Source organism: Ruegeria sp. AB10 (genome assembly GCF_056542745.1).
The window spans coordinates 1-57,671 of record NZ_JBQGAI010000015.1 but is presented as its reverse complement, the minus strand read 5'-3'; the positions used below and the strand labels follow the sequence as shown (position 1 = coordinate 57,671).

Annotated in this window: 49 protein-coding genes and 1 pseudogene (1 of these 50 running past the window's edge); 24 read left to right on the top strand and 26 right to left on the bottom strand. The window is 58.9% G+C overall.

Annotation, left to right across the window (positions count from 1 at the left end):
- The 12 genes from ACR0NT_RS18520 to ACR0NT_RS18465 form a co-directional block, all read right to left on the bottom strand.
- On the bottom strand, positions 1–991 hold the 5' portion of the coding sequence (locus tag ACR0NT_RS18520; protein WP_170675050.1) for a TRAP transporter large permease. The gene continues 290 nt to the left of window position 1, outside the view; 991 of the gene's 1,281 nt are visible here — the first part of the coding sequence; its start codon is at positions 989–991; the stop codon falls past the left edge of the window.
- The gene (locus ACR0NT_RS18515) at positions 982–1,524 is read right to left on the bottom strand and encodes a TRAP transporter small permease (RefSeq protein ID WP_170675048.1); all 543 of its coding nucleotides are present in this window, start codon (positions 1,522–1,524) and stop codon (positions 982–984) included. Before ACR0NT_RS18515 ends, ACR0NT_RS18520 begins: the two co-directional genes overlap by 10 nt.
- A 60-nt stretch (positions 1,525–1,584) precedes the next feature.
- Positions 1,585–2,559 (bottom strand): sialic acid TRAP transporter substrate-binding protein SiaP, encoded by a 975-nt coding sequence (locus tag ACR0NT_RS18510; protein WP_170675046.1) that lies wholly within the window; start codon positions 2,557–2,559, stop codon positions 1,585–1,587.
- Between the two features lie 69 nt (positions 2,560–2,628).
- On the bottom strand, positions 2,629–3,918 hold the full coding sequence (locus ACR0NT_RS18505; protein ID WP_170448921.1) for an L-fuconate dehydratase: 1,290 nt from the start codon (positions 3,916–3,918) through the stop codon (positions 2,629–2,631).
- Positions 3,915–4,760: a fumarylacetoacetate hydrolase family protein gene (locus ACR0NT_RS18500; RefSeq protein WP_170675044.1), complete on the bottom strand. Its 846-nt coding sequence runs from the start codon at positions 4,758–4,760 to the stop codon at positions 3,915–3,917. Before ACR0NT_RS18500 ends, ACR0NT_RS18505 begins: the two co-directional genes overlap by 4 nt.
- Before the next feature lie 15 nt (positions 4,761–4,775).
- Positions 4,776–5,525, bottom strand: coding sequence for an SDR family oxidoreductase (locus ACR0NT_RS18495; RefSeq protein WP_170675042.1), 750 nt, complete (start codon positions 5,523–5,525; stop codon positions 4,776–4,778).
- A 7-nt stretch (positions 5,526–5,532) separates the two neighbouring features.
- Positions 5,533–5,865, bottom strand: coding sequence for an L-rhamnose mutarotase (locus ACR0NT_RS18490; RefSeq protein WP_480443479.1), 333 nt, complete (start codon positions 5,863–5,865; stop codon positions 5,533–5,535).
- Positions 5,862–6,971, bottom strand: coding sequence for a mandelate racemase/muconate lactonizing enzyme family protein (locus ACR0NT_RS18485; RefSeq protein WP_170675040.1), 1,110 nt, complete (start codon positions 6,969–6,971; stop codon positions 5,862–5,864). Before ACR0NT_RS18485 ends, ACR0NT_RS18490 begins: the two co-directional genes overlap by 4 nt.
- Before the next feature lie 6 nt (positions 6,972–6,977).
- Positions 6,978–8,072, bottom strand: a complete 1,095-nt coding sequence (locus ACR0NT_RS18480; RefSeq protein ID WP_170675038.1) for a sn-glycerol-3-phosphate ABC transporter ATP-binding protein UgpC — start codon at positions 8,070–8,072, stop codon at positions 6,978–6,980.
- Between the two features lie 4 nt (positions 8,073–8,076).
- Positions 8,077–8,940: a carbohydrate ABC transporter permease gene (locus ACR0NT_RS18475; RefSeq protein ID WP_170448909.1), complete on the bottom strand. Its 864-nt coding sequence runs from the start codon at positions 8,938–8,940 to the stop codon at positions 8,077–8,079.
- Positions 8,941–8,944: 4 nt separating this feature from the next.
- On the bottom strand, positions 8,945–9,838 hold the full coding sequence (locus ACR0NT_RS18470) for a carbohydrate ABC transporter permease (protein WP_170448907.1): 894 nt from the start codon (positions 9,836–9,838) through the stop codon (positions 8,945–8,947).
- Between the two features lie 70 nt (positions 9,839–9,908).
- Positions 9,909–11,231 (bottom strand): extracellular solute-binding protein, encoded by a 1,323-nt coding sequence (locus ACR0NT_RS18465; RefSeq protein ID WP_170675036.1) that lies wholly within the window; start codon positions 11,229–11,231, stop codon positions 9,909–9,911.
- Positions 11,232–11,389: 158 nt separating this feature from the next.
- Between ACR0NT_RS18465 and ACR0NT_RS18460 the strand changes: the two genes are divergently transcribed.
- The 3 genes from ACR0NT_RS18460 to ACR0NT_RS18450 all read left to right on the top strand — a co-directional run bounded on the left by ACR0NT_RS18460 (position 11,390) and on the right by ACR0NT_RS18450 (position 13,797).
- Complete coding sequence (locus ACR0NT_RS18460) at positions 11,390–12,172, top strand: IclR family transcriptional regulator (RefSeq protein WP_170448902.1); 783 nt, start codon at positions 11,390–11,392, stop codon at positions 12,170–12,172.
- A 41-nt stretch (positions 12,173–12,213) separates the two neighbouring features.
- A complete protein-coding gene (locus ACR0NT_RS18455; protein WP_480443476.1) occupies positions 12,214–13,068 on the top strand; it encodes an amidohydrolase family protein in 855 nt (284 codons plus the stop codon).
- An 87-nt stretch (positions 13,069–13,155) separates the two neighbouring features.
- A complete protein-coding gene (locus ACR0NT_RS18450; protein WP_170675034.1) occupies positions 13,156–13,797 on the top strand; it encodes a hypothetical protein in 642 nt (213 codons plus the stop codon).
- A 172-nt stretch (positions 13,798–13,969) separates the two neighbouring features.
- On the opposite strand, the gene ACR0NT_RS18445 is transcribed toward ACR0NT_RS18450, so the two are convergent.
- Together ACR0NT_RS18445 and torT are read right to left on the bottom strand one after the other, a co-directional pair.
- Positions 13,970–14,671, bottom strand: coding sequence for an HhH-GDP family DNA glycosylase (locus ACR0NT_RS18445; RefSeq protein ID WP_170448898.1), 702 nt, complete (start codon positions 14,669–14,671; stop codon positions 13,970–13,972).
- Positions 14,672–14,802: 131 nt separating this feature from the next.
- Positions 14,803–15,741 (bottom strand): TMAO reductase system periplasmic protein TorT, encoded by a 939-nt coding sequence (torT, locus tag ACR0NT_RS18440; RefSeq protein WP_480443474.1) that lies wholly within the window; start codon positions 15,739–15,741, stop codon positions 14,803–14,805.
- Positions 15,742–15,781: 40 nt separating this feature from the next.
- Here torT and ACR0NT_RS18435 point away from each other — a divergent pair, with 40 nt between their 5' ends.
- Positions 15,782–18,562 (top strand): ATP-binding protein, encoded by a 2,781-nt coding sequence (locus tag ACR0NT_RS18435; RefSeq protein ID WP_170675030.1) that lies wholly within the window; start codon positions 15,782–15,784, stop codon positions 18,560–18,562.
- On the opposite strand, the gene ACR0NT_RS18430 is transcribed toward ACR0NT_RS18435, so the two are convergent.
- Complete coding sequence (locus ACR0NT_RS18430) at positions 18,535–19,239, bottom strand: response regulator (protein WP_170448892.1); 705 nt, start codon at positions 19,237–19,239, stop codon at positions 18,535–18,537. The genes ACR0NT_RS18435 and ACR0NT_RS18430 overlap by 28 nt on opposite strands.
- A 114-nt stretch (positions 19,240–19,353) precedes the next feature.
- Between ACR0NT_RS18430 and ACR0NT_RS18425 the strand changes: the two genes are divergently transcribed.
- From ACR0NT_RS18425 to ACR0NT_RS18410, 4 genes are all read left to right on the top strand, one after another.
- Positions 19,354–22,023 (top strand): molybdopterin-dependent oxidoreductase, encoded by a 2,670-nt coding sequence (locus ACR0NT_RS18425; protein ID WP_170675028.1) that lies wholly within the window; start codon positions 19,354–19,356, stop codon positions 22,021–22,023.
- Between the two features lie 82 nt (positions 22,024–22,105).
- Entirely contained in the window at positions 22,106–23,206 is a 1,101-nt protein-coding gene (gene moaA, locus ACR0NT_RS18420) for a GTP 3',8-cyclase MoaA (protein WP_170675026.1), read from the top strand.
- Positions 23,207–23,235: 29 nt separating this feature from the next.
- Entirely contained in the window at positions 23,236–23,670 is a 435-nt protein-coding gene (locus ACR0NT_RS18415; RefSeq protein WP_170675024.1) for a pseudoazurin, read from the top strand.
- 18 nt (positions 23,671–23,688) lie between these two features.
- Positions 23,689–24,003, top strand: a complete 315-nt coding sequence (locus tag ACR0NT_RS18410) for a carboxymuconolactone decarboxylase family protein (RefSeq protein ID WP_170448884.1) — start codon at positions 23,689–23,691, stop codon at positions 24,001–24,003.
- 142 nt (positions 24,004–24,145) lie between these two features.
- On the opposite strand, the gene ACR0NT_RS18405 is transcribed toward ACR0NT_RS18410, so the two are convergent.
- A complete protein-coding gene (locus ACR0NT_RS18405) occupies positions 24,146–24,760 on the bottom strand; it encodes a TetR/AcrR family transcriptional regulator (protein WP_170675022.1) in 615 nt (204 codons plus the stop codon).
- 101 nt (positions 24,761–24,861) lie between these two features.
- Between ACR0NT_RS18405 and ACR0NT_RS18400 the strand changes: the two genes are divergently transcribed.
- The 7 genes from ACR0NT_RS18400 to ACR0NT_RS18370 all read left to right on the top strand — a co-directional run bounded on the left by ACR0NT_RS18400 (position 24,862) and on the right by ACR0NT_RS18370 (position 32,609).
- Entirely contained in the window at positions 24,862–26,010 is a 1,149-nt protein-coding gene (locus ACR0NT_RS18400; RefSeq protein ID WP_170675020.1) for an efflux RND transporter periplasmic adaptor subunit, read from the top strand.
- A 3-nt stretch (positions 26,011–26,013) separates the two neighbouring features.
- Entirely contained in the window at positions 26,014–29,268 is a 3,255-nt protein-coding gene (locus ACR0NT_RS18395; RefSeq protein ID WP_170675018.1) for an efflux RND transporter permease subunit, read from the top strand.
- Entirely contained in the window at positions 29,213–29,557 is a 345-nt protein-coding gene (locus tag ACR0NT_RS18390; protein WP_480443483.1) for a DUF2141 domain-containing protein, read from the top strand. Before ACR0NT_RS18395 ends, ACR0NT_RS18390 begins: the two co-directional genes overlap by 56 nt.
- 6 nt (positions 29,558–29,563) lie before the next feature.
- Positions 29,564–30,412 carry an ABC transporter six-transmembrane domain-containing protein gene (locus ACR0NT_RS18385; protein ID WP_170675016.1) on the top strand — a complete coding sequence of 283 codons (849 nt, stop codon included), beginning with the start codon at positions 29,564–29,566 and terminating at the stop codon, positions 30,410–30,412.
- 175 nt (positions 30,413–30,587) lie between these two features.
- Positions 30,588–31,031 (top strand): hypothetical protein, encoded by a 444-nt coding sequence (locus tag ACR0NT_RS18380; RefSeq protein ID WP_170675014.1) that lies wholly within the window; start codon positions 30,588–30,590, stop codon positions 31,029–31,031.
- A 27-nt stretch (positions 31,032–31,058) separates the two neighbouring features.
- Positions 31,059–32,036, top strand: coding sequence for a helix-hairpin-helix domain-containing protein (locus tag ACR0NT_RS18375; RefSeq protein ID WP_170675012.1), 978 nt, complete (start codon positions 31,059–31,061; stop codon positions 32,034–32,036).
- A 15-nt stretch (positions 32,037–32,051) separates the two neighbouring features.
- Complete coding sequence (locus tag ACR0NT_RS18370) at positions 32,052–32,609, top strand: hypothetical protein (RefSeq protein WP_170448870.1); 558 nt, start codon at positions 32,052–32,054, stop codon at positions 32,607–32,609.
- A 509-nt stretch (positions 32,610–33,118) separates the two neighbouring features.
- On the opposite strand, the gene ACR0NT_RS18365 is transcribed toward ACR0NT_RS18370, so the two are convergent.
- From ACR0NT_RS18365 to ACR0NT_RS18325, 9 genes are all read right to left on the bottom strand, one after another.
- The gene (locus ACR0NT_RS18365; protein WP_170675010.1) at positions 33,119–34,462 is read right to left on the bottom strand and encodes a ferric reductase-like transmembrane domain-containing protein; all 1,344 of its coding nucleotides are present in this window, start codon (positions 34,460–34,462) and stop codon (positions 33,119–33,121) included.
- 337 nt (positions 34,463–34,799) lie between these two features.
- Positions 34,800–38,924 (bottom strand): autotransporter outer membrane beta-barrel domain-containing protein, encoded by a 4,125-nt coding sequence (locus ACR0NT_RS18360; protein WP_170675009.1) that lies wholly within the window; start codon positions 38,922–38,924, stop codon positions 34,800–34,802.
- Between the two features lie 476 nt (positions 38,925–39,400).
- Positions 39,401–39,523 (bottom strand): hypothetical protein, encoded by a 123-nt coding sequence (locus tag ACR0NT_RS18355; RefSeq protein ID WP_480443471.1) that lies wholly within the window; start codon positions 39,521–39,523, stop codon positions 39,401–39,403.
- Positions 39,524–39,637: 114 nt separating this feature from the next.
- Positions 39,638–40,204: a helix-turn-helix domain-containing protein gene (locus tag ACR0NT_RS18350; RefSeq protein ID WP_170675007.1), complete on the bottom strand. Its 567-nt coding sequence runs from the start codon at positions 40,202–40,204 to the stop codon at positions 39,638–39,640.
- A gap of 104 nt (positions 40,205–40,308) precedes the next feature.
- Positions 40,309–41,166, bottom strand: a complete 858-nt coding sequence (locus ACR0NT_RS18345; protein ID WP_170675005.1) for a LytTR family DNA-binding domain-containing protein — start codon at positions 41,164–41,166, stop codon at positions 40,309–40,311.
- 850 nt (positions 41,167–42,016) lie between these two features.
- Entirely contained in the window at positions 42,017–43,261 is a 1,245-nt protein-coding gene (locus ACR0NT_RS18340; RefSeq protein ID WP_170675003.1) for an NAD(P)/FAD-dependent oxidoreductase, read from the bottom strand.
- Between the two features lie 15 nt (positions 43,262–43,276).
- Positions 43,277–44,287 carry an Ldh family oxidoreductase gene (locus ACR0NT_RS18335; RefSeq protein WP_170675001.1) on the bottom strand — a complete coding sequence of 337 codons (1,011 nt, stop codon included), beginning with the start codon at positions 44,285–44,287 and terminating at the stop codon, positions 43,277–43,279.
- A 57-nt stretch (positions 44,288–44,344) separates the two neighbouring features.
- On the bottom strand, positions 44,345–45,865 hold the full coding sequence (locus ACR0NT_RS18330; RefSeq protein WP_170674999.1) for a trimethylamine methyltransferase family protein: 1,521 nt from the start codon (positions 45,863–45,865) through the stop codon (positions 44,345–44,347).
- Positions 45,866–45,881: 16 nt separating this feature from the next.
- Positions 45,882–48,335, bottom strand: a complete 2,454-nt coding sequence (locus tag ACR0NT_RS18325; protein WP_170674997.1) for a GcvT family protein — start codon at positions 48,333–48,335, stop codon at positions 45,882–45,884.
- Positions 48,336–48,603: 268 nt separating this feature from the next.
- Between ACR0NT_RS18325 and ACR0NT_RS18320 the strand changes: the two genes are divergently transcribed.
- The 3 genes from ACR0NT_RS18320 (at position 48,604) to ACR0NT_RS18310 (ending at position 51,267) form a co-directional block, all read left to right on the top strand.
- Positions 48,604–49,485: a LysR family transcriptional regulator gene (locus tag ACR0NT_RS18320; protein WP_170674995.1), complete on the top strand. Its 882-nt coding sequence runs from the start codon at positions 48,604–48,606 to the stop codon at positions 49,483–49,485.
- A gap of 102 nt (positions 49,486–49,587) precedes the next feature.
- The gene (locus tag ACR0NT_RS18315; protein ID WP_170674993.1) at positions 49,588–50,130 is read left to right on the top strand and encodes a TetR/AcrR family transcriptional regulator; all 543 of its coding nucleotides are present in this window, start codon (positions 49,588–49,590) and stop codon (positions 50,128–50,130) included.
- Positions 50,131–50,157: 27 nt separating this feature from the next.
- On the top strand, positions 50,158–51,267 hold the full coding sequence (locus tag ACR0NT_RS18310; RefSeq protein WP_170674991.1) for a mandelate racemase/muconate lactonizing enzyme family protein: 1,110 nt from the start codon (positions 50,158–50,160) through the stop codon (positions 51,265–51,267).
- Between the two features lie 27 nt (positions 51,268–51,294).
- On the opposite strand, the gene ACR0NT_RS18305 is transcribed toward ACR0NT_RS18310, so the two are convergent.
- Positions 51,295–51,897, bottom strand: coding sequence for a helix-turn-helix domain-containing protein (locus tag ACR0NT_RS18305; protein ID WP_170328704.1), 603 nt, complete (start codon positions 51,895–51,897; stop codon positions 51,295–51,297).
- Positions 51,898–52,043: 146 nt separating this feature from the next.
- On the opposite strand from ACR0NT_RS18305, the gene glyA reads away from it, so the two are divergent.
- The 6 genes and pseudogenes from glyA to gcvT form a co-directional block, all read left to right on the top strand.
- Positions 52,044–53,297, top strand: coding sequence for a serine hydroxymethyltransferase (gene glyA / locus ACR0NT_RS18300; protein WP_170674989.1), 1,254 nt, complete (start codon positions 52,044–52,046; stop codon positions 53,295–53,297).
- A gap of 11 nt (positions 53,298–53,308) precedes the next feature.
- On the top strand, positions 53,309–54,688 hold the full coding sequence (lpdA, locus tag ACR0NT_RS18295; RefSeq protein ID WP_170674987.1) for a dihydrolipoyl dehydrogenase: 1,380 nt from the start codon (positions 53,309–53,311) through the stop codon (positions 54,686–54,688).
- 14 nt (positions 54,689–54,702) lie between these two features.
- Entirely contained in the window at positions 54,703–55,644 is a 942-nt protein-coding gene (gene lipA, locus ACR0NT_RS18290; protein WP_170674985.1) for a lipoyl synthase, read from the top strand.
- A 24-nt stretch (positions 55,645–55,668) separates the two neighbouring features.
- Positions 55,669–57,039, top strand: coding sequence for an alanine/glycine:cation symporter family protein (locus ACR0NT_RS18285; RefSeq protein WP_170674983.1), 1,371 nt, complete (start codon positions 55,669–55,671; stop codon positions 57,037–57,039).
- Positions 57,040–57,114: 75 nt separating this feature from the next.
- Entirely contained in the window at positions 57,115–57,537 is a 423-nt protein-coding gene (locus ACR0NT_RS18280; RefSeq protein WP_170448839.1) for a universal stress protein, read from the top strand.
- Positions 57,538–57,553: 16 nt separating this feature from the next.
- A pseudogene (gene gcvT, locus ACR0NT_RS18275) lies at positions 57,554–57,671 on the top strand (glycine cleavage system aminomethyltransferase GcvT); the annotation flags it as partial.

Genomic DNA, 57,671 nt, shown 5'->3' with positions numbered 1-57,671 from the left:
TTTCCATGAACAGGCCGACAATCAGGACCACGGCCATGATCAGCAGCAGCACGACGGCCTTGCTGTCAGTGAAAGACAGCACGAATTCTGCAAAATGCGCGGCAACCTGATTGGCGGTCAGGATCCAGGCGAAAACCGAGGCTGCGCCCACGATCATCATGATCGCCGCCGTTGTCTCGATGGTTTCCAGCGAAATCACGGCCAGCTTCCGAACGGTCAGCGTGCGATAGACCAAAGTGCCGAGGATCAGCGCATAGGCTGCGGCCCCGATGGCTGCTTCGGTCGGGGTGAAGGCCCCCGAGACGATGCCACCCACGATGATGACGGGTGTCATCAACGGCAGGAAGGCTGCCTTGAAGCGTGTGGCGATGACCGAGGGGCTAAAGCTCACGTCACGCGGATAGTTCCGCGTGCGCGACATCCACCAGATCATGATCGACAGCGACACCGCCATCAGAAGACCCGGCACAATCCCGGCGACAAACAGTTTGCCGATCGAGACCGAGGCCATGACCCCGAAGATCACCAGCGGCAGCGAGGGTGGAATGATCGGCCCAATGGTCGACGAAGCCGCGGTGACACCGACGCTGAAATCGTCGTCATAGCCCGCTTCGCGCATGGCCTTGATTTCAATCGCACCAAGACCGCCGGCATCGGCAACCGCAGCGCCCGACATACCGGCAAAGATAATGCTGGCGCCCACATTCACATGACCCAGACCGCCATGCATCCAACCGACGATGGCGCGGGCAAAGCCGAAGATGCGCGCGGTGATCCCGGCCGAGTTCATCAGCGCTCCGGCCAGAATGAAGAACGGGATCGCCAACAGCGGGAAGCTGTCCATGCCGTTGACCATGTTGTGCATCAACAGCACCGGTGGCAGGCCGGAATAGAGGATGTAGGCAAACGACGACAGCGCCAGCGAAAACGCGATTGGCACGCGCATCAGCATCAGGCCGAACAGCGATACGAAAAGAATGATCAGGCCCATTTGTTGACGCCTTCCTTCAGCTGCTTCACCCGCGCGACAATCTGATAGGTCACAACCCCCAGATTTCCGACCGCCAGCACCATGACCGCGGCGTGCAGGTAGTATTTCGGGAACGGCAGCGAGACCATTTGCTGGAACGACGTGCGCTGGATCAGCTCCCAGGCCGACCAGATGATGACGACGAACAGAACGAAGGTTGCCACCAGCGCAAAGACATGCACCCAGCTCAGCAAGCGGCCATAGTGCTTATCGACGAACTCCAGAACGATATGGCTGCCCACCGCCTGACAGCGAATGGCCCCGGCAAAGCCCAGAGTAATCAGCAGGTAGCGCGCGGCCTCTTCGGTCCAGGCGATCGAGTCATTCAAGACATAGCGGGTGAAAAACTGCAGAAAGACGACGCCGAACAGCAGGCCGAACAGGGCCAGCAGGCCGTAATCGGGCACGGTGATACGATAGTTGCGGAAATGCGCATCGTCCTCGGCGGCAAGCGCGTCAAAGTCGATTTCGGGTGGGGTCTCGGTCTGTGTCATCCAGGCATACCTCGTGCGTAAAGGCCGGACCCAGGGCGCGCCCGGGTCCGGCGTGTCACGTTATTCCTGGATCGCCTGCAGACGTTCGAACGTCTCGGCATCCCAAGGAACGGTATCGCCAACCAGCAGAGGGGCGACTGCCTCCATGAACGGCGCGCGATCAACCTCGTTCACAGTCACGCCCTTTTCGCGGAACCAGTCGGCCAGCTCGGCCTCGGATAGCACGATCTCATCCGACGTGGCCGAGGCGGCCTCGGACAGCGCGTCCAGCAGCGCCTGACCATCATCGCCCATCTTGCCCAGCGTCACCGGCGAGACCACGACCGCCAGCGAGTTGGTGATGTGACCGGTCAGGTTGATGTTGGACTGCACCTCATAGAACTTCTTGAACTGGATGGTCGGCAGCGGGTTTTCCTGAGCGTCCACAACACCTTGCTGCAGGGCCAGATACACCTCGGCAAAAGCCATCGGGGTGGGGTTCGCACCGGTTGCCTCGGGGAACATCTGATAGGCAGGCGCGTTCGGCGTGCGGATCTTCAGGCCTTCCATGTCGCCCGGCGCAAGGATCGGCTTGTTCGAGGTGACGTGACGCGCGCCATAATAGGTCATGGTCGCAATCGTGTTGCCCGAGATGTTCTTGTACTCATCGGCCATCTCATCGAATAGGTCCGAGTTCACATAGGCTTTCCAGTGATCATAGGACCGCATGGTGAACGGGTAATCCGAGATGCTGATCGGACCATAGGACTGCCCCAGGAACGCCACACCGGTATAGATCGCGTCGACGGTGCCCAGCGACAGCGCTTCGTTCAGCGCGGCCTCTTTGCCCAGTTGCGAGGCCGGGAAGACCTCCATCTTGTAGCGGCCATCGGTCTTTTCCTCGAGCAGCTCGGCGGCTTTTACGGCAGCGGCGTGATAGGGGGTCGAGGCCTCATACACGTGGCCAAAGCGCAGGGTTTCCTGTGCCAGACCAGCCGTTGCGCTGAGCGCAAAAATACAGGCGGCCCCAAAGGCCGTTTTACCAAAGTTCAACATTTTCTCATTCCTCCAGGTTGGGTGATAAGCCGCCCGACTGTTGTTGCTTTTATGGTCAGGCGGCGGGGGTTATTCCGCTGCCAGTTTGGGCAGGAACCGGAAATCTCTGATGGTTTCGGGTTTCATCTCGATTGAGAAACCAGGTTTGTCGGGGGCCATGTAGGCACCGTTCTTCACCACGCAGGGGTCGATGAAGTGCTCGTGCAGATGGTCCACGAACTCGATCCGCTTGCTGTCTTTTTCGCCCGAGATCGCGACGTAGTCGATCATCGACATGTGCTGGACATATTCGCACAGGCCCACGCCGCCCGCATGGGGCCAGACAGGCAGATCGTATTTCGCCGCCATCAGCATGACCGCCAGCACCTCGTTCAGCCCGCCCATCCGGCAGCTGTCGATCTGAACGATGTCGATCGCGCCTTCCTTGATGAACTGCTTGAAGATGATGCGGTTCTGGCACATCTCGCCGGTGGCGACCTTGACCGGAGCCACCCCTTCGCGGATCGCCTTGTGGCCGAACACGTCATCAGGACTGGTGGGCTCTTCAATGAAGAAGGGCCGCGCAAAGGACAGCGCTTTGACCCAGTCAACGGCCTGATCGACCTCCCACACCTGATTGGCGTCGATCATGATGTTCATGTCTTCGCCCAGCACTTCGCGCGCGATGGTCAGGCGGCGGATGTCGTCGTCCAGATCGCGGCCGACTTTGAATTTGGTGTGGGTAAAGCCCGCCTCCTTGGCCTCGCGGCACAGGCGGCGCAGCTTGTCGTCGGAATAGCCCAGCCAGCCTGCCGAGGTGGTGTAGCAGGGATAGCCTTCGGCCTTCAGCTTTGCCACACGCTCGGCCTTGCCCGGCGCGGCGGCGCGCAGCAGCGCCAGCGCCTCGTCCGGCGTGATCGCGTCGGTCAGGTAACGGAAGTCGATCAGGCGCACGATCTCTTCCGGGCTCATCTCGCCGACCAGTTGCCAGACGGGCTTGCCCGCTTCTTTGGCCCACAGGTCCCACGCGGCGTTCACGACCGCGCCGGTGGCCAGATGGATCGCGCCCTTATCGGGGCCAATCCAACGCAGTTGGCTGTCGCCCGTGATATGACGCCAGAACCGGCCCATATCTTCGGTGATCCAGTTCAGATCCAGCCCGATGACCAGCGCACCAAGCGCCTCGATCGCGGCGACGCAGATCTCGTTGCCGCGTCCAATGGTGAAAGTCAGGCCGTGGCCCTCATGCGCGCCATCGGTTTCCAGCACCACATAGGCGGCGGAATAATCCGGATCGGGGTTCATCGCGTCCGACCCGTCCAGACTGTCCGAGGTCGGAAAGCGCAAATCTTCGGTACGAATGCCTGTGATACGGGTCATTTGCTGGCCTCGACTTTCTGGCGCTGTACGCCCAACCCTTCAATGCCCAGCTCCATCACGTCGCCGGGTTTCAGATAGACCTCGGGTTTCTGGCCCAGACCCACGCCCGGAGGCGTTCCGGTCGAGATCACATCGCCCGGTTGCAGCGACATGAACTGCGACAGGTGCGAGACCACGGTCGCCACGTCAAAATGCATCGTCTTGGTCGAGCCGTCCTGATAGCGATGCCCGTTCACCTCAAGATACATCGGCAGGTTCTGCGGGTCCGGCACCTCGTCGCGCGTCACCAGCCAGGGGCCGATGGGGCCGAACGTGTCGGCGGACTTGCCCTTGACCCACTGACCCGAGCGGTGCAGCTGAAAGTCGCGTTCAGACAGATCGTTGATCACGCAATAGCCCGCGACGTGGTCCAGCGCGTCCTCGACGGAAACGTATTTGGTATGCTTGCCAATCACCACGCCCAGCTCGACCTCCCAGTCGGTCTTGGCCGAGTTGCGCGGGATTTCCACGGTGTCATCGGGGCCCATGATCGCAGAGGTGGCCTTGAAGAAGATCACCGGCTCTTCGGGCAGCGCCATGCCGGATTCGGCGGCATGGTCGGCATAGTTCAGGCCGATGCAGATGAACTTGCCCACCTGACCGACGCAAGCGCCGATACGCGGCGCACCTTCGACCACCGGCAGCGCATTCACGTCCAACGCACGCAGGGCATCAAGCCCGGCGTCCGACAGCGCGTCGCCCGCGATGTCGCTTACTTTTCCGGACAAATCGCGGATCTCTCCGTTTTCATCCATCAGGCCGGGTTTTTCTTGTCCAACCGGACCGTAACGCAGCAGTTTCATCTCAAATCTCCCTGATCAAACGGTCCAGCCGCCATCGATGGCGAAGGTCTGTCCGGTGGTGAATGCAGTCTCATCGCTGGCCAGATAGACGGCCAAGGCGGCAATCTCATCTGCGTGGCCGATGCGGCCCATGGGCTGGCGCGCGATGAAGTCTTTCATCGCCTGCTCGTAATCGCCGGTGGCGCGCAGGCGGTCGTGCAGGCTGGGGCTGTCGACGGTGCCGGGGCAGATTGCGTTGCAGCGGATGCCCTGAGTTATGAAGTCGGCGGCAATGGATTTGGTCAGGCCAATCACGGCCGCTTTGGATGCACAATACGAGAAGCGGTTCGGCACGCCTTTCATCGACGAGGCGACCGAGGACATATTGATGATCGAGCCGCCGCCATTTTCCAACATGCCGGGCAGCACCAGCTTGGCCAGCCGGTACATCGCCTTGACGTTCAGATCGAAACTGAAATCCCACTGGTCATCATCGCATTCCAGAATGGACCCGGCCCCCACGAACCCCGCGCAATTGAACAACACGTCCAAAGCGCCGGCGGTTGCTACCACCTCGGCCACGGCATCCGCATTGGTGACGTCCAGCTTCAAGGCTGTCACACCGTCGATCGCAGCCAGTTCCGCAAGTGTTGCATCGTTGATATCGCAAGCAATCACCTGCGCACCTTCGGCCACGTATTTCTCGACGCTGGCGCGGCCAATGCCCTGCCCTGCGGCGGTTATCAGCGCTTTCTTTCCGGCCAGACGGCCCTGTGGTTTGGTCATGTCGTCCTCAATCCGTGTGGAATACTTCAATCATGGGTGCCCATTTCTCGCCTTCGGCGCGGCTGGGCAGCGGGTTTTGGCAAGGATCGGTGAAACTCCACCATTCCTGCGTTCTGGGGTCTTGCGCCATGCGGGCCATGTCCCCTTCGAAATCGGTGCCGTGATATTCCCAGTACCCGAACAACAGGTTCTCGGGTTCACGCAAAAAGATCGTGTAGTTGCGGATATTGCTGTTGGCGATCTGGGCCAGCACATCCGGCCAGACAGCGGCGTGCAGGCGCCTGTATTCTTCCAGCTTTTCGGGCTTTACCCCGATCACCATGCCCATACGTTGCATCATGTGCCCTCCGTGATCTCAATCGGCGTGGACTGGGCGGCAATAGCCTGCCAGTCCCATGCGATGCCAAGCCCGGGCACATCTGACGGAATGGCAAAGCCATCCTCGATGCGCATCGCCTGCGTGGTCACACTGTCAAGCTGCGGGATGTATTCCAGCCATTTTGCGTTTGGTACGGCACAGACCAGTGGCAGGTGCAACTCCATTAGGAAATGCGGGCAGACCATGACGTTATACGCCTCGGCCAGATGCGCGACTTTCAGCCACGGGGTGATCCCCCCAATCCGCGCCACGTCGACCTGCACGATGCTGGCCGCGCCTGCTTGCAGATAGTCCTTGAACTGGCTCAGCGAATACATGCTTTCGCCGACGGCTATCGGAACCGAGGTGCGGCGCGACAGCTCGGCATGACCTGCGACGTCATCAGCGGGCAGAGGTTCCTCGAACCAGCCGATATTGTAGTCTTCCAAAACCTGCGCCCGGCGGATCGCCTCGGACAGGGTAAAGCCCTGATTGCCGTCGGTCAGGATTTCATAACCCGGCCCGACCGCCTCGCGCACAGCGGCCAAACGGGCGGCATCCTCGCTCAGATGGTCGCGCCCGATCTTGATCTTTGAGCCCCGGAACCCCTGCGCCTGCATCGCCAGCGCGTCATCGACCAAGGCCTGCGTTTCCAGATGCAGCCAGCCGCCCTCGGTCGAATAGAGCGGGATGCGATCCCGCGTGCCACCTGCGGCTTTCCAAAGCGGCAGTCCTTGTTTGCGGCAGCGCAAATCCCACAGAGCCGTATCAATCGCCGCCAAAGCCAGCGATGTGATCGCCCCCACCGCCGTCGCATGAGTCAGAAACAGCAGATCGCGCCAGATGCCTTCGATCCGGTCCGCATCGCGCCCGATCAGAGCAGGCGCGAGGGTCTTTTCCAGCAACGCCATCACCGAAGGACCACCGGTACCGATGGTATAGCAATAGCCCACACCCTGCGCCCCGTCGCTGTCGGTCACGGTCACGATGGGCGTTTCCTGACTGACAAAAGACTGAATCGCATCGACCCGTTTGACCTTGGGAATAAGGTCGATCATGCGCAGTTCGATATGGGTGATGGTGGCCACGGTTGCTTACCCTCTCAGGGCCTCGCCAGTGCCCGCGTCGAAGACGTGGCACTTGTCGAGAACAAGGTGGAACGGCAGTGTTTCACCCGGATGCACCGGGCGCGGGTTGAACATCTTGGCCTGAACCTCGACGCCTGCTAGTTCGGCGAACAGCAGGGTTTCGGTGCCCAGAGGCTCTTCCAGTGCAACTGGCAGCTCCAAATCGACCAGTTCGCCGCGTTCCTCGACCGCATGGCCGACGGGCATCAGGTTGTCGGCGCGGAATCCGAATTGTACCGCCTGTCCGGCCCGCACATGATCGCGCGCCGAAGCCGGGACGGGCACTGTGATCGCATCCTTCAGAACGATGGTTCCCGCATCGGTGACGACGCCATCCACAAGGTTCATCGGAGGCGAGCCGATAAAGGTCGCGGCAAAGGTATTGACCGGCGTATTGAACAGCTCAAGCGGGGTGCCGACCTGCACGATATGGCCATCGCGCATCAGCACGATACGGTCCGCCAGCGTCATCGCCTCGACCTGATCGTGGGTTACGTAAACGATGGTATTGCCAACGCGCTGGTGCAGTTTCTTGATCTCGACCCGCATCTGCGTGCGCAGCTTGGCGTCAAGGTTCGACAGCGGCTCGTCAAACAGAAACACATCCGGGTGGCGCACGATGGCACGGCCCATGGCGACGCGCTGGCGCTGACCACCAGACAGTTCCGCCGGTTTGCGGTCCATCAACTCGTCGAGCCCAAGGATCGCCGCCGCTTCGGTCACGGCCTTGGTGATCTCGGCCTCAGGACGCTTGGCAATCTGCAGCGTGAAGCCCAGATTTTCGCGCACCGTCATATGCGGGTAAAGCGCATAGTTCTGGAACACCATCGAGATGTTGCGCTCGCGCGGGGGCAGGTCGTTGACCACGCGGCTGCCGATGGAAATCTCACCGTCGGAAATGTCCTCCAGCCCGGCGATCATGCGCAAGGTCGTGGACTTGCCGCAACCCGAGGGGCCGACCAGCACCAGGAATTCACCGTCATGGATGTCCAGATTGATGCCATGCACAGCCTGATGCTTGCCATAGCGTTTGACGACGTTGTTGAGTGTAACTTCGGTCATTTCATTATCCTTTCACGCCGCCAAAGGTCAGGCCGGCGATCAGGTGCTTCTGCACGATAAAGGTCAGGATCAGGGCGGGCAGGATCATCAGCACGGCCAACGCGCACATGCCGCCCCAGTTGATGGTGAATTCAGCGGTGAAATCCAGCAGGCCCACGGGCATCGTCTTGGACCCAACCGAGCGGGTCAGCTGCGAGGCCAGCGCGAATTCATTCCACGAAGTCAGGAAGGCGAAGATCGCCGCCGATGCCACGCCCGAGCGCGCCACTGGAAACTCGACCCGCCAGAAGGCCTGCCAGCGGGTGCAGCCGTCGATTTCAGCGGCTTCGTGCAGTTCCTTGGGGATCTGGCGGAAGAAGCCATCGGTCAACCAGATGGTAAAGGGCACGTTCATTGCCACATAGACAAGGATCAGGCCAAAATGCGTGTCGATCAGGCCCGCTTTGGCAAAGACGATGAACAGCGGCAGCGACAGGGCCACACCGGGCACGGCGCGGAACAGCATCAGGCCGACGAAATAGCCGTTCTTGAACTTGAACCGATAGCGCGCAAAGGCATAGCCGCCGCCCATCCCGATCAGGATGGCAATCGCGGTCGACGTGACCGACACGATCAGCGAGTTGCGGAAGTACTGGAACACCGGCACGCCGCCCTCACCCGCACCACCGAACATGGCGCGGTAGTGGTCCAGCGTGAAGGTCGGGGTCCAGACCGGCGGTTTTGCCATGATCTCAACCGTCGGGCGGAACGAGTTCAGCACGATCCACAGGCCGGGAATGCAGATGATCGACATCACCAGAAACAGGCCGGTCAGGTGCAGTACCTTCATCAGGCGGCGCTGGTTGCGGTAGGATTGATTGCGGTCCATGCGCTTAGCCCCCCATGCCCAGCTCGGCGCGTGCGGCGCTGAGTTTGCGGAAGAAGTAGATGGTGAAGGCAATCGACAGCAGGATCGAGACATAGCCCATCGCATTGGCCAGCCCCATGCGGGCGTCGACATAGCCGGTGCGGCTCATCAGCGTCCACAGTAGCTCGGTCCGGCGGGCAGGCCCGCCACCGGTCATGATCTGCACGATGTCATAGGCCCGCGCCACGTCCAGCGAGCGGATGGTCATTGCGATATAGATGAACGGCATCAGGAAGGGCAGCGTGATGTGGCGAAAGGTCTGCCATGCGGTGCAGCCATCGACCTTGGCGGCCTCAAGCGGGTCACGCGGCATGGCGAATAGGCCCGCGAGGATCAGGATCGCGAAGACCGATGTGCTCATCCAGACCTCGGCGAAGATGATCGAGAACATCGCCAGCTTGCCATCCACCAGCCACGGCAGCGCAGCGTCGGTGATGCCCAGCGATTGCAGCACATTGTTCACCAGACCGATGTTGTCATTGAAGATGAACTTGAACTGAAAGCCTACCAGAATGGGCGAGAACATCATCGGGAACATCAGGATCGTCCGCAGGGTGCGCTGACCCCATGTGACCTTGTTCATCATCAGCGCGATGCCCAGCCCCAGCAGCAGTTCCAGGTTCAGCGCGATGGTCAGGAACAAAACGGTACGGCCAAATGCGGACCAGAACTTCCAGTCTCCAAGGATTTTTTCGTAGTTCGCCGTGCCAATCCAGCGCCACAGCGACGACGGACGCGTCAGCTTGTACGGAGTAAAGCTGGAGTACAGCGAGAAGAGGAGCGGGATCAGAACAACGGCTGCCATGATGATGAATGCAGGCAACAGAAGGACAAACCACTCCGGTAAGCGGCGGCGCATAACGTCTTTCCTTGGGTTGAGTGTGTAGTGTGCGAGGGCGTCGCCGCCCCCGCACGGGCCGGAGGAGCCCTTAGTAGTAGCCGGACTCGCGCATCAGCTCGTCCACCGCCTCGGCGGCGTCGTTCAGCGCGTCCTCGACGGATTTGTCACCGACGATGGCGGCCTGCAGTTCGGGGAAGACGATATTGGTGGTCTCACCCCATTCCGGGATCGGCGGAACCGCGAAGGCATATTCGGCACCGGCAGCAAAAGCGGCCAGAGCTTCGGCGCGGAACGGATCGTCACCGGCTTGCGCTGCGGCGACGTTGGCTTCCCAGACGGCGCTGCGGGTGGGCAGCGAACCACCGGCGGATTCAGCCAGCTGGCTGTCTTCGCTGGTCAGGAATTTTACGAGCGAGACGGCGGCCTCTTTGTTTTCGCAGTCATTGGTGACCGAGAAACCGTGATGGCCCGACCACCCGGTGCGTGTGACCGACCCCATCGGCTGGATCGCAACACCAACATTGCCCGCCGCCTTGGAGGATTCAGGATCGTTGAAGAACCCGGCCCAGCCCGGCCAATCCAGGTTCAGCGCGACCGTGCCGCTGGCAAAGCCCTGGCCCAGATCGTCCCATACGTAGGATGTGGTCCCTGCAGGAACCGCTTGTGCTTCGTAGAGGTCAACAAACCACTGCAATGCGCGCTGACCCGCGTCCGAGTTGAAGATGGGTTTCTTGTTTTCGTCCAGATAGTTACCGCCCTCGGCCACAACCATCTCGTAGAACCGGCCAACGATGGCCTCATCCTTGCCTGCATATTGCGTGCCATAGAAATTCGGCGGATCTGCGAAGAAGATCGCCTGATCCTTCACCTGCTCCCATGTTTCGGGAACGGCCAGATCATAACCATATTCCGCCTTGAACTTCGCGGCCTTGTCGGCGTCTTCGTAGTTCGACTTGAGATAATACAGTACCGAGACGTCAAACTGCGCGCGCGGCAGCATCAGCAATTCACCGTTCACGGTTGAGGCGTTGATGTTGCCCGCAACGAATTCAGAAATCGTGTCTTCCGAAACCAGCCCGTTCAGGTCGGCATAGAGACCTTCGTACTGAGGCGCAAAGGACGAGTGGTTCGACCCCACGCACCACGACGTGGTGCCAGCGGCCATGTCCGACTTGATTTCCTTGTCGATCTCAAAATGGCTTTTCTTCGAGATGATATCGACCTTGGCACCTGTGGCTTCTTCCCACTCAGCGATGCGGCCATAGAGGCCCTCATACTGCTGACCACCGATCAGCTTGGCTTCGACAACAGCCCCGGGGAACGATCCCCAGTCCGATTCGGCGTGCACCGCACCTGCGGCCATGACGGCGCAGCTGGCCAGCAACCCGCTGATTGTTCTGGACGATTTCATCACGTGCTTCTCCCTAGTTTTAACCTTTGGCGACTCTCCTGCATCGCCTACATTCGTATTTAAAACATTTATTCACAAATAAATCAACATTGACATTTGCCATATATTCAAGCCACCATCGCAGGCAGTCGTCCTAATACGCGACCTGGGAGGAATACGTGTCGGCAGCTTCTGAGAAATATCGCGCCCCTGCCCTTGAGAAGGGGCTGGACATTATCGAACTGCTTTCCCAGCACGCCGACGGGCTGGCCCAAGGCGACATTGCCCGCGCGCTCGATCGTTCTCAAAGCGAGATCTATCGGATGCTCTCGACTTTGGTACGGCGCGGATATGTGATCCGGTCGTCTGATGACGATCTTTATTCTCTCAGTCTGAAAATGTTTGCGATTTCGCAAAGGTATCCTCCGGTCGAACGGTTGCTTGAAATGGCGCCACCCAAAATGCGGGCCGTTACGCGAAAAGCCTGGCAGTCCTGCCATATGGGCATGGAAAGCAACGGAGACATTGTTGTTGTCGCATCGATCGCCTCTCCCGGGAATTGGGGTTTGGCGTTGCGCGTCGGGACCGTGATTGGCCTTGGAAATACCGGCACCGGGCGCGTGCTGGCGGCGTTCCGCAGTGACGCAGCACTTGACGAGCTACTGGACAAGCACCGGCTGGCACAGGGCGAACCAAAACTGGACCCGGTCGAATTCAGAGAGCATGTGGCCCGCATCCGCGAGTGGGGTTATGAGCGAATGCCATCAGCCACCGCAGTTGGGGTGACAAACCTTGCCTATCCGGTGCTCGACCACGAGGGACGAGCCGTCAGCGTCGTGAACTGTCCCTTCCTGGAAAGGATCGATCAACTGGACGTTCCTGGATTGGAAGAAGTTCATCTGCTCTACAAATCGCTGGCCGATGAATTGACCGATTTCTATACGGGCAAGTCGCAAGCCTGATGGCGCGCGGAGCAGCTGCTTAGCTGAATGGGGGATACATCATGGATCAGCACACAAAACCGATGATTGACACCCATCAGCATTTCTGGCGCCTGTCGCGCGGCGGCTACGCCTGGATGCCCAAAGATCTGCCCGCGCTCTATCGCGATTACGAACCGGAGCATTTGCAGCCGCTACTGCAAAATAATGGCATCACCGGCACAATTGTCGTTCAGGCAGATGACAATGTCGCCGAAACCGAGTTTCTGCTGGACCTTGCGCAAAACCATTCCTGGATTGTCGGGGTGGTTGGCTGGGTGGACCTGGAAAGCACAAGCGCGGCTGATGTGGTGCAGAGACTGGCCGCGTCACCGAAATTCCTGGGTGTCCGACCCATGATCCAGGACATCGCAGACGATCAGTGGATGCTACGGCCGGCGCTTGAAAAGGGGTTGGCTGCGGTGGCTGAAAACGACCTGACATTTGATGCGCTCGTTCTACAAAAGCATCTGCCCGTGCTCGACACGTTTCTGCGCCGCTATCCCGATCTTCAGGTCGTAGTCGATCATTGCGCGAAGCCCGAGTTCCATGAGGGCCGTTTTGAAGACTGGGCACAGAACATCGCTGCCATCGCGGCACACCCCAATACCTTCTGCAAACTCTCGGGCCTTTTGACCGAAGCCCCCGAGGGCGCAGGTTTGGAGGATCTCAAACCCTATCTGGACCACGTGCTTGGCGCTTTCGGACCGGACCGCGTGCTGTTCGGCAGCGACTGGCCGGTTCTCAATCTGGTCTCAGACTATGATTGCTGGGTTGATATGATGCGCCAGTTTGCAGGCGCTTCGACTGTGCTGGACTGGGATGTGATGTTGTCCGAAAACCCCTGTCGCGCCTACCCAAGGCTGCCAAAAGGATAATAGCGCACGACAGATGTAGCGGCGCAGAATCACTGCACCTGAGATCAATCGCCAATATCCAACCCGCCATACGTCAACCCATTCACCTTGGGCGACGAAGAGTTTCGTGGCTGGTTTCTCACATTCCTTCGGCTGCAACCCGCAGAGAAACTCTGCCTCTACGAAACGGTTATCTGCTTACAATCAAAAACAAACCAGCTAGATCAGGTTGCACGGCGTATTCATTTTCATTTGACCTGCAAGACTATGACAGAACGAAACCAAACAAGTATTGACTTAACCACTGAGCTTGAGGCTGCGGCTACAAAAGCCGGAGATATCCTTTTGGATCAAAAACGAGTTGTCAAAATCGCCTATGAAGCCGATCCGCACAGCTGCCTGACACAGAGGATGAAAGAATCTCGTCAGCTTAACAGGGCTTCCCTCAAAGCGCTCCTGGTTGAGGGCGGCAACGTATATGCTCTTTGGTCGAGGGATCAAGGTACCGACAATTGGCGACTTCAATACATCGGCCAAAGGAAATCCCGAGGCATAAGAGAGCGACTGTGCCAACACCTGTTTTCAAAAGACAGACGTACAGGAGCACAGCTTGAAAATGTGCAAATGTGTCTGAAGAACAATCAAGATATTGGTGTGAGTGTAGTTCACGTTGCCCCTGATGAAGTCAGGAGCGCAATCGAAGAGCTTTTAATCCAAAGCAACAAACCCAATTGGAACGTTCACGGATAACGCCCCCCTTGAACGACACATGTGATATTCGAATAACAACTGGTGGAGATCATCAGACCAAGGCACCGTAGCACCAAAAGTTGACCGCACCCGGTCGGTTCCAAATGGAGCGAACCCCGGCAAAAGCTGGCCTTCATGATCAAGCGCAGCATGCGCAGCCCTCGATAGCGGACTAATCCGACGCTGCCCGACCATTCATGCAAATGTCGCGTAAAGGGCATAGGGAACATACCGGCTGGGTTGAACGGCACAGTCTTTGGCCAAGCATTTTTACAAGCTGATGATGGTCGTCGATGTCCTTTGCGTTCCAACTGTTGGGCAATAGCGGAACCAGTCGTTCGTAAACCTCTTCGGTACTATCGCGCTGTCCGATCAGACCCAGACGTCTGAGGACACGCAAATGATGGGTGTCCAGAACAAGGGCAGGCTTTCTAAGCGTGCTGAAGTTCAAGACAGTTGCGGCTGTTTTCCGGCCTACGCCGGGCAACTGTTCCAACCATCCGAGTGCTGAGTTCACGGAAAACGTCCGCAGAAAATCCAGCGTTAGCGCGTTTTGGCTGGCGGTGATTGCCTGAAGTGCTTCTTTGAGCTTGGGCGCCTTAACCTCAGAAAATGTGACATCAAAGATGAAACGCCGGATTTCGGCGGCAGGCGCGTCCCGAAGGCTTTCCCAATCGGCAAACCGCTTCCGAAGGCGGAGAAAGGCCGCAGCCGATACGTCTCCTCGGGTCCTCCCCCCTACGAGCCCCATGACCAATTGCGAGACAGGATCCAGCAGGAAATACGATCCAGGTTGACCAAAACAGCAAAACAGCCGCCTATGAATTGCGACCAATCGGTCCGTGCGCTCGTCAGGCATCAAAAGTAACTGCATAACAAGTAGCATAGACGAAACTGGAACAAAGTGCGAACACATAGGCTCGCGCACTGTTAATCAGGCACCTTCACTCACAACTGCGGATCAAATCACTAGGAGGGGAACCTAAGCGATGAAATCACTGGCGATTACTGAATGTTTGGAAAGTACTCGGCAGGCGAAATGAGTATCTTGGTCAATTCCGCGTCCGAACGGGTCAAAAGAACGATGTCGGGGCCGATCAGCCCTTCTCGCTCTCCTGAGGTCAGGACGGCCACAACTTGATCAAGCGCCATAGTTCCCTGCTCGGTCGGGTCATCGAAGGGGGCCGCCAGAACTTTGCCATTCATCAGGCCCCGAATGACTGTGTGGCTGATATAGGTCGAAATCAACCCGGGCGGTTTCGGGTTGTCGGAGTGCATTAGGGTGCCAATGGCCGCCTCGATCGCGGGGGCGCTGCCGATCAGATAATCGGCATCGGGATAGCGCTCCAAGGCCGTTTCGACCTGAGCCAATTGCTGGCTCAGGCCCGTATCGGCACCAAAGACCTCTAGGATTGTTACCTCGCTGCCGCTCAGGCCATTGCGCAGCCCGGCCTCCAGCGGGCCGGTCCAACCGGCTTCTGACGGGCCAGAAATGAGGATTGCGGTTTTTGCTGGCGATCCTTGGGGATGCAGCTTGGCCAAATGATGCCCAACGGCTTGTCCCATATCCTGCCAGTCGACACCGATGCGCCCGCTCAGCGTCTCTGCATGAAGCTCGTTGACCAGACCAAAAACGGGGGTCCTCAGCGCTGCCTGTTCTATCGCGGCGATCAGATCTGCGTGATCGGATGTCACCGCACCGATGAGGATCGCATCGACGCCCTGTTCGAGGCAGGTATCAATCTGCCCGATCTGCCGGGACCGGGCGCGATAGCCGCCCGCCTCATAGAACAGAAGGTCCAATCCCAACCGCTCAGCCTGTTGTTCCAAGCCGTAGCCGACGCTTAGCCAGTATTCATCCTTGAAATGGGGAACAAGCACGCACACCAGAGGCCGCGGACCTGCCGCAGCGGCAGACCAGAACGCGACACATAGTCCGGTCACCAAGATTGAACCAGCCCAGATGGCCCCGTAGTGTCTGACAATGCGACGGACGAGATTTGACACGCGGCTGATCCAGATTCTTTCGGCAATGGGGGCGCTTGCCATTATGGTGGGTATCGTCGCGATTGCCGTCAACCGATATCTTATACGCACGCAGAACGAGCTGATCGAAACCAACCTGCCCGCGATTGAGCTGGCCAGCCGGATCGGAGCCTCTGCCGAAGTTGTCGGAACGCTTGCCACCGCATTCACGCAGGCGGATACCAGCGATGATCTTGATCGCATTTCAGTTGCGCTTGGCCAGACCGTCGAAAGCATCGAACGTGGGGTTCAGGTCCTGCAGGGCATGACCCCCGCCATGGCAGGCGCGGGGCCGGAACCTCGTGCCAGCGAAATTGTCGCCCAAATGGCCGAAAACGGGCAAGAGGAGTTGCAGCTTGCCCTCCGGATCGCGGAGCAAACGAGCGAGATCATCCAACTGGCGGGCCAACTGGATGCACTCGTCAGCGACGAGACCGATCTGGCGCGCCTTAGGATAACAGCGGGTATCGTAGGGATTTATACCGAGTCTGATGGCGACCCGCGCCCGGCGCTGGACGAGCTTGCGGATCGCCATTTCTTTGCCTTCGAACGGTTGACCGAGCTTGCAAACGTGGTTGATGCGATCCGGCTGAAGCTGCAGCAGGTACAGGTGATCGCCGCGCCGGATGCGTTGGCCGATCTGCGCGCCGAGCTATCGGATCGTCTGACTTTGGCCGACCGCCGCATCCGCTATCTGCCGACACCTACGGCGCGGGATACGGCCCAGGCTGTGCTGCACCAGCTGCACGGGACCATCACGCAAGGCGGGCTGGTCGATACACAGCGGGACAGAATCGCCTTGCAGATGGCCATTGCTGACGACAGTCAACGCCTGCAATCCATGATCGCCAGCCTGTCATCGCAAGCCCGACAGGCTCGTGACGCCGTGCAGGCTCAGGGGGTCGCCCAGATCGCGGCGGCAGAACGGCAGTCGTCCGTGATGAACATCGCATTGCTTGTGGTGGTCGCTGCAGCGGTGATCACCGGTTCGATCTTGTGGCTTTATGCCCGGCGGCAGCTGGTCGCCCGTCTGGGAGAGCTGGCCCGGCGCATCGTGGCCGTGGCAGAAGGGGAATATGGCGCTCCGATGCAAATCAGCGGCCATGATGAGATCGGGCGCATGGAAAAAGCGCTCAACATCCTGCGCCGCCGTGCAAGCGAAGCGGCCGAGCTGCGCGAACATCTCGAAGATGCGGTGATCGCGCGCACCGGCGATGTCGTCGCCGAAATGCAGGCCTCGGACGCGGCGCGCACCGAGGCCGAGGCCGCAAACCGCAGCAAGACCGAGTTTCTGGCCCGGATGAGTCATGAAATCCGCACCCCGCTGAACGGTATTATCGGGATGCTGGGGCTGCTGGAGGCCGAAGTGACGGACAAGGCCCGGCAAGATCGGGTGCGAACGGCACACCGCTCGGCCCGCGAATTGCTCGAGATCACCAGTGACATCCTGAACTATGCCAGCAGTGAAGACAGCGGCAATCGCACGAACCCAGTGCATTTTCACCTGCGCGATCTGGTTGGCCAGCTTGGTCACCAGTTGCAGTCGCTGACCGCCAAGACAGGGTTGCAGACCGTTGTCGAACTCGCAGAACCCGCGCCCCTGGTGCTGTTCGGCGATGTTTTGAAAATCCGCCAGATTCTGGGCAACCTGATCTCGAACGCGGTCAAATATACCAAGCGCGGGACCGTCACGCTTACTGTGGACCATGCGGTGGCGGATGACACCGGACAGCCCGTTGTCAGTTTCACGGTGGCCGACACCGGAATTGGCATGACGCGCGAGGCGATCGCTCAGGCGTTTGATGCCTATACACGGACAGCAGCCGTAAAGCGCGCAGGTATTGAGGGTCTTGGCCTCGGCCTTGCCATCTCGCGCAATCTGACCGAAGCGCTCGGCGGGGCGCTGAGCGTCGAAAGTGAACCCGGCGTCGGCACCCGGTTTACTCTGACCGTCCCGTTGATGCCCGGCGATGCCGACTGTGTGGTCGAAGACGAAACCCAACTGTCCGAGGCTGACCTTGACCGCAATGTTCTGGTGATCGACGATCATGCCGTGAACCGTATGGTGGCACGGGGGTATCTGGAGCGGCTGGGCTGTCAGGTGCAGGAAGCCGAAACCGGAATGGCAGGATTGAAGTGCTGCCATGACAACCGCTTCGATCTGGTCCTGATCGATCTTGATTTGCCGGACATGCGGGGCGAGGAAGTAGCCGCACGGATCGGCACCGGGGAACACGCGCCGATGCTGGTCGCGCTGACGGCGCATCTGATTGATGACACCGAACAGAACCGCGCCCGGCTGGGTGTTGCCCGCATTCTGGCCAAGCCGATCTCGCCCAGGGCTTTGACGGAAGTTCTTTCGCCCGTCAGCCCGACCGAAACGCCCCGGCACGAAGCCGCAGTTCTGGACAGTCTGCGCAGCGATATTTCAGATCTTGGCCCCGAAACAACGGGGCTGATCGTATCCGAGTTTCTGCGCGCATTGCCCGAGGCAATAGAAACGATCAAATCCACTCGAGCCGCCCAGCAACGCAAGGCCGCCCACCGATTGAAAGGGGCTGCTTCGAACTTCCAGCTTGAAGCCTTGTGTACGCTGCTTGCCGAGTTGGAGGCCCAGGACAGTGATGCCGGCGAGGCCCTGCTGGATCGGGTCTGCGCCAGTGCCAAGACTGCGGCGGCGACCCTTGAAGCGGCGGCTGCCGAGGCGGGGCTTCAGGTCGAGGCCGGATCAACGAAGTGATAGCCCTGACCATGTTGGGTCAGAATCCATTCGGGATTGGCCGGGTCCTTTTCCAGCTTCTTGCGCAGCCGTCCAACCACCACATCGATCATCCGGTCATTGGCGCGGCTTGAACTGCGGCCGATCAGCTCGGACAGCCGCGCACGGCTGAGCGTCTGCCCGGGATGATCCGCCAGCGCTGTCATGATCGCGAATTCCTGAGGTGTAAGCGTTTCCGTTCTTGCGGCCGAGACCAACCGGCGCCGAATCCGATCAAAACACCAAACACCAAACAATTCGACCGGCGGAGCGCCCTCGGGCGCCTGCCCGATATCCGCAATCCGGGCCAGCAGGTTTTTCACCCGCGCCGCCAGCTCGCGTTTGTCGAAGGGTTTGGTCACATAGTCGTCGGCGCCCATTTCCAATCCGACGATCTTGTCGACTTGATCATCTCGGGCTGTCAGCAGGATGATACCAACCCGTGATTTCGCACGCTGTTCACGGGTGATTGTCAGGCCATCCTTTCCGTCCATGTTGATATCGACCAGCAACAGATCCGGCGGATCGTATTCGATTATGCTTTCCATCTCGTCCGCATCCTCGGCCATGCTGACGCGATGCCCCTGCTCTTGTAGGTATGCGGCAAGCCGCATCCGGGTTGTGCGGTCGTCTTCGACGATGAGGATATGCTGCGCCATAAGCCGCTTTTACATTTCTTTACATATTCGGACAACCGCAGTTGTGCGCAATCAAAGTGACAGCTTCGCCCACAGAATAATGTGCGCCCAGAAGCCAGTCACAGGAGGCCCGATATGTCTTTCTCAACGCCAACCCGCCGCGCCTTTTTGCAAGGGGGTATCGCCACCTTCGGCGCAACCGCTCTGATGAATTCCACTGCACTCGCAGCGCTTGATCCCAACTCTTTCGGAGGGCGCACGTTCCACGCAACCCACTTTGGTCCGTTTGAGGCCGTGGTCCGCGATGGCAAGCTGATCGGCATCAACAAGATCATGGAGCTTGATGCCCGCCCCACCGAGATGCTGGCCTACGGCGTCATGGACCGTACCTATGACAAGAGCCGGATCAACTATCCGATGGTGCGTAAATCCTATCTGGAAGGTTGGGAAAGTGGCGACATCAAACCCGAACTGCGCGGCAAGGAAGAATATGTCCGCGTCGATTGGGATACCGCCTGGAGCCTGACCGCCAAGGCGCTGCTGGATACCGCCACCAACCACGGCAACGAAGCGATCTTCAGCTCGTCCTATGGCGGCTGGTCGAATGCAGGTGTGTTCCGTCCGAACGTTCTGCAGGGACGTCTCATCAACCTGATGGGCGGCTGCACCAACACCGCGGGTGACTGGTCGGCCGGTGCCGGTCAGGTCTGTCTGCCCCATATCATCGGCGACATGGAAGTCTATTCCGCGCAGTCCGCCTGGGAAACCATCCGTGACAATACCGAACTGTTCGTGCTTGTCGGCTGTGACCCGATCAAGAACAACCGGATCGAATACCGCGTGGCCGACCACGGCATGTATGCCCATTGGGAAGAAATCCGGGATGCGGGCGTCAAGTTCATCTCGATCAACCCACAGCGCACCGCCAGCGACGACTATTTGAACGCAGAATGGAAGCGGATCATACCGAACACCGATACCGCCCTGTTCCTGTCGATGGCCTATCATGCGCTGGAAAACGGTCTGGAAGATCAGGCCTATATGGACAAGTACACGGTCGGCAGCGACAAGTGGATTGCCTATGTGAAAGGTGAGACCGACGGCACACCGAAAACACCCGCCTGGGCCTCGGCAATCACCGGCATCGACGAGCAGGAGATCAAGGATCTCGCCGAACTCATCGCATCGTCGAAAACCAGCATTGCCGGTTCCTGGGCCATCCAGCGCGCCCAGCATGGGGAAATGGCCTATTGGTCGCTGATCAACTTTGCAGCCTTGCTTGGCAAGATCGGCAAACCGGGCGAGGGCGTCGGATTCTCGTGGCACTACGGTAACGGCGGGATGCCTCAGGGTGGTAACGCCACTCCGGTCGGCATGAGCCAGGGCCGGAACTTTGTCAAAAAGATCGTCCCGGCCTCGCGCATTACCGAGGCGCTGGAAAGCCCGGGCGTGGATTTCTTCTATAACGGGCAGACCAACACCTATCCCGACATCAAGATGATCTTCAACGCCGGCAACAACTTCATGTCGCACCAGCAGGATACCAACCGGCTGATCCGCGCGCTTGAGAAAGTCGACACCATCGTCTCGGTCGATGTGTGGTGGACCGCCGCAACCCGCTGGGCTGATATCGTCCTGCCTGCGGCATCGACACTGGAACAGGATGACATCACCTCGGGCGGCACCTACTCGAACGACCGCGTCTACGCGATGAAGAAGGTGATCGAACCCGTTGGCGAAAGCCTGCCCGACTATGAAATCTTCGAAGGTCTGGCCGACAAACTGGGTCTGTGGGCGCAGTTCACCGACAGCGAAGACAAGATGTATCACATCAAACTGGCCTATGAGGCTTCGGGCGCAGCCAAGGAAACCCCGTTCGAAGAGTTCTGGGAAAAGGGTTACGCCCGGATGCCGGTCCCTGCAGAGGCCCGGAAATGGGTGCGCCACGGCGATTTCTACTCGGACCCGGACACAAACCCGCTGCACACCGCATCGGGCAAGATCGAAATGTTCTGCGAAAACATCGCGAACATGGAGATCGACGACTGCCCCGGTATGCCAACCTGGATGGAAAAACACGAATACCTCGGCAACGCCAAAGAAGGCCAGCTGCATGTCGTGTCGCCCCACCCGTGGTATCGCCTGCACAGCCAGATGGACCAGTCGGAAACGCTGCGGGGTATCTACAAGGTACAGGGTCGCGAACCGGTTCGGATCAACGCCGATGACGCCGCAAAACGCGGCATCGCCGATGGCGATCTGGTCGAGCTTTACAACGACCGGGGCACCGTTATCGCCGGGGCCGTTGTTAGCGACGAGATCATGCCGGGCGTCGTCTCGATCTACGAAGGGTGCTGGCCGTCACTGGACAGCAAGGGACGTTGCAACTCGGGGCTGGTGAATTTCCTGACCTCCACGCAGCGCGCCTCGGGCCTCAGCGAGGCCACGTCGGCCAACACCGTGCTGATCGAAATGCGCAAGTGCGAAGACCCTGAAGGTCCGAACATGGCCTATGAAAAGCCGGCGATCATCGAGGATACGGAGCTTGCCGCAATTGACGACGACAAGCTGGGTCTGGAACGGCTCGAAGCTTTGACCGCGTCTCTTTATGCCGACATGACCCCGGGCGAAAAGATGTTCTTCCAGCGTTGCACCGTCTGTCACGCCCCTCGGGAGGTGACCCACTATACGCAACAACAATGGAAAGGCATCGTTCCGTCCATGTTCGAACGGGCCGGTCTGGATGACGGCGAACGCGAACTCGTCATGGAATACCTGATGATGAACGCGGCCGACGCCAACTAAGACATCAAAAAACAGCGTGGCCGGGTCCAAGCCCGGCCGCGCATCCCCCCAAGAATTTCACTAACACATGCAGGAGGGTCCGATGCTGGACAATACAAACAGCAGTGGTTTCGGAAAAAATGCCGACCCTTCTGAACTGGCCCCCATTCAATCTGCGCGTATCAGCGCATCTGCCACATCCAAAAGAAAAGCGCCCGATCCGCTGGTCGATGGTTTTGGCCGAGCCGTCACCTATTTGCGTCTGTCCGTGACCGACCGCTGCGACCTGCGCTGCACCTATTGCATGGCCGAGAAGATGTCATTTCTTCCCAAGCGCGACCTTCTGAGCCTTGAAGAAATGGCCCGCCTCAGCGACATTTTCATACGGCGCGGTGTGCGCAAGCTGCGCATTACCGGAGGCGAACCTCTGGTGCGCCGCGATGTGATGGATTTGTTCCGGGATGTGTCGCGGCATCTGCGGTCCGGCGCGCTGGATGAACTGACACTTACCACCAACGGTACATTGCTGGCGCGCCACGCAGATGGTTTGGCGGCTTGCGGGGTAAAGCGGGTCAACGTCTCACTCGACACGCTGTGCCCGGACCGATACCGCAGCCTGACCCGGCTTGGGGATATACGCATGGTTCTGGCCGGACTGGATGCCGCGCAGGACGCGGGTCTGAAAGTCAAGCTGAACGCGGTTGCCAGTCGTGGCGCGTTCGAAGACGAAGTCGACGACCTGATCCGCTTTGCTCATGGGCGCGGCATGGGCCTGACGCTGATCGAGGAAATGCCGCTGGGCGATACCGGCCTGGATCGAAGTGACAGCGCGCTGTCCCTGCGCGATCTGCAATCGGACCTGTCGCACCGATGGACGCTGGCCCCGATTGGCCGCCGGTCCGGCGGTCCGGCGCGCTATGTGCAGGTCGCTGAGACAGGTGGCCAGCTTGGGTTCATTTCCCCGATGTCCTGCAACTTTTGCGCGCTTTGCAATCGGGTGCGGGTCAGTTGCACCGGACGTCTTTACACCTGCATGGGCGACGAAGGATCGGTTGATCTGCGCGCGCCCCTGCGCCGATCCGAGGACGAGGCAGCGTCCGCCATTCGAAGCGCGCTGTTGATGAAGCCCGAACGCCACCGCTTCGACCTTTCGCAAATGTCAAAACCCGCCGTGGCGCGCCATATGTCCGCGCTTGGTGGATGAAACGTTCAAGCCTGACAAGGAAACGTAAGATGAAACTTAAATCCCTGACCACCGCCACCCTGCTGGCGCTTGCCCCGATCCCGGCGCTTGCCGAAACCATTGAGGTCCAGATGCTGAACCGCGGCGAAGCGGGCGCCATGGTGTTTGAACCGCGATTTGTCTCGGCCCAGGTTGGTGACGTTGTGGTCTTCCGCGCGGCGGACAAAGGTCACAATGCCGAAACTGTCAAGGGCATGGTCCCCGAAGGACAAGAGCCTTTTGCAGGCAAGATCAATGAAGAGATCGAGGTCGAACTGACCACCGAAGGCATGATCGGCGTGAAATGCAAACCACATCTTGGCATGGGTATGGTAATGGTCATTCAGGTCGGTGCTGGTGACATGCCCGATGGGTTCCTCGACGCAAAAATGCCCAAGAAAGCCAAGAAGGCGTTTGAAGACATCATTGCCACAGGGACAAGCTAACAGGATGGAGAGACTGAGATGACGAAAGATCTGCCCGGCGCCGCAGGGGCGCTTGCCGCGAAACATCCGACGATTTGGGATGCATATGCCGCGCTTGGATCAGCAACCGCACAGGCGGGTTCACTGACCGACCGGGAACGCCGCCTCGTCAAACTCGCGCTTGCAATTGGTGCCGCATCCGAAGGTGCCGTGCACTCGCATAGCCGCCGAGGGGTGGCCGAAGGCATCTCCGCCGAAGATATGCAGCAGGTTGCGCTTCTGGCGATCGGCCCTCTGGGCTTGCCGCGCGCCGTCGCCGCCGGAACATGGATATCGGATGTGACCGACAAATAATTTCAACGTGGTGCCGGGTTTCCGGCACCACATTTTCAAGCGGCTCAATGGGTTGCATCACTGATTATCCGAAACGATCAGAACCGGCGTTCTTGGAGGTTCAGCGCCCCTTCGATCTGAGCAAGCATCCGAAAACCGGATATCACCGCGCCAGCAGTGTGTTCAGAATAAAATCTTCCGCGCTTCCAATGATTTTGTTCATGGGCAATTCTGACAACACGCTGCGATAGGCGCTGCCTTCCAGAACGTCTATCACCAATTGCGCAGCCTGCGCCGGATCAGGAACGGCGCGCAGATCACAGTCTGCTATCCCTCGCCTTACAACCGTTTCGAGAGCGTCATTCAAGCTGGAGCGGTTCTCGACAAACAGGTGCGCGATGTCCGGTTGGCGAATGGCTTCACTTGAAATCTCCAACGCAAGAATAACGTTTTCCGGCGCTGCCAGATACTTGGCGTAGGCTGCAATGAACTTTTTCAGAGCTTTGGGCGCGGGCGCATTTGAATTCAGGATTTTCAGAAACGGCTCCATCTCGCGGCGTTCGAGCATTGCGATTTCCACAAGCACGTCATGTTTGCCGCGAAAATGGTTGTAGAGGTTTCCAAGGCTGACGCCCGCCCGAGCCGCAATGTCGCGGACTCCGGTTTGATGATAGCCGTTCTCAAGAAAACACATAACCGCGGCCTCCAAAATCTGGTTGCGCCGCTTGGCTGTTGCCTTTTCCCGGATTGAACCCGGCTTTTTGGTGTCTTTGGTCATTTTTTGCATTTTATATTGAACGAACGATCGTTCATAGTATATGAGATTTTACCGCATACCACAAGGCACAATGGATTCGGCGGAACGGGAAAAACAGGACGATGACGGACAAAACCCTGGAAACTCAGCAAAAGCCACCCCGGCGATGGCTTTGGATTGGACTGTCGCTGGCGCTGTTTGTTGCGATCGTCATGCTGTTGTTTGACACCGAAGATACAATTGATGTTCAGGCAACAAACACCTCACCCCCACCGCCGACCGTCTCTTTTGTCAGCGTTGCCCCGGAGACCGTGCAGGCGCGGGTTTCGGCCTTTGCCGAAGTGCGCCCTCGTTGGGATGCCGAGCTGCGATCTGCCGTGTCTGGGCGGATCACCGCAGTGCATACCGCCGCTTTGGCCGGGGCACAGGTGGAACGGGGCGACCCTTTGTTTTCAATCGAAAATGCACCTTATCAAAGTACCGTTGCTGCGGCTGAGATGGAACTTGAGCAGGCGAAACTGGCGCTGTTGCGCGCGCAGAACAACGTAACCGTTGCGCAGCGACAGTTTGACCGGGACGAAACAGCACCCCCAAACGAACTGGCTTTGAACCTGCCGCAATTGCGCATTGCCGAAAAAACCGTTGCGGCGGCGCAGGCACGCCTGAATGCGGCGCGCAATGAGCTGAAGGACGCAGAGGTTGTCGCCCCGTTTTCGGGCTTTGTCATCCATCGCTTTGCCAGCCTTGGCCAGACGGTCAACCCGGGCGATGCCCTGATACACCTTTCGGACGACCGGCAATTCGAACTGGTTGCCGAGTTCAGCCAGGCGGATTGGGCGCTGCTGGATCATCCGATCGCGGGCGCCACCGCTGATCTGAAACAACGTTCAGGTCGTTCCTTGGGGCAGGCTGAGGTTCGGCGTGGCGGCGGGTTTCTGGATCAAAACACGCGGCAGGTACGTGTTTTCTTAGACGTCACGAATCCCGATGAAGGCATTCTTGCCGGAGATTTCCTTCAGGTTCATATTCCCGGCCGCCGGATTGACGACGCCGTGACCCTACCGGAAAGCGCGCTGACCCGTGCGGGGTACATTTGGTTGGTGGATGATGAGGAGCACTTGCAAAGGCTCAGCCCGAACATCCTGTTCCGCAGCGAAGGTACAGTCACAATCGTGGCCCCTGATGGAACTGGCCCGTGGCGCGTGGCCAGAACACCTCTGGCCTCGTTTCTGCCGGGCCAGCGGGTGACACCGCAGTCGGATGGGGGCTGAGCCATGCACGCGCTGACATCCTGGTTCATCCGAAATCCGGTCGCTGCCAATCTGATGATGGCGTTGATCCTGTTCCTTGGCGTGCAGACGTTGCTGAACATTCGGATCGAAGGCTTCCCACGCATTCCACCGGAAAGTGTCACAATCGCGATCGAGTTTCCGGACGCCACGGCCGAACAGGTCGATGAATTGGTGACCCAGAAAGTTGAGCAGGCACTTGAGGGGTTGGAGGGCGTGCGAAGCGTAACCTCACAATCCCAGAATGACCTCAGCGTGGTCACCGTCCGCCGCGCAGGTGGCCAGAAACTGCAAGCCGTTCTGGATCGGGTCCGTATTCGGGTCGACGGCTTGACCGACCTGCCCGACACCGCGCGCCGCCCTGTGATCGAAGCGTCGGGTTTCGATTTTCCGGCCCTGTATCTGAACCTGTTCGGTGAAACAGATCCGGCCACCTTGCAGAGCCTGGCGCAGCGCCTGAAGGAAGAGCTGCTGGCGCAACCGGAACTGTCCCGGCTGCAAATCTGGGGCTTGATCCCGCGGGAACTGCGCATCGAAATCGACCCGGCGCTGTTGCGTCATTATGGACTGACCGTTTCTGATGTGACCCGTGCCATCGAAGGAAATTCGCTAGCCTTTCAGGCAGGCCGTCTGCGGACCGAAGGCGGCACGATCTATCTGCGCGCGGACAACAGGGCAAAATACGTGCCGGAATACGCGGCCCTGCCAGTCATTGAACGTGACGACGGGTCCTTTGTGCCTTTGGGCGACATTGCCAAAATCGAAGACGGGTTTCAGGATGGCGAGTACCTGTTTCGGCTGAACGGCAAACCGACTGTGGGGATGGAGGTTCTGGTCGGGCAGAAAGAGAACCTACTGGAAATCAGTGACGTTGTGCGCCGCACAGTGGATGAGTTCAGCCGCCAGTTGCCGTCGCAGGTTCAGGTCGAGGTCTGGGGCGATAGCGCTGACTATATCTCGGACCGTCTGGCGCTGTTGCGGTCGAACGGGGTGCAGGGGCTGATCCTTGTGACCTTGATGCTGTCGGTGTTTCTGAACGTGCGTTTGGCCTTCTGGGTCGCCATGGGCATTCCCGTTTCGGTCATGGGTGCGATCGCGGTCTCGGGCTCGAAATGGGTGGATTATTCGCTGAATGATGTCACGACTTTTGGCCTGATCATCGCCTTGGGTATTCTGGTCGACGACGCCGTTGTGGTCGGCGAAAGCGTTTTTGAAGAACGCAGCAAGGGCAAAGACCCGATCAAAGACACGGAACGCGGTGTGCATCGCGTGGCCGTTGCCACCGTCTTTGGCGTCCTGACCACAATCGCGGCCTTCTTTCCGATGCTGCTGATCGACAACCCACTTGGCAAGGTGCTGGCCGGGTTCGCGGGGATCGTGATCCTGACACTGATCTTCTCGCTCATCGAAAGCAAATTCATCCTGCCCGCCCACTTGGCACAGGTCTCGATGGGGCAAGAGCGTCGGTATCTGCTGACCCGCCTCTGGGGCTGCGTACAGGATACTGCGCAGGGCGGCTTGAACTGGGTCCGGGATCGCATCTATCAGCCGTTGCTCGTTGCGGCCGTGCGACAGCGCTACGCCGTGCTGATCCTTTTCATTGCCGCTGCAACGCTGGGGCTGGGCCTGATGTACAAGGGCAAGGTCAGGACGGTGTTCTTTCCCGAGGTACCGGGTCAGATCATCACGATGAACCTGGAAATGGATGCCCGCGCGCCCTTCCCACTGACCCGCACGAACGTGGATCGGATCGAAAGCGTGCTGAACGATCTGAACACCGAACTTGCCGAAGACGCAGGCATGGTCACGCCGCCCGTTCAGACAGTGTTCACCATCATCAACAGTGCGGGAAGCGCGCAAATGTACGCTGAAATGATCCCGGTGACCGAGCGCCCTGATGTTCCGATCCTCTCCGCCGTCCGCGAATGGCGTGACCGGGTTGGTGCGGTCGAAGGCGCAACCGAGCTGGAGTTCACCGGATCGGAAACGCTTGCCGGAGGGTTCCGCATCCGGTTGGCGTCAAAAGACGAAGACCTGCTGCAGAAAGCCAGCGCTGAGATGAAGGACTTTCTGTCGAATATCGAGGGTGTGGCGAATGTTCGCGATGGGTTGGCAGGCGGCCAACCCGAACTGAAACTCCGCCTGCGCCCGGACGCGCGGCACCTTGGTTTCAACGCCGAAGCCTTGGCCAGACAGATAGGCTATGGTTTTGGCGGGGCCGAGGTAACCAAGGTCAGGCGTGATGGGTCCGAAGTCCGCGTGGTGGTGCAGAACGCGCGGGAAAACCGCGATACGCTGGCCGATCTGATGCAGACCCAGTTGCGCAGCGCATCCGGCGCCTGGGTGCCGCTTGAGACGGTGGCTGAAATCGAAGGCGCTTACACATCTGGCACCATCGATCGCCGTGACGGAAAGCGTATGAACATCGTGGCCGCGTCCATCGACCGTGATCGTGTCGCCCCCGAAGAGGTCGGTCAGGCGGTGTTCGAACAGTTGGTCCCGAAACTCCGAGCCAAGTATCCCAGCGTCACCGTCCTACCTGCCGGTGAACTGGAAGAGATGGCCGATATCAGCGGTGGCCTGAAACGTGCGCTGCTGCTGGCTGCCGTTCTAATCTATGTGCTGATGGCTGTGCCGTTGAAAAGCTATTGGCAACCCTTTGTCATTCTGGCCATTGTCCCCTTTGGCTTTATCGCGGCCGCCGTCGGGCACCTTATCATGGATGTCTCGCTGTCGCTGTTTTCGTTCTTCGGCATGCTGGCTCTGACCGGTGTGATCGTGAACGACAGTCTGGTCATGATCACTCGATACAATCAGGCGCGCGCGGAAGGTCAGCCTGTAAATCTGGCGCTGAAGAGCGCGGGCATCGGACGCTTCAAGGCGATCTTTCTGACCACCGCGACAACGGTGATCGGCTTGCTGCCATTGCTGACCGAAACCTCTGAGCAAGCGCAGTATCTGATCCCCGCAGCTATTTCTCTGGCATTTGGGGAGCTCTTCGGCACCGCCCTGATGCTGCTGCTGGTGCCGGTGCTGATCGCCATCACCGAGGATGTCATCGCCGTTTTCAAACCACCCCTTCCGCAGACCTCTGAAGAAAGGAAACGCCATGACACGGATCCTTCTGGCCCCCGCATTCGCCCTGACGGCGCTGGCGACGCCCGCCGCCGCCGATGGCTTGAAGGTGACTGTCGACGGCATCCGCAACGCCAAGGGAAACATCGTGATCCTTGTCTTTGATGACGCGCGCGCCTTTGACAGTTTGGATGTCTGGAGCGCCATTGACTACGCCCAGATTCCGTCGCGCAAAGGCAGTGTCAGCCATGAGTTCGCTGACCTGAACGCAGGCCCATATGCAGCGCTGTTGTTTCATGATGAAAACAAGGATGAAGACCTGAATATGACTGCGACGCAGTTATTAGAGGGGCTGGGGTCAACAGGTGCCCCCAGCCCCCAGGACGAGCCTGATTTCAAAGCTGCATCGGTCTGGCCGGGCGATGTTTACGTTCGTATCCACTATGACCAGTAGCGCCCTATGTTGAAGGACCAAAAACTGAAAATCGGAACGCTTCTGCGTGTGTTTCGCTGGCGGGTCGGGATCACATGGTTTCTGATCCTGTCAGAAACGGCCTTAACTGTGTTGATCCCGCTCTTCACTGGCTTCGCCATAGATGGGTTGCTGGCCGGAGAGTTTCAGCCCTTTTTGCATTTGGGTGCGCTCATGGTCACTCTGACTCTGATCAGCGTGATCCGGCGGATTTACGATACCCGCGTGTACGGAACCATCCGCGTCGAACTGGGCAAAGCACTTGCCGCGCGGTTTTCAAACCTGCCAATCTCGTCTCTGAACGCTCGGATCGGAATGGGGCGCGAGCTGGCCGACTTTTTGGAAGAGGTATTGCCCAACGCGATTGCCGGGGTCGTACAGTTCGTTGTTTCGGCGGTTTTGCTGTTCTACTTCTCGCCAGAGCTGGCTCTTTCAGCCTGTGGTGTTCTTGTCGGAATGATATCCGTCTACGCCCTGTTTCATTCGACGTTCTGGCAATGGAACCGTGCGCTGAATGAGCAAATGGAGCATCAGGTCAGCATTCTGGAACAACGCCGCAGCCGCCCGGTGCTGGTTCACCTGGAAAAACTGCGCCGCTTCGAAGTAAAGCTCTCGGATACCGAAGCCATTCTGTACGGCGTGATCTTCGTTCTGCTGATTGGCCTTATCCTGTTCAACCTGTGGTTCGCAACGCAAAACCTGGATGCGACACCGGGAACGATCTTTTCGATTGTCAGCTATTCGTGGGAGTTTGCTGAAGCGGCGCTTACCTTGCCGGTGACATTGCAGTCCTGGTCACGGCTGTCCGAAATCACGACCCGGCTGCAGAGCGGCTGACGGTTGGGGCCTTCTCAATCTGATGACAGGATGATCCCGAGTGGCGCCTATTCCTGACGGCCATTTTCTGCCGAATAACCCGCTTAAACAGAACCTCATTGCATCGACTCGGCCATGAGGTGCAAGATCGACGTATTATTTCAATCTATAATCTATACTGTGAGCGAGCCAGAACATGAGCCGCGAGCCATTCCAGTTTGAAGATTTTCCCCTTTCCTTCGCCGAGGCGTCGCAGGCGAACTATTTTCGGTGCGTCTGTGAACACGTCGTGGACGGTGACACCATTGATGTCGTCGCCGATCTGGGCTTTCTCACCTACAGCTATGTTCCAATTCGTCTCAAAGGCGTGGATACGCCGGAATTGCGGGGCACCAGTGGGGTCACGCACGAACGGGCTGTTGCAGCCTTCGCGCTGACACGTGACCGGGCATTGGGCCGCAAGATTCTGTTACGGACGAGCAAAGGCGCGCGATCCTTCGATCGCTTTGTCGGCACCGTGCTTGTCCCGCCCGAACCCGGTGGGAACCCCACTGAAGGTATCGAAACCGTTTCCGGCACGACTTGGACCTCGCTCACTACGCTTTTGATCGACAGCGGTTTGGGGGACGCAATCGATTAACCGACCCGGCCATGACAGGAGGACACAATGATCGACACGACGTGGCATGACACACAAGTGCTGAACGGTATCGGCCCCGTAATGGCCGAAGCGCTCTCAGGCGTTGGCATTCACCACTCCGAACAGCTCTTGGGTCATCCTGATATCGTCCTTGCGCAAAGCCTGGCCGATCTGGGCGGGCTGACGGTTGAAAACCTGATGGCAGAATTCATCCCGCAAGCGCGGCTTTTGCGGCTCGACGGGCTTAGCGAGGCACAGGCCCTCGATCTTGCCCAACGGGGACACGACTATGGCACGCTGATGCTTTCGGATGCCGAAGACCTCATGTCCACGCTGGACGGTGCGGGACATCCGGCCGAGATGCAAGATTTGCTGAAAGCTCAACTCGGTGCGGCACAGCGCTATCAGAAAGGCACGCTTCTGGTGCGTGTTGTCGACCCGGACTTGCAGCCCGTAGCCGATGCCGAGGTGTTCATCATCGACCCGCCTGGCAGCGGCACAGCCGTCGCCTGGACCTATCGCACCAATCAACGCGGCTATGCCCTGATCGAAATGGTCGCCGCCGGACAAAGCGCGATCCTCGCCTTTGCCGACGATCGTGCCGCCTATCTGCCGATGGCGCTGACTGCACAAGCGCGGTCACTGATGTTGGTGCTTGATCGCGACGCGCCAGATGGGATCACGCATGACGAGGCAGTCGACGGCCCCGTCGCCATGGCTGTGCCCGCCAGCCGCCCACAAGTCGATCTGGCTGATCTGGCCGATGGCACATTGTTGGAATATTCGGGGATGCACGAAAACCATGGCGTTCTCACAGTATTCTTTCGCAAACGTTTCAAACTGACCTGGCGAATCGAAATCACCTCGGTGCCACAAGACGACCTGCCTGCCGAGATCAACCCCGGCGCGCTTCTGCTCTGGACGGGCAGTGCGCTCACCGACACTGGTCTTACCAGCCTCGAAGCCCGCCTCACCCTCATGCAGGGCAACCCCCTGCCAATCTGATTCCGGAGACCTGCCATGCCCCCGCCTCCTCCACCCAATAACTCGTCAATCACGGTCTATCAGTGGACCTTTGGACCGCTTGGATCGCCCTGTGGCGCCTGTATGCAATTGGGAGCAGTGCCGTCGCTCGTGCGTCGCTCCAGCCCGCATGCCTTCTGCGTATGTCTGGGCGACATTCCCACACCCTGGCCGTGTACCTTTCAGGGTCGCTCAAACGTCGAATCCGAGACCGAAACGTTCGAAGTTCCGGGCCCTGTCATACCGGCCGGAGGCAGCCGGAAATGGACGACCTCGGCCTCAGCGACAGGTAGCGTCTCGGTCACCGGCGAGGGTGACGGAACTGCGGCCACCGTGTCAGGCAGCACGACCACAGGGGAATCGACGGAATGGAATATCAGCAATCCAAATGATGATATGGCACTTCAGTTGTTCGAAATCTGGAACAACATCAACGAAAGCTGGGTCGATACGGTGGAATGCACCGTCGTGGGTTTTACCGTGACCCATAACATCCCACGCAGCGAAGCACGCCAGGAATTCGGGGGGTTTATCTCACGACCTTTCGTCCCCTGACAACTGAGGGGCGGGTTCCTTCTTGCCGCAGCCATTTGGAACGATCAGAGCTGACGAAACGTGATCCGGAAATGACGTGAAAGCAGGACCGGAAGGCCGGTGAACTGACACGTTTGCCGACCCGACACCCGACTTCTTCAGAGCAGTGGGCTTGGGGCCTTCCCCATTTGATTGACAATGCAACCGCCATAGTGGGTCAAGTCTCAAGCGACCTGGGAAAAAACGGTAAGTTCTGGCCGAACATCAGAAACGGCCACCAGGGCTCAACGCAGCATCGGCGTCTTTATCGACGGTCCAGCCTCGCCGAGGTGCAGAACGGCCCTTAGCCGATATCCGACCCAACACCTTGATGCTGCAACCGCAGCCCCTGTGCCGCCATTTGCCGATGGTGCGAAACAAATTGATGACCGAATTCACGGCCTGCGAACGTAGCCGAAACAAGAATGCGCGCGCGAGCAAAGGCCCGGTCAAAATCCGGGTCAAGTGACAGAGCCCATTCTTGCGGCGCTTCAGCCTCGACCGGACGGAGGTATGATCCGCTCCAGCCGGTTAATGGTACCGTAGTTCGAAAACCGGCCTTTCAACCACATGACCAAGCGTTTGGCTCCGATACCGGTTCGAAATTCAAATTCTTCGTAGTGGTACCGCCGCGAAGTGACGCCGTAGGGCCTCAACCCTGCCCGAAGCGACTCGCGAAGGGAAGCCGGGCCACAGAACGAAACCAGGGCTCGGGACAGGTTCGGCCCAATCTCGCCTGCAATCTCTTTCGCGGTAATCCTCTGACCTTCATCCGAGACGGCAAGGTGCAGGCGCAGGTTCGGTTTCATCTCAGCCAATTTTTCGATTTCGCCCAGATGCGGCGCGCCCGTGCGCGACCTGACGCAATAGAACAGGTCTACAGGCTCGTTTTCAGCATCCAGCGCATCCGCCCAGGCAAGAAAGGGCGTGATGCCGATACCACCGGCCACCCAAACCTCGGGCGCTTTGCCGACATACCGGAACCTTCCGAACGGCCCTTGAACACGCACTAACTGGTCTGTTTTCAGCGCACCTTTGAGGATGGCTGTATAGTCCCCGAGCGATTTTACAGTCACGCGCAATTTGCCGTCGGACCCAATCTTTGAAAAGCTGAACGGGTGAGGTTCATTTTTTCCGGCACCAGTGAAACGCAGAACACCAAACTGCCCGGGCTGCGGGTGCAGCCGATTGCCTTCCGGCGCAAGTGTGATGGCCAATGCTCCGCCAGTGGTTTCAAGCTTTGCGATCCTGTACCTGTAAGACGGGCGCAGTTTGTCCGGTAGCAGCATCCACAGATACGCCGCCATGCCGACCACACAGAATGAACCTGTATAAAGCCCGGCAGGATCGGTCATGGCAAAGGGTTTCGTGATCAGGAAGAAATGCAAAGCTCCGAATGCAAACAGGGCGCCCATGGCTTTGTGGGTCCACTTCCACAAGTGATAAGGAATAAAGGTCGCAACTGAGATGAGGACCAGCAGCAGCAGGCCATAAAAGCTGATTTCGCCGAGGGATTCAGCAAAGTCACTTAGTGCGGTTTCGCGACCCACCCCGCGCATTTCAGCCCCTATAGTATCATGCAAAAGAAGCGCGCCCATGGCCACGATGCCCGCCCATTTGTGCAAGACGTAAACGCGGTCCAGCCCACCGAACAAATGCTCGATACCCGTCAGGCGCGTGGACAGTATCTGGCCCCACGCCATAAGGACCAGCGCGGCAAGACCCAGATACTGGGAAAACAGCGCGGCTTGGTCAGTGATACCCGGCAGGGAGAATAGCTGATATGCTGGGACTAGCGTTGTTGCGCAGATCAGAATGAGGCCAACTGGATTCATCTCGGGTCCTTTTTGAGAATGGGGTCGCCTTTACCTGAGAAGCTGTTGCGTCCGACAAAATTGGTCTTTTGGCAGAATTCAAGCGACATAGGCCGAAGGTTTATGTCCCGCATGGCGCTCAGTTCGGCCTAAACTGACGGAGCTCACGTCCACCTCGTCACTTTGTCTGGCCCTGAAACCCCGAGAGAGTTTGTGGACCACCTGTGCGAGCGGCCTGAGGTGATCCACGGAGACAGACGTTTTGGCGAGTTGCTATCTCAGGGCCACGCACAAGAAGATCGAGGTGGCCAATGTGAGTTCTCTGTTTTGACTTGCCAAAACACGAGTGACCTCCGGTTTAGAACTTCCACTCGTAGGATGCCCAGAGGGCCTGTGTTGATACATCAGCCCCGAGGGTTGATCTTGCTTCAAGGTGCAGGATTCCCCCATGATCGAAGGGCTTTTCGAAGTTCAGCCCCACCTCGCCAAAGGTGTCGGTGCCTCCTCCGCCTGAGGCCAGAGCAAGCGTATTGCCAAATATGGTTACATCCACGACTGACGGCGCATCTGCATCCCGGCGGACTGCCGCCAATGAAGCTGAAAGACGCCCACCAAGCGTGTAGGTCGCGTATTCACCACCGATCCGGGTTTCATTGAACGTGACGGTTCTGTCCCCCACTGTTGCATTGGCGGAACCGCCTGTTTCGGTGTAGCCATCCAAATTTTGTTCGCCGTACAGAAAGCTTGCCCTGGGGGTCAGGATCGCGCCATTTTTCAAGGCGAATTGCCGTTTTGCAGCAACCAAGGCGGTTATCATGTCGCCGGAATAGTCAGCCTCTGACGTATCACTCCCGACGGGGCGAGACTCGTCAGTGTCCAGATCACCATATCCCAAACCAAAGCTCAGATCGGCAAACCCGAAGTTCTGGGCGACGATACCGCTGATAAACACACCCGAGGTGTCAAAGGACGAAGAACCAAAGGTGCCATCGTTCTCGAAATAGCTGGCCCCAAACCCGTATCGTAAACCGGTTCCAAGGTCGCGGGTCGCGCCTAAGCTGACGCTCCACATATTCGAGGAAAGCGACGTAGAACTGCCGCTTGCCGTCCCATCACTTCTGCTGCCACTCACCGAGACGTATGGCCGAAAGCCCTCGATAGGGCCGCTCCCCCGAGTGCTGAGCACAACCCTGTCGCGGCTGACATCGCCGGCGTCATCGTTGTCCAACTGACGTGCAAGAGTGTACGTCAGCCCCGCGATCTCGAACGATTGGTTTGTGTTCGGCTGTAGTTCGGTGGCGTCGAACGAGGCATAAACGGGTGCCGCGCCCCCTTCATCATCAACAAACCAACCTTGCGAGGCCGAGGACACAGACGTCGTGAACACACCGTTGGCCGTGTCATCGTCCTGGAAACGATAAACAACCCGTCCGCCGATATGGCTCAGGTTAACATCGTGATCGCTGACGCGAATGGTGCCGTCGATATCCGCAGAGGTTTCGACATTCAGCGTGCCGCCGCCGTCGCCCAGAAACACCGCATAGCTCTTGCCGGTAGAAGTGGCCGAGACGTCGCCCGTCACATTGACTGTGCCTTGGGCGCTACCCACAAAAATGCCATATGCTTCCGTGTCCGTGCCGCCCTTGGCAGAGACCGAGATCGCGCCGCTATGGCTCAGAACGCCACCAGTGGACAATGCGGCCGTGGTAATACCGTGCGCGCGGACAAGCGAGTCACCTTGGGCTGAAACCGCGATCGCTCCGCTATTCGAAACTGTCGTATCGATCTGGTCAAAAGCCATTCCGACGGCTGCAACGGTAGAAACGTTTTGACCTATCGCAGAAACCTGAAGGGTGCCGGAGTTGAACACGTCCCCGCTGTCCCGAACGTTTGCACCGATAATCCCAGCTGCAAAGGCTGAGGAGCCCTGGTCCGCCATCGCGCCGACAGAAATGTTACCGCTGTTGGACAGCTTGCCACCGACGTGAGAAAACCGAAGGCCCAAGGCGGAGGCATTCAAACCTGAGGCCGAGGCCGCAATCGCGCCCGAATTCTCAAACGAGCCGAAACCGCCCATCGGGTCTTCGTTGATGTTATCCACGTAAATCCCGCTGGCAACAGCGCGTTGGAAAGGAAAGGACGCGCCCGAACCGAGTGTCGTCGCACTTGCTGTAATACTTCCTGAATTTGAAAAACTGCCGTCGATGGCGCCGAGGAAAATCCCGCTCGCTCTCGCAGTGCTGGTTCCCGAGGCTATCGCCGAAATACCCCCGGAATTATCGACTGAACCTTGAATATCATCCAAACTCAGCCCTTCTGCACCTGCAAACGCCGCCTGAGCGGATACAGATATGATGCCCGAGTTGCTGAACGTACCGGCAACATCAATAGCATTAATCCCATCTACGTAGGCAGAGCTTGTGCCGATGGCCTGAGCCGTAATTGCACCGCTGTTATTGAAGGACCCATCAAGGTTACCTCTTATTTCGATCCCTTCGACGTATGCAAAGGACCCTCCCCCAGCGGCCGCCGATATTGTCCCGCTGTTGGTCAACGATCCATCAATGGCACCGGTCAGAATGCCGGTTGAACTGGCGGAACTGGTGTCAATCGCCTGGACCATGATTTGACCACTGTTTTCCAGCGTGCCCGCTACACGGCCCAAAACCCTGATCCCCTCGGCACCCGCCCCTGATCCTTGCCCCACGGCGGTGGCAGTGATCGTACCGGTGTTTGTCATGGTCCCATTTGCCGCAATGGAACCTGTGCGAATGCCTTCGGCCGAGCCGCTGGACCCGTGACTGGCAACCATGATGTTCCCGCTGTTGAAAAGCGTCCCTTGTACCGTCGAAGACCGGATGCCAATAGCCTCTATGCTCGATCCGTTGTCCACTTGGACAGCGATTGAACCAGAGTTGCTCAGAGCGCCACCTATTTCGCCAACATCAATACCGTAGGCGGACGCGTGACTGACGGCATCGGCCCGAACGCTGATGTTGCCCGAGTTCTGAAGTGTCCCGTTCAGCCTTCCGGTATCAATGCCTGTCACCAGTGCTGACGAAGATGTGGCGACGGCCTCTAAAGTTATTGTGTTGGTGTTGATCAGGGAACCGTCGACGTTGCCAGTCTCTATCCCGGTGGCGTTGGCGCTGCTGCCTTGACCAATTGCCGTGATAGCTCCGTTATTGGCCAAAGTGCCCTGAACGAAATCCGTCGAAATTCCGATTGCAGCCCCGTTGCGGCTCCCATTTGCCAAAGCTACCAACTCTCCATCATTGGTCAGCTGATCGCGCACTTCATCAACCTGAATGCCAAAAGCGCTGGCTGACCCGTTGCTGGCCAAAGCGTCTGCAAGAATGTTCGCCCTGTTCAACAGAGTGCCGGTGACGTCACCAGCCCGAATTCCGCGGGCTGTAGCAGAGGTGACACCCTCGGCAATGGCATTGACAGGCCCGGAGTTCGACACACTGCCGAGAACATCACCAAACTCGAATCCATCAGCACTTGCGGTGGAGGTTGTCGCTCGCGCCTGAACAATCACGATACCCGAGTTATCAAAGCTGGCACCGGTAGCAACACCTCCAATGTCAAACCCATCCGCGATCACGTTTCCGCCACGGGCTAACCCGACAAGAAAGCCAGTGTTTGTCAGTGACCCGGTCAGGTTGGAAACTTCGACGACATCCAAAAAGGCTCCGCCGGTATTGCCCGCCGTCATCGTGACCGTAAGTGGACCAGCGTTTGTCAGGCGACCGGAGAGGTTTGTGATTTCAATCGCGTCCCCATTAGCATTGTTTCCAGCAGTTGCCGACACATTAATGGCACCGACGTTATTCAGATTCCCAACCAGATCGCCAATGCCAAACCCATCCGCGCCGGCAATAGTTGCGCCGGTCGCGGAAACATTGATGGGGCCAGAGTTATCGACCACCCCGTTGATCGTCGTTAGAGAAATACCGTCTGCGATGGCCTGCCCGCCAGTGCTTGAGACATCAATACCAATGCTGCCGCTGTTACTTGCGGCTCCATTCACAACGTCGACCACTAACCCGATTGCTTCAGCTCTGCTGCTGTTGCTGCCCCGCAGGGTGATCGTCCCGCTGTTTGCGAGTGTGCCATCGACTTGATTGGTCAAAATTCCCACTGAGGTTCCGATGGTCAGCGCTGAATTCGCGATGTCAATGACACCAGTGTTCTGCACCGATCCTGTCGTGACGCCCGAAACATCGACGCCGAAAATGACTGCTGTATCACCAAGCGCCGCACCCATAGAAATTGTTCCTGAGTTCAGGACGGTGCCGGACAAATCGCCATTGATGTCGATCGCTGCGCGGGTCCTGACGTTCGCCTCGGGGGCTGTCAATTGCCCGGCATTCGTCACAGTGCTGGAATAATCCGCCACGTTGACCTGAACCAAGGCAGGCCCCGGCAAGCGATTGATGCTAATCGACCCGGTGCTGGTGATGGTATGGTCTTCATCCACACTGCTGATCAGGGGCGTAGTTCGCGGGCCGTTCACAACCTCTCCCACCGAGGCCCCTGCGGACACTGCCAAAACGGAGGCAGAGCACAAGAAGAGCGAAGGCGCGATGCTCGCCACTTGTCCCTTCCACTTGGTTAGACGCCCCCCGCGCGCAAAAGCGCGTACCCGCTGCTCGACCTGCATTTTTTCTGCCCCATCTGGCTAATGTTTTTTGTTGTGAACGATCAGGACTGATTACCCAGCGTCATCCGCTCAATGCGCATTTGCTCGCACACTCAATACTGGGCTTGAAGGGTCAAAAAAGGCGAGAATACGGCTGTTTCACAGGTATTGAACCTTAGTTTATGCCGCTTACACCTTAGTTTATCGCAGCCTGGAACTTCGCGGTTTCGAAGACGTTAAGAACGGCTTGACCTAACCGCACGCTCCCAATTCTGCGCAAACAGCACAGAACGCATTTGTTGCGCGGCTGACCATCAAAACATGAAAATAAACAGTTGCTCGGCTCTGTCAAACTTGCCGCCTACCGGAAGCGCCTGTATTTCGTCGCCGCCGTTGAGCTTGAGGATAAGGCTCATGTCGCCAGTGAGCCGATCCATTCGGAGCGGCCTTCGCTGTGGGCGAATAACGGTTCAAGGCTAGACATCTGCATCCCGGCACGTTGGAAAGGGCGCCGAGGGCTGAGAGCCAGTCAGAAACCAGCCGATCAAACTTTAAGGGTGGCGTTTTTGCTTCGATCCGTCGCCGGTAAGATCTTCCAAAAGGGCACTGAAAAGTTGCGCTTTGTTGGAATAGCCTGACTTCCTGTAGATTGAGTACGTTTGCGCTTTCACTGTGCCTTCTTTCGCATTTCTGGCTTCAGCAATCTCTGCGGTGGAACATCCTTTCAGAAGAAGCCGTGCGACATCCCTCTCGGCTTTGGTAAATGCCCACTTTTCAAAGTAACTCATCAAGAGTTCCTCAAACGCTTCCGAGGCGCGGGTCGCTTTGCCTTCAAGCTTGGTGACGTGGTTCCCCATACGAAGCAACTCTACTCCCAGAACAGCGATCGCCCCCAACAAACACAGCATTACGATGATTGCCCAGATGTGGTACTCATCCCAGTTGTGCAGCCACTCCCATCCCATCGCCTCGCTGAACTCTTCCAGAAGCATCACGAGTGCTGCAGCAAGTGATGCGAAAAAAGATAGTGCCAGACGTTCTTTGGAGGGCATCATAGTGGGGTCTTTCAAATTGCCGGTCATCTTTGCGCCGGTCGTTGTTTCTTGTGTGCGGATCAAGCTGGTCAGTTGACCATCCTCGCCATGCAGAACGCCTCGATGAGGAGAAATTGAGCAGACGAGATGTTGTTAGAGGGTCGAGCACTGATGCTGCCCGAAAAGGCTCAGCATTGAGCCCGTTTGTTTTTGGTTGCTTTATCCGCCTGCTTGGTTTCGGGTGTCTGCGCTTTTCGTTGTTCGATTATTTCTTTAACCTTGGGCACTATCTTTCGGCTTATCGAAAACTCATCACCCCCCGGAGTCACTATGTATGGGTTCCCATTTCTGTAAACGAGCTCGCCCATTTCTTTCTTGGACAGCCACCTCGACCGATGGACCAACAGACCGGCATCGGAATCCAGGTTTTCTGCGGCGCTTTTCAGCGTCATTCGTATCAGCTGTGTTCCGTTTTCAGTTGTAACCGATACATATTGGTTCTGAGCTTCAAGCATCAGCAAGGGTCCGCGATTTGCCTCGTCTAGCCTCATCTGGATCGGGCAGTCCAAGTGCCTTGGTGGGCGCCGGAACAGGTACTTCAGGGGGTCGTATCCGAAACCGTTTACCGCCTGCGCTCTGAAGTGCAAAAATATAGCGTAGGTAATTACGCTAGAGACAAACGCAGATGTGCAATAATACAGAATTGCGTGTCCAAAAGATGATCCGCCCGCCAGCAAGTAAGTTACAATAAAGGTTTTCAGGAACAGAATTATTAGATAGCTGCCTAAAGCTGCCCAAAAGACGCAAACTGAATTTCGAAGAGACCAGTAGAACAGAGTGGGCCCGGCAAAAAAATAGAACGCATAAAACGCAATAACCCATGCCAGCACATACAAGGCGTGCTGAAGCTGGCTGATGTTGGGAACTGCATGCCCGCGCTCCACAATTACGAGAGCTAGAAAAATGACGGCATAGGCTGAAATGAAGACTTTGTCTTTCATCAAGCCACGTAGCCAGACCGTAAGTTCAGCCTTCGTCAGCAACAAACTTTGCTCCCCAAGCGATCATCAATTCGGACATACCTGCTTTCCGCCGCTACCGAAAAACTGAGAGCTGGCGCAAGACTCGTCACAAACAGGTTCTTGTGGAGGGTAGTAATACCGCGACCCAGAACCGCCAAGTAGGTATTGAATGGGCTTTGGGCATAGAGTCCCCTTTCAAACAAAAACCTGATGCGAGTAGCGGGACGCTTCGGTCTGCATGCCACCTGGACCATTTCCATCCCCAACTTGTAGCCCCGCACGCCTTTAGGTTGCAGGGGCTTGATCTGCGAAAAGTTGAATCTGCGCGACATGACTATTTCTGTTGTGACCAATTCTGCGCTTGGTTTTCAGTCCGGAAGAGCAAGTTTCTCAAGGTCGGCACTTTGCGGAACCTACAGTGTAGTTGCCCTCATCTAAACCGGCTGACATTTGGGAAATCCCGCTTTGGTGTGAATAACTGGCACTTTGGTGCGAGTAACGTTCGGCGGTGATTTCACTGTCGCCCTTCTTTTTCGTCAGATTGCACTATTTCCGCACTGCAACGTCGCGAGCGGCCAGCCAACGACGAACAAAGAACGCAGACATAGCCCTGTAACGCCCGACTTTTGGCTATCTGTTCGAATCCACGCGGCTTGATGGCGAGGGGAGGCCGCGCGGCGTCAACGGCCTCCGGCCTCGTTGACAGACTAACTCTGATTTCGGCTGCATTTCGCCAAAAACCATAAAAAATGTAAGCTTTGGAATTCAAACGCCTCTAGTCGAACAGGGACGAGACGGGTGTGCAGGCGCTGTTTCGATTAGGACTGACACGTATCCCAATGACACCCAAAGCGACTGCACTGCCGACGGTCGCTCACCCTCGGAAACGATCCGGGCTGAATGCCTGTATGTCGGTCCGTGACTGCCGATTTGCAATCTCGTCCGCAACCAGCAGGGCCGTTGTTGCACCCAAAGTCAGACCCAATTGCCCGTGACCCGTTGCAAAGGTGACATTCGCCAGACTTCCGCTTCGGCCAATGATCGGCCGGGTGTCGGGCGTCAGCGGCCTCCGTCCGAACCGGCGTTCGGCGCTGCCCGTTTTTAACCCCGGCAGAACCCGCCGTGCCTTCTCTACCAATATATCGGCGCGTTCCCAGTTTGGGAGCGCGTCGGCACCGGCAAATTCAATTGTCCCGGCAACGGCAAGCGCGCCGTCGTAGGGCGTGATACCGAACCCGCCCTTTGCGTAGAAAACGGTATGGGACAGGTCGACACCGCTGTTCGTCAAGGCGGTGGAATAGCCGATGACGCCTTCGATCCGCAGCGGAACGCCCAATTCTGCTGCCAGATCACGGGAGCGCGTGCCGGCAGCCAAGACAAACTCGTCAGCCGCAATAGCGCGGCCATCGCGCAGCTTCACGGCCTTTACCTGACGGCCGTCCCGGTCAAAACCGACCGCACTGCCAGAGATGACCGTCCCCCCACGCGTCAGAAAGGCGTCATGCAGCGCCTCAACCAATTGTTTGGGGTCTGTCACGAAACTCCAGTCGCGCAGCAGGGCAGCGTGTTTGAAATCCGGCGCAATGGCCGGGTCGATGTCATGTGCCTCTGCACCGCTGACTTCTTCAATCGAGCATCCCAGTTCGCGGGCCAGATCAAAGGCGGCGGCCATGTTTGCGCGATCGTCATCGCCGTCAAACAGCTTGATGACAGGGCGTTCCACCAACAGGTCAGGCCGCCCGATATCAGCCAGTTGCGCCTTGAAATCCATGGTCGCCAGAAAGGTCAGCCGCGCCAAATCCGCTGCAATGGCCCGCATTTTCGAAGGGCGCGCATTGGCGACAAATCGGGTGAACCACGGTGTCAATCGCAGGGCCGAGCCCGGGCGCAAGGTCAATGGCGCCTTGGGGTGCATCAACAGCCCCGGAACTTTCGCCAGCATCCCGGGTTGGGACAGCGGCACGATCTCACCCACCGCGATGCAGCCGCACGAGGCCCAACTGGCGCCCTCGCCCACCGGGCCCGGCTCGATAACGGTGACTTGATGCCCCTCGGCCTGCAAAGCCAGCGCGCACGAGATACCCACGACGCCGCCGCCGATCACCACCAGGTCAGGCATGTCTTGCGATCTTTCCTACAAGGCCTGCAACTGCGCCAGCAGGTCCGGTGCGACCGGGACTCCGTTCGCCTGGGTCGCCGCGCGGTTTTTCAACCGTCCGTCACCGGGCACGCGCGCGGTGCCGTTGCCCTCGATCTCGGCGCAGATGCGGGTGACGTAGTCGTCGAACGCCGGGTTGCCAAACCGGCTTGGGTCAATCGCGATCAGGGTTGCGCCACCTTTGACGTTGAGGGCGCCATGGGCCTCACGCTCCTGATTGTCGACCGACAGGGTGCCGCCGGCCAGCGCTGCCCCCAGCACCTCGATCAGGAAGGCAATGGCCGCGCCTTTGTGTTCGCCAAAGGGCAGCAGGCTGCGGGTTTCCAGAATGGCGTGCGGATCGGTGCTGGGCTGGCCATCGGTATCCAGCCCCCCAGCGCGCGGCAGATCATGGCCCTCGGCCGCGGCCATCTTGATGTCCATCAGCGCCACCATCGAAGATGCCTGATCCCAGACAATCGGATCGCCCCCCGGACGCGGGCACGCAAAGGACATCGGGTTGGTGCCAAAGACCGGGCGCACCCCACCCTGCGGCACAACCATGGACAAAGAGTTCACGACTCCCAATGCCACAAGCCCCGCCTCGGCCAGCGGCCCGGTGTCGAAGCGCAGCGCGCCCAGATGATGGCAATTGGCGCAGGTAAAGGCCGCAATCCCGTTCTCGCGCGCCATCTCAATCAGCTCTGCCCGTGCCGCCAATGCGGCTACCTGATAGAACCCGTTGTCGCCATCGCCACGTAACACACCGGGCGCTATTCGCCGAATTGATGGCGCAGCCTTCGGGTTGGCGTAACCCGATGACAGATATTGCGCGTAAACCGGCAACAAGCGCAGTCCATGACTGCGGGGGCCATCGCGTTCGGACATCCGTACAAGATCTGCTATGACTTCACTGCTATGCGCATCAAGGCCAGCGGACACAAGGACGGATTTGGCCAATGCCTTCACCTCTTCGAGTGAGAGCGTTTTCGTCGGGGCGTCAGTCATATTCCTCATCCTGTCCTTATGTCTGGCTTGCGGGCGCTTACGCGCCCGTGTTTTCAGTTACGCGTTCTGATATTCCAGCTTCTTCTTGGCAACAAATTCGTCAAGCGCCCCGCGCTGATCATCCGGCATCGGCGGCTTGACGTAGTTGTCCAACATGCGCTGAGCCTCTTCATTGCCGACTGTTTCGGCGGTTTTCGACCCTTCCGCTTCCCACTGTTCGAAACTGTCATTGTTCTGCAGCGGGTTCATGTGCAGCGGGTTTTCCCGGGTATGGTCCGTCCCCAGGAAATGACCACCGGGGCCGATCTCGGCAATGTCATCCAGGATTGCGTCCAGATTTTCATCCTCAAGCCCGCTGAAGAACCGGTGGAAGTTCTCAAGCTGCCGGGTGTCCTGAACCCATTTCGAATAGCTGACCCCAAGCGCGCCTTCCAGAAAACCTGCCGAATGCACGATGTAATTGGCCCCGCCCAGCAGCACCGGCCACATGGTGTTGGCCGTATCGAACGCCGCCTGCATGTCCGGAGATTTCGCGCCGGTCCACATCGTACAGGTCCGCCACGGCACCCTGTAAAAGCGCGCCATCTGACCCACCAGCAAGTTCATCAGCCCCGGTTCCGGCGAGCCCATCATCGGCGCGCCGGTCTTCATCGATACACCCATGATCGCCACGCCCAGCACCATCGGCGCGCCACGGCGGATGATCTGGCTATAGGCCATGCCCGCCAGCGACTCCGCGATCAGCAGCGCCACACCGCCCTGCGGGCTGGCGGGCGTACTGGCCCCTGCCAGAACAAAGGGCGACAGCAGGCAGGGCTGATTGGCCGAGGCATAGACGCGCAAGCTTTGCAGCATCGTTTCGTCCCAGACCAGCGGCGTATTACAGTTCAGCAGCGCGGCCATCACCACGTTGGTATCGACGAAATCCTCACCGAACACGATCCGCGCCATTTCAACCGAATCCTGGGCTGCCTGCTCTGACAGGACCGAGCCCTTGATCGGCTTGTCGGTCAGCGTCAGCGCGGCGTGGACCAGCTCCAGATGGCGCTGCGGGACAGGGACGTCCTGCGGCTCGACCGGCAGAACGCCGGGCACCATCATCGACTGACTCATCTGGCTGAGCTTGAAAAAGTTGTGCGCATCCTCCAACACCGAGGGCCGCCGCACACCGTCCAGACCATAGACAAACGGCGCGCCATAGGCGTTGGCGAACACCGAATGCTGGTTGCCGACCCGCAACGAACGGGCCGGATTTCGTGCCGCATAGCCCCATTCCGACGGAACTGCCGAGATCAGGTCCATCAGCATGTCCCGGCCGATGCGGACCCTCTCGCCCTGAACATCCGCGCCGTATTTCTTCCAATCGGCCAAGGCGACCGGGTCGCGGAACTCGATACCGGTGGTTTCAAGGATCGTCATCGCGGCGTTGTGGATTTTCTCGACCCCTTCGGGGCCGAGCAAATCAATCGGGCCGATCTTGCGATTCAGCGTCGGCAGGTAAACCGGTGGAGGGTTGGTGCGAGCCTGAACCCGCGCTGCGCGGCCACCCCGGCCCGAACGTGCTTTGACTTCTGCCATATCAAATCCTCCCAGATCAGGCGCGCGCACGGGCGCTGGTTGGGTCAACGGCGCAGATACCGATCACCTCGGCATCGCGCATCTCATTATGGACCAGCACCTGTATCCTGGTGCCCGGCGTTGTCATATCCTGCGGCACCAGCGCCATCGCGATGTCGTGGTTGCAGTAATATGAAAACCCGCCCGAGGTGACGCGGCCGATCAGCTTGCCATCGGCATAGACCCCTTCGTCGAACATCACCGAGGTATCGCAGAACGGCAGTTTCAGCGTGACCAGAGTATTGTATCCGCCCGTTTCCTGCTGCTTTTGCAGCGCAGCTTTGCCGATGAAATCACGCTCGGCCACCTGCCCGCCGATCTTTTCAGTCATCGCCACAAAGCGGCCCAGATCGGCCTCATACGGCGTCAGGTCCTTGCAAATCTCGCGGTTGATAGCGCGATAGGATTTCTCAAGCCGCATCGATTCCAGCGCCTCAAGGCCGAACGGTTTCACACCCGCCTTCAGCAGCAGATCAACAAGGTGGCGGTTGTATCCGACCGGGTGGTGCAGCTCCCATCCCAACTCACCGGTATAAGACACGCGCAGCAGGTGGACGCCCTTGGCATAGCCCACCTCACCCATCTGAGCCGACAGCCACGGGAAGGCTTCGTTCGAAAGGTCGTTATCGGTCAGCGGCTGCAGGATATCCCGCGCCTTGGGTCCGGCCAGAGCGATCACACCCAACTGCTCCGAGATATCCTCGATCACCACCGACCCGTCGCGCGGCAAGACGCGCTGCAGCTGATCCCAGTTGTAAGCGCGCCAGTTTGGGGTCGAGATAAGATAGAAATCGTCCTGCGCATAGCGGACGATGGTGTATTCCGCATCCATGCCGCCTTTGTCGTTCAGCATCAGTGACAGGGTCATGCGGCCCACTTTGGGCAGCTTGTTCGCCATCAGACCGTCCAGCCACTTGGCGGCACCGGGACCGCGCACAGTGAACTTGGTCATCGGCGACATCTCGATGAAACCGGCCTCTTCCCTTGTGCGGCGTACCTCTTCCTGCACCAGTTCCATGTGATCGGTGCGGCGGAAGCTGTGTTCGGGGATTGCCTCGCTGGGTGATTTAGCGAACCAACGGGGGAATTCGTAGCCGTTAAAGCTGGTCCAGACCGCGCCATGGGCAGTCAGCAGATCGTAGGACCCTACAGTCTTCATCGGGCGCGCATCGGGGAAATCTTCGCCCGGAACATGCGCATCCATATGGGTGCCCCAGGTTTCGCGCACCTTGTCCATGGTCCAGCGCTTTGAGGCGTAATCCGAGAACCGGCGCGGGTCGAGTTCCGACATATCCATGCCCGGATCGCCATTGACGATCCACTTGGCCAGACGGTTGCCCACGGTGCCACCCCACAGGATGCCGCCCGGCATACCTTCGGCCAGCCACAGATTGTCATGCCCCGGTGCGGGACCGGCCAGAGGCAGCTCGTCAGGGGTCATCTGGAACGGACCACGAGTATTGGCCTTGATGCCGACCTCACCCAGGGTCGGCACGCGTTCGATGGCGCGCTCCCACTGGGTTTCCACGGCGTCGAAATCTTCGGGCAGCAGATCCGCCCCGAAATCCGGCGGCACGCGATCTTCGGCGAACAGTTTGAGGTCTTTGGTGAACTCATAGGGGCCGAACTGGATGCCACCGACATCCTCACGCAGATAAGCACCATAATCCTCGTCCCGCAGGATCGGGAACTCCGTCAGGCCCTGCGCCCGACGCTCTTTCAGCAGCGGCACGGTCTCGGTTGTCCAATACTGGTGCACGATCGGGATACACGGCAGGTCCAACCCCACCCGGCGCGCGTTTTCGCGCGCATAGTTGCCAGTGGCAAAGATCAGGTGTTCACAGGTGATCTCACCCTGATTGGTGGTCACCTTCCAGTGGCCATTGTCCAGCTTTTCATAAGATTGCGCTTCGGTGTTCTGGTAAACCTTTGCGCCCGCGTCCCGCGCCAGCTTGGCCAGCGCCATGGTGATATCGGCCGGGTTCACATAGCCGTCTTCAGTGTGCAGAATACCGCCGCGAATGTCTGGGCTTTGGTTCAGCAGGGGGTGAATCTCCGCAATCTCTTCCGGCGTGACCAGCTTGCAGGGTACGCCTGCGGCCTCGGCAATCGAGATGTAGGACTGGAACTCATCCCAGCGTTTCTCGGTATTGGCAACCCGCAGCTGGCCAACTTTGCGCAGGCCGACCGAGGTGCCCATCTTTTCTTCGACCTCGGAATAGATGCGAATGGTCTCCATCGTCATCTTCGACACATTATGCGACCGCACAAAGGTCACCAACAGCCCCGCTGCGTGCCAGGTGGACCCGGAGGTCAGCGTCGTGCGCTCCAACATGACCGCGTCCGAACAGCCATGCTCGGTCAGACCATAAAGGATCGATGCCCCAACGCATCCGCCACCGACAACCACTACTTTTGTGTGCGACTTCATTCAATCGACTCCCTAATTTGCGCCAAAAACCCGGCCATACTGGCAATTCGCTGATGCCGGGTTTGTCCGGGACTGCAGGCATTTACGTTACCATGAACACCTCCGTTGCCGCCCAAGACAGACACATCCCGAATGCTGATGACCAACATCGCGGGCGACAGGCCGTCGGGCAATCGCAAAAAAATTCACTTTGCAATAACTGAAGTAATTCAAACTTGGATTTTTGTGCTAAAAAGTCGGAAAACTCAGGATCAAAGGTCAAACCACCTTGCCCAAAGGCCCATATGAACTGCCCCCGGTAAGCTCGTTAATCAGCTTTGAAGCCGCCGCGCGTCATGTCAGCTTTAAAAACGCCGCGTCAGAGCTGAACGTCACCCCGGCGGCCATCAGCCACCAGGTCAAATCACTGGAAAACGAGCTTAACTGTTCGTTGTTTCGCCGGCACCATCGCGGGGTCGAGCTGACCGAAAGCGGGGCTTACCTGCTGGTCGCCCTGCAACGGGGGCTTGAAGATATCAGCGAGGCCTTGCAGCAGTTGCGCTCGCATTATGACCGATCCGGTGTGACGATTCGGTCCAGCACGGCTGTCAGTTCGCTTTGGCTGACCCCCCGGCTTGCGCAATTCTGGAAAAGGCACGGGCATATTTCGGTGACGCAAGTGGTTACGGATCTGGGGTTTGACACAACGAAATGCGACCTCAGTATTTGCTATGGGGATGCCTCCGAGGAGAAGGGCACCAGCCATGTTCTGTTTCGTGACCGCATCATGGCCCTCGGCAGCCCCCGGTTCCTGGAACAGAACAATATTACTGGCATTCAGGACATGGCGCGCATCCCCTTGATCCACCTTGATGCGCCGGGAACGGGGTGGACGGATTGGCGCGAATGGACCAACCAACTGGGGTATGACGGGCCTTTGAATTCGGCGCATCGCGTCAACAACTACACCATCGCGCTCCAGGCCGCGCAGGACGACATGGGGGCAGTGTTGGGATGGGAGGGGCTGACCTCGGAGCTTGTCGCATCCGGGAAACTGGTCAACCTGCTGCCACAGACCCTTTCCTCACCACTGGATTTTTACGTCGCGCTTCACAACACTGCATCTGATCGCGCCAGACTGGTGTATCGATGGCTTGCGGAAACGACCTGAGTCTTTTGTCGGCTCACCGCCATGTCGTCACCCCGTCGGAACGCGTCGGTTTTCGTCAAGTCCAAAGTAGAGTGATCGCTCTACCACTCTCTCATGATCGACATGAAACACCAGATTGCCGCCCGTCTGCACGGTCAGTTCGAGGAAATGGGGTTTGCCGGACCCGGCGTCGAGGCTCTGCGCGCGGGTGCGGATGTTTCGCTGAGAACCCTCTACAAGTATTTCCCCAGCCGCGAGGCCATGGTGGTGGGCGCGTTGCAGCACCGCGACCGTGCCTATGCAGACTGGATCGGCGACAGCCCCAAGGACGGCGCGGCGCATGTGGTCCATATTCTTCAGCGGCTTTCCGACTGGCTGTTCGGAATATCGAACTGCGGTTGCCTGTTCCGCAATGCCCTGTCCGCCTATCCCGACAGCGCCCCGATCCGCGCCGCGGTCGAGGTCCATAAGTCTGGGGTACGGGCTCAGTTTCACCGACGGCTTGTGGATGTCGCTCCGCATTGTGATGCGGACGCACTGGCCGACCAATTGTTCGTTCTACACGAAGGCCTGACCGAAGCCGCCCGCATGATCGGGCCCGAACGGGCCAGCCGACAAACCCTCCGCACTGCAGACCAGATCCTGGCTGCGGCGGGTATCAAATAACACCTCCACACCAAGGAAAGCCGCAACATGAAGCTGAAGGAAATCCATATCTACGCCCATGACCTGCCGGTCAGGAATGGCCCCTATACGATGGCCAGCGGTGCGGTCTGGGCGCTGGACACCACTCTTGTCAAACTGGTGTCGGACACCGGTCATGTCGGCTGGGGCGAGACCTGCCCCGTGGGCCCGACCTATGCCGAGGCCCATGCGGAAGGTGCCCGTGCTGCGCTGATGGCAATGGCTGGGGGGTTGATTGGCGCCGAGGCGACGCCGGGCACTCTGCGCCGCAAGATGGATACTCTGCTGGCCGGTCACAACTACGCCAAGGCCGCTTTAGATATCGCGGCTTATGACCTGTTCGGCAAGTCTCTGGGCGTCAATGTCGCCGACCTGCTGGGAGGTGCCGTGACCGACCGCGTGCCATCATATTACGCAACCGGTGTCGGCGCGCCGGATGACATTGCAAAACTGGCCAAAGAGAAGCTGGACGAGGGCTATCCGCGCCTGCAGATCAAAGTTGGCGGTCGCCCCGTCGAGATCGATATCGAGGTGATCTCCAAGGTCTGGGAGGTCGTCAAAGGCACAGGTATGCGCCTGGCAGTGGACGGCAACCGCGGCTGGACAACCCGCGACGCCCTGCGCGTCAGCCGGGAATTGCCGCATGTACCCTTCGTCATGGAGCAGCCCTGCAACACGATACAGGACTTGGAAAAAATCCGCCCGCAGATTAGCCACGGCATCTACATGGATGAAAACAGCGTCGACCTGAACACTGTCATTTCAGCTGCCGGCACCGGCTTGGTGGACGGGTTCGGCATGAAGGTCACGCGTATCGGCGGCCTGACCCACATGCGCGCCTTCCGCGACATCTGCGAGGCCCGCAACCTGCCGCATACCTGCGACGACAGCTGGGGCGGGGACATCATTGCCGCCGCCTGTACCCAGATCGGCGCAACCGTCAAACCCGAGCTGTGCGAAGGGGTCTGGCTGGCCGCGCCATACATCGAAGGCAATTACGACCCGGAGAATGGCTTTCAAATCGTCGGCGGCCACATTGAACGGCCAACGGGGCCGGGTTTGGATATCCACCCGGATGAGGCGCTCTTTGGTGAACCCGTCGCGTCTTTTGGGGGCTGATGCTGACCTGGCGTTGACCCCCTGCGCCTATTCCAGCGACACCCAAAGAACTTGCGCGTCTTCCTTGCTGGTGGACACGCACCCATGCCCCATGCTGCTGTCGTAATAGAGTGAATCCCCCGCCTTCATCGGCAGCGGGCGGTAATGTTCCGAAATAAAGATCAGCTCACCGCTCAGCACATACATGAACTCTTCGCCCGAGTGGCGAATCCACGGATCGAACTCAGAAATATCCCGCGCCCGGATCGTCGCAACATAAGGCAGCATCCGCTTGCTGGTCAGGTCCGAACACAGCAGCTCGTGCAGATAGGTTGCGGTCTCGCGAAACTCTCCCTGCCCTTTCGGCGTATAGTCCCGCCGACCGGTGATACCGGTCTGGCCGGACTGAAGAAACAGTTGCGGCGGGTTCAGATCCAGCGCCTGCGTCAGGCGCCGCACGATCTCGAAGCTGGGCTTTGTCTGGTTGTTTTCGATCTTCGACAAGGTGGAACGGCCGATTCCCGCGGCACGCCCGGCCTCTTCCAGCGTCCAGCCTTTTTCCCGCCGCGCATCCCGAATCGAGCGCCCCAAAGCGGCGCCTTCGTCCAGTTCCTCAGGTGCTGAGGCTTCGTTCCTTTGGTCTTCGCCCATGAAAATCTCCCTATTCTGCGGCAGGTTACCCGTTCCCCTATTCGCACGCAACTTTACGAATACGAGATTTTTGTTGATTTGGGGGAACTAATTCCCCTATAGGAAACAAATTCTCGAACCGGGGATTCGAAGAATAGGAGGAGACTATGTTTAAGACGTCGCTGGCCGAGGCCGACCCGAAGATCGCCGCATCGATTGCGCGTGAAGGCACACGTCAGGCCGAACAGATCGAGTTGATCGCATCCGAAAACATCGTCTCTCAGGCCGTGATCGAGGCGCAGGGTTCGGTGCTGACCAACAAATATGCCGAAGGGTATCCAGGCCGCCGTTACTATGGCGGGTGCGAGTATGTGGATGAGGTCGAAGTCGAAGCGATCGACCGGCTGAAGCAACTGTTTGGCTGTGACTACGCCAACGTGCAGCCGCATTCGGGCGCGCAAGCCAATGGCGCGGTCAAGCTGGCGCTGCTCAGCCCCGGCGACACCATTCTGGGCATGTCGCTGGATGCGGGAGGTCACCTGACCCACGGCGCAAAGCCCGCGCAATCCGGCAAGTGGTTCCACCCAGTTCAATACGGCCTGACCGAGGCCGGGTTGATCGATTACGATCAGGTTGAGGCGCTAGCCAAGGCCGAAAAGCCCAAGATGATTATCGCCGGCGCGTCGGCCTATTCGCAAAAGATCGACTTTGCCCGGTTCCGCGCCATTGCTGATGAGGTTGGCGCCTGGCTGCTGGCCGACATGGCCCATATCGCCGGGCTGGTTGCGACCGGCCTGCATCCCTCGCCCATCGGTCACGCGCATGTGGTCACCTCGACCACGCACAAGACCCTGCGTGGCCCACGCGGCGGCATCATCCTGACCAATGACGAAGCGCTGGCGAAAAAGATCAACTCGGCCGTGTTCCCCGGCCTGCAAGGTGGCCCGCTGATGCACGTGATCGCAGGCAAGGCGGTGGCCTTTGGCGAGGCGCTGAAGCCCGAGTTCAAGGACTACATACAGCGCGTGGTCGACAGTGCGGCGGCTCTGGCCAACGTCATGATGGCGCGCGGTTGTGACATCGTATCCGGCGGAACCGAGAACCACCTGATGCTGGTCGACCTGCGCCCCGTCGGCGTGACCGGCAAGGACGCCGAGGCGGCGCTGGAGCGTGCCGGGTTCACCTGCAACAAGAACAGCGTGCCGGGCGACCCCGAAAAACCCACCGTCACCAGCGGTATCCGTCTTGGCACCGCCGCCGGATGCAGCCGCGGCTTCGGCCCCGAGGAGTTCAAGCAGATCGGCCACCTGATCGGTGACGTTCTGGATGCGCTGGCGCAGAACCCGGGCGGGGACGAAGCCGTTGAAAAGGCAACCCGTGAAAAAGTGCGCGCCCTGTGCGCAAGCCACCCGATCTACTGAAAGTTAACGTCATGACCTACGATCTGATTGTCATCGGGGGCGGTCCGGGCGGCTATGTTGCTGCCATCCGCGCGGCTCAGTTGGGACTGAAAGTGGCCTGCGTCGAAGGGCGCGGAGCACTGGGCGGAACCTGCCTGAACGTGGGGTGTATCCCGTCCAAAGCGTTGCTGACCTCCTCCGCCAAATATGCCGAACTTGCGCATCTCTCCTCGCACGGCATTGCGGTCGAGGGGGCCAGCATCGATGTCCCCGCGATGATGGGCCGCAAGGACAAGATTGTCGGTGACCTGACCAAGGGCATCGCGTTCCTGTTCAAGAAAAACGGCGTCGACCTGATCGAAGGCTGGGCCAGCATTCCCGCCGCCGGGCAGGTCAAGGTGGGCGACGACATCCATGACGCCCGAAACATCCTGATCGCCACCGGCTCGGAACCGACCCCTCTGAACGGGATCGAGATCGACGAGCAGGACATCCTCAGCTCGACCGGCGCAATTGCGCTGGAAACCGTGCCCGACCATCTGGTCGTCGTGGGCGCCGGTGTGATCGGATTAGAGCTTGGTCAGGTCTGGGCGCGGCTGGGCGCCAAGGTCACCGTTGTCGAATATCTCGACCGTGTTCTGCCCGGCATCGATGGTGAGATCGCGAAACTGGCACAGCGTGCGCTGTCGAAACGCGGGCTGAAATTCCAACTGGGTCGCGCGCTGAAATCCGTCGAAAATTCTGACGCCGGGCTGACGTTGACTGTGGATCGGGTCGGCAAAGACAAGGAAGAGGTGATCGAAGCCGACAAGGTTCTGATCGCCGTCGGCCGCCGCCCTGTGACACGTGGGCTGGGACTGGAAGAATTGGGCGTTACTGTAAGCCAGCGCGGGTTCATCGAAGTCGATGGCACATTCCAGACCTCTGTTCCGGGCGTGTATGCAATCGGTGACTGCGTCCCCGGCCCGATGCTGGCGCACAAGGCCGAAGAGGATGGCGTTGCCTGCGTTGAGATGCTGGCAGGCCAAGCCGGTCACGTGGATTACAACACCGTTCCGGGCGTTGTTTACACCGACCCCGAGGTCGCCTCGGTTGGCCTGACCGAAGAAGCGCTGAAGGAAGCAGGCGCTGAATACTCGGTTGGCAAGTTCGCCTTCATGGCCAACTCGCGCGCCCGCTCGACCGGCGAAACCGATGGCGCGGTCAAGGTTCTGGCTGATCCGAACGGCAAAATCCTCGGCGCGCATATCTGCGGTGCCCATGGCGGTGATCTGATCGCCGAGCTGGTGCTGGCCATGACCAAAGGCGCCACCGTCGCCGAGGTCGCAGCCACCTGTCATGCACACCCGGCCATGGGCGAGGCGGTCAAGGAAGCCTGCCTCGACGCCATGGGCCGCGCGATTCACGCCTGAGAAGGAGCCGCCAGATGACCATCCAGCTTCGCCCCCGCCACCCTGAAAAGGCCAAGAAAGCCGACAGTGTCATCCCGCGCAAACCCAAGTGGATTCGGCGCAAAAAGATCGAAAGCGCCGAATATTACGAAACCCGCCGTCTGATGCGTGACCATGATCTGGCGACGGTGTGCGAAGAGGCCGCCTGCCCCAATATCGGCGAATGCTGGTCCAAGCGCCACGCCACGATGATGATCATGGGCGAGGTCTGCACGCGCGGCTGTTCCTTCTGCAACGTGGCGACCGGGCGACCAGACGCGCTGGATGTGTTCGAACCGGGCCGCGTCGCGGCAGCGGTCAAGAAGCTGGGCCTGCGCCATGTGGTGATCACCTCGGTTGACCGCGATGATCTGACCGACGGCGGGGCGGAACATATCGCTCAGACTATCCGCGCCGTACGCCATCAGAACCCCGGCACCACGGTCGAGGTTCTGACCCCCGACTTTCTGGGCAAGGGCGACGCGGCAGATGTTGTGTTCGACGCCGCGCCGGACGTGTTCAACCACAATCTTGAAACCGTCCCGCATCTCTATCCAACCGTCCGCCCCGGCGCGCGGTACTACACTTCATTACGACTGCTGGACGACGCCAAACGCACCAACCCCGAGATTTTCACCAAGTCCGGACTGATGGTCGGGCTGGGGGAAAGCCTGAACGACGTGCGGCAGGTGATGGACGACCTGCGCGCCGCCAATGTCGATTTCCTGACCGTCGGTCAATACCTGCAACCGACCCCGAAACATCACCCGATCGACCGGTTCTGGTCACCGGAAGAGTTCGCCCTACTGGAGCAGATCGCACGCTCCAAGGGCTTTCTGCACGTGTCGGCCACACCGCTGACCCGTTCGTCGTTCCACGCGGACGAAGACTTTGCCGCCCTCAAGCAGGCCCGCCAGCGGGCCATTGCCGGGGCATAACCCAACGCAAATGGGAGGAATACCATGGAAGCGTTAAATTCAATCGTAGGAGCCATCAATGGCGTCGTGTGGGGGCCGCTGATGCTGGTGCTCATTCTGGGCGTCGGCTTCTTCCTGCAGGTCGGGCTGAAATTCATGCCGATCCTGCGCATTGGCACAGGCTTCAGCCTGCTGTTCAAAGGCCGTGAGGGTCAGGGCGAAGGGCAAATCAGCCCGTTCAACGCGCTGATGACCTCGCTGTCGGCGACCATCGGTACGGGTAACATCGCCGGTGTGGCCACTGCTGTCTTCCTGGGCGGTCCGGGCGCATTGTTCTGGATGTGGATGACCGCCCTGGTGGGCATGGCCACCAAATATGCCGAAGCTGTCTGCGCGGTGAAATACCGTGAAAAAGACGAGCTGGGCAACTTTGTCGGCGGCCCGATGTACTACATCAAGAACGGTCTGGGCGCGAAATGGGCCTGGCTGGGCGTCGCCTTCGCCCTGTTCGGCGGCATCGCCGCCTTCGGCATCGGCAACGGCGTTCAGGCCAATGGTGTGGCGCAGGTTCTGGAATCGAACTTCGGCGTGAACACCTCGGTCACCGGTGTCGTTCTGATGGTCCTGACCGCAGCTGTTATCCTGGGCGGCATCACCCGTATCGGTGCGGTTGCCGGTAAGCTGGTTCCGTTCATGGCAATCGCCTACATCATCGCCGGCCTGCTGGTTCTGATCATCAACATCGCCGAAATCGGAAACGCGTTGTCGCTGGTCTTCACCTATGCCTTCACCCCATCCGCCGCCGAGGGCGGTTTCGCAGGCGCAGCCGTCTGGGCCGCCATCCGCTTTGGTGTGGCACGCGGCGTGTTCTCGAACGAAGCCGGTCTGGGTTCGGCCCCGATTGCGCACGCAGCGGCTGAGACCAAAGGTCCGGTCAACCAGGGTCTGATCGCGATGCTGGGCACGTTCATCGACACGATCATCGTCTGCTCGATCACCGGTCTGGCGATCATCGCTTCGGGTGCGTGGACCTCAGGTGAATCCGGTGCAGCACTGACCTCGCTGGCCTTCGCAACCTCGCTTCCGGGCGGCGGTCACCTGATCGCAATCGCCCTGTCGATCTTTGCCTTCACCACCATCCTCGGCTGGTCGTTCTACGGCGAGAAATGCGTCGAGTTCCTGCTGGGCGTCAAATCGCTGATGCCGTATCGCATCCTGTGGATCATCGCGATCTATTTCGGTGCAACAGCGGATCTGGGCTTTATCTGGCTGCTGGCGGACACGCTGAACGCCATGATGGCCATCCCGAACCTGATCGCCCTGGCCCTGCTGAGCCCGATCGTCTTCAAACTGACGAAAGAGTTCTTCGCCTCGGGCGGCAAATCCGAAGAGCCAGGCGGCACGCCTGCCGAGTAACCTTTGAAAACAAACGGGGGGCCAACCCAGCCCCCCGCCTTTGAAACAAAACTCCATATCTCGAGGAGAGACGTGATGGCCACGAAAATCCTGCTGCCCATTGATCACACCGACGACCGTTCGTGGAAAAATGCCCTGCCGGTCGCATTGGAACAGGCGAAGTTCTACGGCGCCGAATTGCACGCGGTCTCCGTCATCCCCGAGATCATCCAGCTGCCGAACCTGCCCGCCAATTATGGCGCCGGCGCCAAAGAGCACGTACGCAGTGCTGTTCAGGCCATTCTGGATCACGGCGATGCCTCCGACGTGGCGATCCACGTCGAAGAAGGCAGTGTCTACCGCGAAATCCTGAAGCTGGCCTACAAGGACGGCTTCGATCTGATCGTCATGGCATCGACCAAAGGCGATTTCCCGAATTATGAGATTGGCCCGAACTTGGCCCGTGTCGTGCGCAACGCGCATTGCACCGTCATGGTCGTTCGCGACCAGTCCCGCTGATTGAAAGGTTAGAACGATGACCACACCGAAGCGCACGCCATTGTACGACTTGCATGTTGAGTTGGGTGGCAAGATGGTTGATTTTGCGGGTTGGGAGATGCCTGTTCAGTACCCGATGGGGATCATGGGGGAGC

Coding starts and splice junctions, on each gene's coding strand:
- moaA (WP_170675026.1), top strand. CDS start 22,106: ATGCTGGACAATACAAACAGCAGTGGTTTCGGAAAAAATGCCGACCCT.
- ACR0NT_RS18425 (WP_170675028.1), top strand. CDS start 19,354: ATGTCTTTCTCAACGCCAACCCGCCGCGCCTTTTTGCAAGGGGGTATC.
- ACR0NT_RS18490 (WP_480443479.1), bottom strand. CDS start 5,865: ATGATGCAACGTATGGGCATGGTGATCGGGGTAAAGCCCGAAAAGCTG.
- ACR0NT_RS18400 (WP_170675020.1), top strand. CDS start 24,862: ATGACGGACAAAACCCTGGAAACTCAGCAAAAGCCACCCCGGCGATGG.
- ACR0NT_RS18470 (WP_170448907.1), bottom strand. CDS start 9,838: ATGCGCCGCCGCTTACCGGAGTGGTTTGTCCTTCTGTTGCCTGCATTC.
- ACR0NT_RS18395 (WP_170675018.1), top strand. CDS start 26,014: ATGCACGCGCTGACATCCTGGTTCATCCGAAATCCGGTCGCTGCCAAT.
- ACR0NT_RS18415 (WP_170675024.1), top strand. CDS start 23,236: ATGAAACTTAAATCCCTGACCACCGCCACCCTGCTGGCGCTTGCCCCG.
- lpdA (WP_170674987.1), top strand. CDS start 53,309: ATGACCTACGATCTGATTGTCATCGGGGGCGGTCCGGGCGGCTATGTT.
- ACR0NT_RS18500 (WP_170675044.1), bottom strand. CDS start 4,760: ATGAAACTGCTGCGTTACGGTCCGGTTGGACAAGAAAAACCCGGCCTG.
- ACR0NT_RS18385 (WP_170675016.1), top strand. CDS start 29,564: ATGTTGAAGGACCAAAAACTGAAAATCGGAACGCTTCTGCGTGTGTTT.
- ACR0NT_RS18515 (WP_170675048.1), bottom strand. CDS start 1,524: ATGACACAGACCGAGACCCCACCCGAAATCGACTTTGACGCGCTTGCC.
- ACR0NT_RS18355 (WP_480443471.1), bottom strand. CDS start 39,523: ATGGATCGGCTCACTGGCGACATGAGCCTTATCCTCAAGCTCAACGGC.
- ACR0NT_RS18410 (WP_170448884.1), top strand. CDS start 23,689: ATGACGAAAGATCTGCCCGGCGCCGCAGGGGCGCTTGCCGCGAAACAT.
- ACR0NT_RS18315 (WP_170674993.1), top strand. CDS start 49,588: ATGAAACACCAGATTGCCGCCCGTCTGCACGGTCAGTTCGAGGAAATG.
- ACR0NT_RS18495 (WP_170675042.1), bottom strand. CDS start 5,525: ATGACCAAACCACAGGGCCGTCTGGCCGGAAAGAAAGCGCTGATAACC.
- ACR0NT_RS18480 (WP_170675038.1), bottom strand. CDS start 8,072: ATGACCGAAGTTACACTCAACAACGTCGTCAAACGCTATGGCAAGCAT.
- ACR0NT_RS18405 (WP_170675022.1), bottom strand. CDS start 24,760: ATGACCAAAGACACCAAAAAGCCGGGTTCAATCCGGGAAAAGGCAACA.
- ACR0NT_RS18475 (WP_170448909.1), bottom strand. CDS start 8,940: ATGGACCGCAATCAATCCTACCGCAACCAGCGCCGCCTGATGAAGGTA.
- ACR0NT_RS18380 (WP_170675014.1), top strand. CDS start 30,588: ATGAGCCGCGAGCCATTCCAGTTTGAAGATTTTCCCCTTTCCTTCGCC.
- ACR0NT_RS18430 (WP_170448892.1), bottom strand. CDS start 19,239: ATGGCGCAGCATATCCTCATCGTCGAAGACGACCGCACAACCCGGATG.
- ACR0NT_RS18325 (WP_170674997.1), bottom strand. CDS start 48,335: ATGAAGTCGCACACAAAAGTAGTGGTTGTCGGTGGCGGATGCGTTGGG.
- ACR0NT_RS18505 (WP_170448921.1), bottom strand. CDS start 3,918: ATGACCCGTATCACAGGCATTCGTACCGAAGATTTGCGCTTTCCGACC.
- glyA (WP_170674989.1), top strand. CDS start 52,044: ATGTTTAAGACGTCGCTGGCCGAGGCCGACCCGAAGATCGCCGCATCG.
- ACR0NT_RS18455 (WP_480443476.1), top strand. CDS start 12,214: ATGGATCAGCACACAAAACCGATGATTGACACCCATCAGCATTTCTGG.
- ACR0NT_RS18510 (WP_170675046.1), bottom strand. CDS start 2,559: ATGTTGAACTTTGGTAAAACGGCCTTTGGGGCCGCCTGTATTTTTGCG.
- ACR0NT_RS18330 (WP_170674999.1), bottom strand. CDS start 45,865: ATGGCAGAAGTCAAAGCACGTTCGGGCCGGGGTGGCCGCGCAGCGCGG.
- ACR0NT_RS18370 (WP_170448870.1), top strand. CDS start 32,052: ATGCCCCCGCCTCCTCCACCCAATAACTCGTCAATCACGGTCTATCAG.
- lipA (WP_170674985.1), top strand. CDS start 54,703: ATGACCATCCAGCTTCGCCCCCGCCACCCTGAAAAGGCCAAGAAAGCC.
- ACR0NT_RS18465 (WP_170675036.1), bottom strand. CDS start 11,231: ATGAAATCGTCCAGAACAATCAGCGGGTTGCTGGCCAGCTGCGCCGTC.
- ACR0NT_RS18305 (WP_170328704.1), bottom strand. CDS start 51,897: ATGGGCGAAGACCAAAGGAACGAAGCCTCAGCACCTGAGGAACTGGAC.
- ACR0NT_RS18285 (WP_170674983.1), top strand. CDS start 55,669: ATGGAAGCGTTAAATTCAATCGTAGGAGCCATCAATGGCGTCGTGTGG.
- ACR0NT_RS18340 (WP_170675003.1), bottom strand. CDS start 43,261: ATGCCTGACCTGGTGGTGATCGGCGGCGGCGTCGTGGGTATCTCGTGC.
- ACR0NT_RS18335 (WP_170675001.1), bottom strand. CDS start 44,287: ATGACTGACGCCCCGACGAAAACGCTCTCACTCGAAGAGGTGAAGGCA.
- ACR0NT_RS18280 (WP_170448839.1), top strand. CDS start 57,115: ATGGCCACGAAAATCCTGCTGCCCATTGATCACACCGACGACCGTTCG.
- ACR0NT_RS18445 (WP_170448898.1), bottom strand. CDS start 14,671: ATGCAGTTACTTTTGATGCCTGACGAGCGCACGGACCGATTGGTCGCA.
- ACR0NT_RS18310 (WP_170674991.1), top strand. CDS start 50,158: ATGAAGCTGAAGGAAATCCATATCTACGCCCATGACCTGCCGGTCAGG.
- ACR0NT_RS18365 (WP_170675010.1), bottom strand. CDS start 34,462: ATGAATCCAGTTGGCCTCATTCTGATCTGCGCAACAACGCTAGTCCCA.
- ACR0NT_RS18375 (WP_170675012.1), top strand. CDS start 31,059: ATGATCGACACGACGTGGCATGACACACAAGTGCTGAACGGTATCGGC.
- ACR0NT_RS18435 (WP_170675030.1), top strand. CDS start 15,782: ATGCGACGGACGAGATTTGACACGCGGCTGATCCAGATTCTTTCGGCA.